Here is a 48,551-nt window from a genome sequence, read left to right on the forward strand (position 1 = left end):
CGGGGGGGCGGGGGGGGGCGGGGGGGGCGGCCCGCCCGCCCCCCCCCCCCCCCGCCACACCCACCCTTGACGCGTGACGCGCGTCACTGTCACGCTCACCCTGCGCGACCGAGGGTGTCGCGCGATGGGGGAGTCGCCGATGTCCACGTCCATGCCCACGTCCTCACCCGAGACCTGCACCGGATCACCGCGTCCGCGCCGGTCACGGCGGCTCAGGACACGCCTCGCCCTTGCCGCCGCAGCGGCCCTCGCGGGCGGGCTCGTCGCCGCACCGCCGGCGTCCGCAGCCGACTTCTACACCCCGCCGGCCTCGGTGTCGGGCGCGCCCGGCTCTGTCGTGCGCAGCGAGCCGTCGCAGTTCTACCTCGACCCGTTGAAGCTGCTGAAGGCCCCGGCCGACGTCACCCGCGTCATGTACGTGAGCGCCAACGCCGACGGCCCCACCCACGTCACCGGCACCATCCTGCAGCCGCGCACCCGCTGGATCGGGCGGGGCGAGCGCCCGGTCGTGGCCTACGCCGTGGGCACCCAGGGCATGGCCGACCGCTGCGCGCCGTCCAGGCAGCTGGCGGCCGGCACCGAGTACGAGGGCGCCTTCATCAAGGGCCTGCTCGCGCGCGGCTACACGGTCGCGGTCACCGACTACGAGGGTCTCGGCACGCCCGGCGTCCACCCCTACGTCGACCCGAGGGCCCTGGGGCGCAACGTCCTCGACTCGGTACGCGCAGCACAGAGGCTCGGCATCGTCACCTCCACCGCGCCGGTGCTGGTCTCCGGCTACTCCGAGGGTGGCAACGCTGCCGCGGGCGCGCTGGAGCTCGCGGCCGGGTACGCGCCGGAGCTGAGGCTCAAGGGCGGCTACGCCGGAGCGGTCCCCGCCGACCTCGCCCGGGTGGCTCCGAAGCTCGACGGCTCGCCGTACGCGGCGTTCCTCGGGTACGCCGTAGCGGCGCTCGACGACGCCGAGCCGCAGCTGGGCATCCGCGACCTGCTCAACGCCCGCGGCCAGGACTTCCTGGACCGCGTGCAGGACAGCTGCACCATCGACGGTGTCGCCTCCTTCGCCTTCACCCGCACGACCGACCTCACGCTCGACGGTCGACCGATCGCGGCGTTCCTGAGCCGCCCGGACATCGCCGCCGCCCTGGCCGAGCGTCGTCTCGGCTCCGTCCGGCCCACGGTGCCCAGCCTCGTCGCCCACTCGAGGCTCGACGACGTCGTCGACTACGCGCAGGATCGCGACATGGCGCGCTCCTGGTGCTCCAAGGGCGCGAAGGTGCGGTTCCAGACGCTCGTGACGCCGACGCACGTCGGGGGAGCGGTGGCCGGGTTCCCGAACGCCTTCGCGTTCCTCGAGGGTCGGGTGGCCGGAACACCGTTCCTGTCCACGTGCGGCCTCTTCTAGCGAAGACCGCGCACGGCCTCGACGCCCCGGTCGACCACCAGGTCGAGCGGGGCGTCGACGTCGATGGCGACGCCCGGCTCGTCGGGCTCCAGCGGCTCGAGCGTGTCGAGCTGGCTGCGCAGCAGGGTCGGGGGCATGAAGTGCTCGCGCCGGCGCATGCGGACGTCGAGCACGTCCACGTCGGCCACGAGGTGCAGGAAGGCCACGGAGCCGGGCGGCTGGTCGCCGCGCAGCAGGTCGCGGTAGGTCCGGCGCAGGGCCGAGCAGCCGAGCACCGTCGGGATCCCGCGTCGGGCGTGGTCGGCAAGGATGCCCGCCAGCTCCTCGAGCCAGGGCCGTCGGTCGTCGTCCGTGAGGGGCGTGCCCGCCGACATCTTCGCGATGTTCGCGGCCGGGTGGTGGGCGTCGCCCTCGACGTAGGTCATGGAGAGCCGGTCCGCGACGCGGCTGCCTACCTCGCTCTTCCCGGTGCCGGAGACCCCCATCACGACCACCTGCAGTGCGCCGCTCATCGGGCCACCTCCCACGCTCTAGAGTCAGCGCCATGGTGACGGCACACTCCGAGGTCCTGGCGGACCTGGGTCCGCGCGTCGTCGACGGCCGCCTGGCGCCCGGTGAGTCCCTGACCCTCGACTCCATCAGTGCCGACTACGCCGTGTCGCGCACCGTGGCCCGGGAGGTCGTCCAGGTGCTGGCCTCGATGGGCCTGGTGGAGAGCCGACGTCGGACCGGCGTGACCGTGCTCCCGCAGGACCGCTGGGACCACTACGCGCCGGCGGTGCTCCGCTGGCGCCTGGCCGGGCCAGGACGCGCACGGCTCCTGCACCAGCTGTCGCAGCTGCGTGCGGCCGTGGAGCCGCCGAGCGCCGAGCTCGCCGCGCACCACGCCTCCGACGAGGTGCGGTCGCAGCTGCTCGACCTGGCCGACGACCTCGAGCGCACCGGCGCCGGTGGCGATCTCCGGTCGTTCCTCGAGCTCGACGTGACGTTTCACCGTCTGCTGCTCCAGGCGTCCGGCAACGTGATGTTCCAGGCGCTCGGGGGCGTGGTCGAGGAGGTGCTCCGCGGGCGGACCGACCACCACCTCATGCCGTCCGAGCCGAAGCCGGAGGCGCGTCGCCTGCACGCGGCCGTCGCGCGGGCCGTCGCCGAGCGGGACGGCGAGGCGGCTCGGTCGGCCATGCACGCGATCTGCGCCGAGGTCGTCGCCCAGATGCGCGACGACTGACCGCACGTCGTGCTCGACGGAAGTCATCCGACGAGCGGGTAGAGCGCCGCGGCGACCGCGAAGGCCGACACGCCCAGCGTCGTCTCCATCACGGTCCACGTGCGCAGCGTCGTCTTCTCGTCCATGCCGAGGAAGCGACTGACGAGCCAGAAGCCGGAGTCGTTCACGTGCGAGAGCACGGTGGCCCCGGCCGCGACGGCGGTGACCAGCAGCGCGATCTGCAGGTCCGACAGGTCGACGGTCTGGCCGGCGATGAGGCCGGAGGCGGTCGTGAGGGCGACCGTCGCCGAGCCTTGCGCCACCCGGAGCGCGGTGGCGAGCAGGAACGCCTGGAGCAGCAGCGGCACGCCGAGGTCTCCGAGGGACTCGGTGAGGGCGTCGCCGATGCCGCTGGTGCGCAGCACTCCGCCGAACATGCCGCCGGCTCCCGTGATGAGGATGACCGAGCACACCGGTCCGAGCGACTGGTCGAGGAGCTGACCGGTCTCGGCGAGGCTGCGGTCGCGTCGGCCGATCGTCACGATCGCCACGAGCAGGGTGAGCAGCAGTGCGACGGGGGTGTTGCCGAGCAGCACCAGCGACTCCACGAGCCGGTTGCCCTCGGCGATGGTGCCGTTCGTGACCAGCGTCGTGAGGACGGTGTTGAGCCCGATGAGGACGAGGGGCACGAGCAGGATCGACAGCACGAGCCCGAACGCAGGCGGGGTCACGGCGTCGCGCTCGGTGCCGTCGCGCTGCTCACCGAGCAGCAGGGTCGGCACGTCGACGTGCACCCGGGTGCCGATGTAGCGCGAGAAGAGGTAGACGCCGACGTACCAGGCGACGATCGCGATCGGCAGGTTCACGAGCAGGACGACGCCCAGGTCGCCGCCCATGACGGTGCCCGCCGCGACGGGCCCGGGGTGCGGCGGCAGGAAGGCGTGCGTGGCGGCGAAGGCGCCCGCGGCGGGCAGCCCGTAGAGCAGGACGGAGCCGCCGAAGCGCCGTGCGACCGTGAGGATGATCGGGAGGAACACGACGAGGCCGGCGTCGAAGAAGATCGGCAGGCCGAAGAGGAACGCGGCGACGCCGAGCGCGAAGGGTGCTCGGGCCTCGCCGAAGCGCCCGACCAGGGTGTCGGCGAGCACCTGGGCGCCTCCGGACGCCTCGAGCAGCCGGCCGATCATCACGCCGAAGCCGACCAGCAGCGCCACCGAGGCGAGCGTGGAGCCGAACCCGGAGGTGAGGGCGAGCGGTACGTCGGCCAGCGGGATGCCGGCGGCCACGGCCGTCAGGAGGCTGACGAGCACGAGCGCGATGAAGGCGTGCAGGCGCACGATGATGATGAGCACGAGCAGCACCGCGACCGCGGCGGCCGCGATGAGCAGCAGGACGCCGGTGCCGTGCACGGGGGTGATGGGATCCATGAGGGTCTCCAGGTCGGGAGCGGGGGAACCGGCGTGAGCCAGGTCACCCCGGAGTGTGCCCCAATGGTATGACCAATGCAACGTCGCGGCCGGCGCGCGACGTCGGAGACCCGTCCGGGGATCGAGGCAGGTGCTGCTGCCCTCAGCGGCGCAGGCGGACGAGGTCGCCGAGCTCGGCATCGGTCAGCTCCGTGAGAGCGCCCTCGCCGGCGTTCACCACCGCGTCGGCCAGGGCCCGCTTGGAGGCGATGAGCTCGGCCACCGACTCCTCGATGGTTCCCTCGGCGATGATCCGGTGCACCTGGACCGGCTTGGTCTGACCGATGCGGTGCGCGCGGTCCGTGGCCTGGTCCTCGACGGCGGGGTTCCACCAGCGGTCGTAGTGGATCACGTGGTCGGCCCGGGTGAGGTTGAGCCCGGTGCCGCCGGCCTTGAGCGACAGCACGAACACCGGGACCTCGCCCGCCTGGAAGCGGGTGACCATCTGCTCGCGGACCGGGACCGGGGTGCCGCCGTGCAGGAACTGGGCGTCGATGCGACGTTCGGCGAGGTGCCGCGTGAGCAGGTGGCCCATCTGGGCGTACTGCGTGAATATCAGGACCGCGCCGTCCTCGGCGATGATCTCGTCGACCAGCTCGTCGAGCATCTCCAGCTTTCCTGAGCGACCCGCGAGGGTGCTCCTCGGCTCGCGCAACAGCTGGGCCGGGTGGTTGCACACCTGCTTGAGCTGGGTCAGCAGCCGCACGACCAGCCCGCGACGCTGCATGCCGTCGCTCGCCTCGATCTGCGCCATGGCCTCGCGGACGATCGCCTCGTAGAGCCCGACCTGCTCGCGGGTCAGGTGCACCCGGTAGTCCGTCTCGGTCTTGGGCGGCAGCTCCGGTGCGATGCCGGGATCACTCTTGCGGCGCCGCAGCACGAAGGGACGCACGAGCCGGGACAGCTCGCCCGCGCGGTCGCGGTCCTGCCCTCGCTCGATGGGCCGCGACCAGCGACGACGGAACTCCTCGAGCCCACCCAGCAGCCCGGGCGTGGTCCAGTCGAGGATCGACCAGAGCTCGGTCAGCCCGTTCTCGACCGGGGTGCCCGTGAGGGCCAGACGCACGGGTGAGGGGATCGCCCGCAACGCCTTGGCGCCGGCGGAGCGCTGGTTCTTGACGTACTGGGCCTCGTCGGCGACCACGACGCCCCAGCCTCGCTCGAACGTCGCCAGCAGGCGGGCGTCACGTCGCAGGGTGGCGTAGGTGGTGACCACGAAGCCGTCCTCCACGCCGTCGAGGCTGCGTCCGGCGCCGTGGTGGCGACGGACCTCGACGCCGGGGGCGAAGCGTCGGATCTCGCGCTCCCAGTTGCCCACGACGGACGCCGGGCAGATGACGAGGGTCGGGGCGGGCTCGTCGCCGGCCTCCCGGGCGAGGTCCTCCAGGTGCAGGTGCAGCGCGATGAGCATGACCGTCTTGCCCAGGCCCATGTCGTCGGCGAGGATCCCGCCGAGCCCGAGGTCGACCAGCTGGGCCATCCACCGCAGCCCGTCGCGCTGGTACTCGCGCAAGGTCCCGGCGAGCCGGGGGGACGCCTCGACCGGGTCGCGCGACCCCTGGTGCGCCAGTCGCTGGCGCACGTCGTCCAGCCAGCCCTCGGTGTCGACCTGGGTGCGGACGTCGTCGACCTCGACCTCGCCCGTGACCGCGGCCCGCAGCGCCTCCAGGGCCGTGATCTCCTGGCTGCGGTGCTCCAGCATCGCCCGAGTACGGGCGGGGTCGACGAGGACCCAGCGGTCGCGCAGCTGGACGAGCCCGTGCTGGGACTCGGCCAGCAGGTCGAGCTCGGCGGACGTCAGCGTCTCGTCCCCGAGCGCCAGGTTCCAGTCGAAGCGGAAGACCTGCGCCCGGGCGAACGCCCGAGGTCGGTCGTGGGGCATCGCCTCACCGACGCGGCGCACGGTGGGGCGGGCGTCGAGCTCGCGCACGAGGCCGTCGGGCCAGAGCACCTCCATGCGGTAGGCGCGCAGCAGGCTCGAGACGCGAGTACGTCCCAGCTCGCCGATCTCGGCCGCGGTCACGGGGACGGAGCCGGTGTCGAGTCGACCGAGCAGGCGCGTGAGTGCCGGCCACGCCGCAGCGGCCGTGGTGATCAGGGTGCGCACGCCGGGCCGCGACCCCGGTCCGAAGTGGTGGTCGTCCTTGCGCCAGATCTCGGCGACGTCGACCGCGGCCCAGGCGGCGTCGAGCGGCTTGACCCGCAGCCGCACGTCCGCGACGGGTCGTTCGGGATCGTCGGAGTCCTCGGCCGCGCGGAAGGTCACGACGAGCTGGCCGCTGAAGTGGCGCGGCCGCACGGGCGCGCGCTCCACCAGGGGTGGAGGTGCGACACCGTCGCGCGAGGTCGTCGAGGCGGAGCTCCCGGAGCGTCCGGGAGCGCCTGCACCGAGGTCCTGGGGCTGGGTCGCGACGGCGGGCGCATCGACCGCCAGGGCGGACAGGAAGCCCCGCACCTTGGCCTGCGCCGAGGCCGGGTCGGGGCCGATCGCGCGCGCTGCCTCCTGTAGCTGGGACGAGGCGGTCGAGTCGGGCGTGGCCAGCCGCCCGGAGGCCATGAGACGCAGGGCGAGGATGGCCGGCGTGGCCCAGGCGCGCACCGAGGCGTCCGCGTTCATGGTCCGGATGCCTTGGCTGAGCGCGCCGATGGCCTCGTTCGCCGTGACCCGCTGCTCGCCGTCCGGAGCCCGGAACACGAAGCGCGAGTCGGCCGGGTCCTCGGCGATCTCGAAGTCGACCGGATGCCTCAGCAGCAGCCTGAGGTCGGTGGTCGTGGGCATCCGACCATTGTCCCTCACGGTCCCAGCGCGTCGTGCAGGGCGTCCACGGTGGCCGTCGGTCAGTCGACCTGCAGCTCACCCATCGGTCCCCATCCGTCGACCGGGACCTGGTGGCTGATGATCTGGGGCGTCGAGACCAGCAGGGGGCGCATGGCCTCCAGGCCGGCCGCGAAGTGGTCGCTCGACACGTGCGCCTCCGCGGCGTCGTCCTCGAACCCCTCGACCAGCACGTAGGTGTGGTCGTCCTCGAGGCTGCGCGACCACTCGAAGAAGAGGTTCCCCGCCTCGGCGCGCGTGGCCTCGGTGAACGGTCCGACCGCCTCGGGGAACGTCTCGACGTGCTCGGGTCGTACGGCGAACTTCACGACGATGAGGATCATGGGGGTCCTTTCGGGGGAGGTGGGTCCGGACCGACCCTAGGTCGCGTCGGCGAGGTCCGCAGCCTGCGCGCTGCCGGGGTCCGGTGAGACAGTGGTCGGGTGCGCGCCGCCCTCGTCCTGCTCTCCGTGTTCGCGGTCGCGGGTGCCTGCACGAGCGCGCCCGACGACGGCGACCTCCGGAGCGACGGCACCCTCGGCGGCTCGCTGCCGACCCTCGCGCCGCCTCCCGAGGTCTGGCCCGCGGCTGAGTGGGACCGCGACGAGGCCGGCCGCTGGGAGGAGCTCGACCGGGCCGCTGCTGCGACCGGCAGCACGTGCGTCGCCGTGGTGAAGGACGGCACGCTCGTGCACCGCTGGACGGCGCCGGGCGCGACAGCGCGCACCGCCGGCCCGGTCTACTCGGTCACCAAGTCCGTCACGGCCCTGCTCGTCGGCATCGCCGTCGACGACGGGCTCCTCTCGCTCGACGACCGGGTGGCCGAGCACGTCCCGCAGTGGCAGGACGGGCCGTCGGCGGACGTGACGGTCGAGCAGCTGCTGTCCATGACGTCGGGTCGGCGATGGAGCTACGACGTCGACTACGGGCAGATGATCCGTCGCGAGCCCGACAAGACGGCGTTCTCGCTCGGTGTCGGCCAGGAGTACCCGCCGGGTGAGCACTGGGAGTACGACAACATGGCCGTCCAGGTGCTGGCGGCGGTCCTGTCCTCGGTGACGGAGGGTGACGTGGAGGGCTTCGCGCGGGAGCGGCTGCTCGACCCCGTCGGGCTGCGTGACACGACGTGGGACCGCGACCCCTCGGGCGCCACCACCACGTACTCCGGCATCCGCTCGTCCTGCGACGACCTGGCGCGGATCGGTCTGCTCGTGGCCCGTGGCGGCCTCTGGGACGGTGGACGGATCCTCTCGGCCGACCTGGTGCAGCGGCTGACGGGCACGCCCTCCAGCGACCTGAACGCCGCGTACGGCGGCCTGTGGTGGGTCAACGCCGAGGGCCGGGTGCAGACCATCGAACGGGCCGCCGGGTTCGGCGCCGACCGGCCGCCCACCACGGGCCGCCTGGCACCCGAGGTGCCGGCCGATGCCCGCTGGGCGATCGGCTACGGCAACCAGATCCTGGCCGTGGTGCCGTCCCGCGACGTCGTCGCGGTGCGCATCGGCGCGCGCCCGTCGTCGCCGGACGACCTCGGTGCGGCCGACCTCACGGCGCGGGCGCTGGCCGGGCTGGCCTGACCGGCCGGACGGGACTCAGTCCCGCAGCTCCTCGGGGACCTCGGGCTGAGCGGCCTGTGCCTCGGCGACCTGGCGGTGCACGTCGTCCATGTCGAGGTCGCGCACGGCCTGGATCACCTGGTCGAGCGCGGGAGCCGGCAGTGCGCCGGGCTGGCTGAACACGAGGACGCCGTCACGGAACGCCATGAGCGTGGGGATCGACGTGATGCCGGCGGCACCGGCGAGCTCCTGCTCGGCCTCGGTGTCGATCTTGCCGAACGTGACGTCGGGGTGCTGGTCGCTGGCGGCGTCGTAGACGGGAGCGAACTGGCGGCACGGGCCACACCAGGAGGCCCACCAGTCCACGAGGGTGATGCCGTCGGTCGTGACGGTCTCCTCGAAGCTCTTGGCGGTGAGGTCGACGGTCGGCATGGTGATCCTCTCGAAGGGTTCGGTACGTCGGGGTCAACACCCGTCGCCCGGACGACATTCCCTGTGATCCTCGTCCCGTTGCGTCATGAACCTCCTGGAGGGTGCTCTCCTCCTCTGCCGTCGCGAGCGGCGGAGCAGAGAGGAGCGTGGGGGAGCCAGTGAAGTACGACCGGCCGGTGTGGCAGCTCATGTACGACTGCGCTGCCGCCATGCCCGATCCCTTCCGCTACGAGGACGTCCACCGCTGGTTCGCGCGTACCTACCCCGAGATCGGCCAGGCGACGATCCGCGCGCACCTGGTCGGCCTGTGCGAGGGGGGACGGCCCAAGCAGGCGCAGTTCGCGAGCCGGGCGCCGATCTTCCGCCGCGTGTCCCGGGGGATGTACGAGGTGATCCCGGAGGGTGAGCGCAAGATCGACCCCGACCTCCCGGCGGACGGCGATCCGACGAGCGTGAGCCCGAGCTCGTCGGACGACACGTCGCGCGGGACGGACGATCCCGTGCGCGACCCGTTCGTCGACCCGTTCGTCGACTCCGCCTTCCACGACGCGACCGTCGTGCGCGCACCCCGGCCCGGGTCCGACGCGGAGCCTGCGGTCGACCGGGACGCCGAGCCGGTCGCCCGAGCCGTCGGCTCGACCTTCGAGGACCTCATCGAGCGCTCAGGCCTGGCCGGTGAGCTGCAGGTGGTGCCCGACCCCACCGCCGAGTCGGCCGACGTGCTCCTGGTCGCGAGCGACGGCGAGCGGGTGCTCGTGCCGGCGCCGTCGCGCGAGATCTTCCGCTCCGACGACTTCCAGTCCGCGCGCCTGCGTGCGCAGGCCCGTGGGGCGAGGTGGTACGTGCTCTCGGCCGAGCACGGGCTCCTGGACCCCTCGGAATGGGTCTCGCCGGACTCACGGGCCCTCGGGGACCTGAGTCCGCACTTCCGTCAGGTCTGGGCGGAGTGGGTGCTCGTCCGCCTCGAGTCGTTGGAGGGAGCGGTGGTCGGTCGACGGGTGCACGTCATCGCTCCGCACGCGTACGTCGGGCCCCTGGCGGCCGTGCTGCAGGACGCCGGCGCGGAGGTCACCGTCGGTGGCCCGGAGCGTCCGGACGACCTGTCCGCGGTCCGCGACCGTCCGCGTCCTCCGCTCGTGGTCCAGCCCCATCCGTCGCCGCAGCGAGGACTCGGCGGCTCCGACGCGGTGCGGGTCCCGTCGACCCAGGACGAGCCGGTTCGGGCGGAGCCGGCGCCGGTCGCGTCGTCAGCCGTCGTGGCCGGCCAGGACGAGCCCCTGCTCGACGACGACGAGGTCTCCCTCGTCGTGCGACACCTGGGGGACGGCGGCGGTGCCGTGGTGCCCGACCGACTCGACGCCATCCAGGAGGTGCCGGGGCTGTTCGCCTGGCACGTCGACGCCGACGGTGCGCGCATGTTGAACCGCAGTCTCATGCTCCCGGTCGGCGCCGGGGTCCTGCACGTGGGACACGCCGGCGCGCTCGGCCGCTGGCCCGACGCGGTCCACAGCCTGCGGCACCTGGTGCAGGACGTCCAGCTCGAGGGGCGGTCGCGGAGCTCGATGTTCCGCGCCGCTCTGGCGGTCGTCCTGAGCGAGCCCCTGGCGATGAGATCGCTCGACGACCCGGCGCTCACCGACTGGATGCGTCGGCACCTGCGTGTCGTCACGTGGCCCACGGCCGAGCGCGACAGCATCCACGCCCTCGCGCACCGGGTGGTCGCCGCGCTCGAGCCGCCGCTCAACGTCGACCACCTGCGGGCGGGTGAGATGAGGCGCCGTCTCGCCGAGCTGCGTCGTCACCACGGCTGAGCCTGCGCAGCACCCGAGCACGAAGCCTGCAGCGGAGCGCCGTCGAGTCGCCGAACACTACCGTCCGGTAGGGGTGCTGCTCGCGAAAACATGAGGATAACCTCATGACATGGACGACACGATCTTCGACTACGAGACCACGGACGTCGCCGCCGGTCGCGCCCGGTTCCCGCGACGCCCCCTGCGCGCCACCTCGGCGCACGACCGCCTCGACCTGGGCACGCGGGTCCGTCGCGACGCGACGGACTTCGCCTGCCACGCGTGGGACGAGTCCGGCCGACTCTGAGCGCCGCCTCGTCGAGGACTCCCGGACGTGACACGGCCCCGTCGAGCCTTCGCTCGACGGGGCCGTGGGTGCGCCGTGGTCAGTCCAGCGGGCGGATGTTGGCCGCCTGCAGACCCTTCTGGCCCTGCTCGACGTCGAACTCGACCTTCTGGTTCTCGTTGAGCGAGCGGTAGCCGCTCGTCTGGATCGCGCTGAAGTGTGCGAACACGTCCTCGCTGCCGTCGTCGGGGGCGATGAAGCCGAAGCCCTTGTCGGCGTTGAACCACTTGACCGTTCCTGTTGCCATTCTTCAACTACTCCTTCGGGTGCGTCCGCGACCGTCGCGGGCGCGTCGTCCGTCGTCTCACCCGCTGGGAGCAACCCGGGCCACGAGGACCCCGAGGTGCCGGCACGGCCGGATCCAACGACAACACGTCCAGCCTAGGTCACGGAGCAGGGCGCGGCGAGGGTCCGTGTCGGCGCGTCGGTCAGCGCGGATTGCCGTACAGCGCGACGGCGTAGTAGCGGTCGTTGGCGTCCCGATAGGCGCCGATGCCGACGTAGCGGTGCCCGGAGCCGATCTGGTTGCGCTGGTGTCCGGCGGAGCCGACCCAGGCGTTCACGGTGGCGGTGCCGGTCGGGTAGTAGCGCGCCAGGTTCTCGCCGATGCCGTCGAGGTTGCAGCGCTTCATGATGGTCGTGAGCTGCGACGAGGGCCGGTGCTGCAGGCTCTTCTTCTGGGTGGCCAGGTACTTCGCCCACGAGTTGGCGTAGGTGTCGAGGCAGGTCTGGAGCTTCAGGGCGACCCGGCCGTTGTCCGCGCGCACCGCGTTGGTGCGGTCGAGGATCTGCTTCTGGTAGGTCGGTGAGCCGATGTAGGCGTGGGCCGCGACGGCGGTGACGGCGAGGAGGACGGCCGTGAGGCCGCCTACGAGCAACGAGCGCATGCAAGGTTCCTGTCGGTCATGCCCCTGGAGACGGCGCGTCCGGCCGTACCCGGATCACTCTGCCAGGTCATCCGGGCGTTCGTGCCGCTGTCTCACGGAGTGGCCCGAAAGAACTAGTTCGTTAGTACTAGCCGTCTCGAAAGTCAAGACTGCCGTTGCTCTCAGCAACCGCTTAGGTTGGTCGGCATCGTGCCTCGTCCGACCCATCCGGTCGGCGGGGCTTGTGGGCGGTCGATCGACTGCCCACACCACACCACGTCCTAGGGGGGACCACGTGAAGCGTGTCACGTCAGGCATTCTGGGCCTCGGACTCGCGGCATCGCTCGGACTCACGTTCGCGGCGCCGACGAATGCGGCCCAAGCACCACCGACGGGGGGAGCGGACCGGATCCAGAAGGATCACGACCTGCCCAACCCCATCGAGGACAAGCGCCGCGAGCTGCGTGAGCAGGCCGTCAAGTCCGTGATCAACGGCGACGCCGAGCCCGTCGAGAAGAACGGCAGCACGGTCGTCAAGGTCGGCAAGGCCGCCAGCCCGGCCGACGCGGCCGCCATGCGGAACGAGAAGGCCTCGGCCAAGACCAAGGCGAAGGCGGCCAAGGGCAAGCAGAAGGACCAGTACGTCGAGCTCTCCCAGGAGCGCGCCGACAAGGTCTTCGTCATCCTCGCCGAGTTCGGCGACGAGCGTCACCCGGACTACCCCGACGGCGACACCGACCCGGCCACCGCGGGTCCGGAGAAGTTCGACGGCCCCCTGCACAACCAGATCGAGGAGCCGGACCGCACGAAGGACAACTCGACGGTCTGGCAGGAGGACTACGACCGCAAGCACTACCAGGACCTCTACTTCAAGACCGGCAAGAACGTCGAGTCGGTCAAGACGTACTACGAGAAGCAGTCCTCGGGTCGTTACACGGTCGACGGGACCGTCTCGGACTGGGTGAAGGTGAAGTACAACACCGCCCGCTACGGCCGCGACGACGCCTCGACGTGGAACCTCATCCAGGACGCGACGACCCAGTGGGTCGCCGACCAGAAGAAGGCCGGCAAGACCGACGCCCAGATCAAGAAGCAGCTGGCGCAGTACGACGTCTACGACCGCTACGACTTCGACGGCGACGGCGACTTCAACGAGCCCGACGGCTACATCGACCACTTCCAGATCGTGCACGCAGGGCACGGTGAGGAGGACGGCGACTCGACGTACGGCGAGGACGCCATCTGGTCGCACCGCTGGTACGCCTTCCTGACCGACCAGGGCGTCACGGGTCCGTCGCAGAACCAGCTCGGTGGCACGCAGATCGGTGACACCGGCCTCTGGATCGGCGACTACACGGTCCAGCCCGAGAACGGCGGGCTCTCGGTGTTCGTCCACGAGTACGGACACGACCTCGGCCTGCCGGACGCCTACAGCACCGCCGGCGGCGACAACAGCAACGAGTTCTGGACGCTCATGGCTCAGTCACGGCTCAACGCCAAGGGTGAGGCCCTCGGCGAGCGTGCCGGCGACCTCGGTGCGTGGGAGAAGCTGCAGCTCGGCTGGCTCGACCACGAGGTGATCGCCACCAAGGAGAAGCGCACGCTGGAGCTCGGGCCGCAGGAGTACAACTCGGCGAAGCCGCAGGGCGCCGTCGTGGTCCTGCCGAAGAAGGAGGTCACGCGCGAGCTCGGCGCACCGGCCTCCGGCTCCAAGCAGTTCTACTCCGGTTCCGGTGACGACCTGGCGAACGCGATGAGCACGGAGGTCTCCATCCCCGCCGGCAGCAGCAGCGCCGCGCTGAAGGCGAAGGTGCGCTACGAGATCGAGGAGGGCTACGACTACGCCTACGTGCAGGCCTCCACCGACGGTGGCTCCACCTGGACGGCCCTCGACGGCACCATCGGAGGGTCCCCGATCGGGGACGACACCTCCGGGCGTCCCGGGATCGACGGGAAGCAGGAGAGCTGGGCCGACCTCGTCGTCCCGCTCGACGCCTACGTCGGCAAGACCGTGCAGCTGCGCGTGTTCTACAAGACGGACGGCGGCCTGGCGCTGCCCGGCCTGTTCGTCGACGACGTGTCGGTCACGGCCGGTGGCACCGAGCTGCTGAGCGACGACGCCGAGGACGGTGGCGAGGCCTGGACGTTCGACGGCTTCTCGATCGTGGGTGCCTCCACGACCGACGAGTACGACAACTACTACGTCATGGGCCACCGGTCGTACGTCTCGTACGACCGCTACCTGAAGACGGGGCCGTACAACTTCGGCTTCGCCACGACGAGGCCCGACTGGGTCGAGCACTACGCCTACCAGACGGGTCTGCTGATCTCGTACTGGGACACGTCGCAGGCCGACAACAACACCATCACCCACCCGGGTGAGGGTCGGAACCTGCCGATCGACGCGCGACCGCGCCCGATCACCGACATGTCCACCGGCAAGCCGTGGCGCGCCCGCGTCCAGGTCTACGACGCGCCGTTCTCGACGCGCAAGGCCGACTCCATGACCCTGCACACGAACGGCAAGCCCAGCTACATCCGTGGCCAGGCGGCAGCGCCGCTGTTCGACGACACCAAGAAGTACTTCTACGAGGAGGCTCCGCAGCACGGCGTCAAGCTGCCTGCTGCTGGTGTGAAGGTGCGGGTGCTGTCCGAGAAGGGCACGTCCATGAAGGTCCGGTTCAACTGACGAGCCGGGACTTCTCCTGATCGGAAGGGGCGCGTACCAGGGGGGTGCGCGCCCCTTCCTCATGTTCGGAGGCGGCTGGGTCCTGCCGCCCGGGGATCACCTGGACCGCAGGACCTCGTCCACGGCGCCGGGCGCTCCGCCGAACTCGTCGGCGACCTCTCCGGCGACCTCCTCGGGGTCGCCGGCCGGGTGACCGTCCTCGTCGAGCCCGGCGTCGGCGTCGCGCAGGGCGCGATGAGCGGTGGACAGGACCAGGGCCGCGGCGAGCACGGCCACGGCGGCCACCGCGAACGGCACGTGCACCGAGGTGGCCGCGACGAGTCGACCTGCGGCGAAGGGGGCGAGACCGCCGCCGATGAAGCGCACGAAGCCGTAGGCGGCGGAGGCCACCGGCCGCTCGACCGGCGAGATCGTCATGACGGCCTGCGTCATGAGGGTGTTGTTGATGCCGATGAAGATGCCTGCCGCCACCACGCAGCCGACCATGAGCCGCTGGTCGGTGGGGTCGACCGCCATCAGGGCCAGGTCGACCGCGAACAGCGTGAACGCTACGTACAGCGACACGGACGTGCCGAGGTGCCGCTGCAACCACGGTGCACCGACCACCGAGAAGAAGGCCACCAGGACGCCCCAGGCGAAGAACACCCATCCGAGCTGGGTGATCGACAGTGCCATCGGGAAGGGGGCGTACCCGAGCATCGTGAAGAAGCCCCAGTTGTAGAGCAGGGCAGCGATGCTCATCGTGGCCAGCCCGCGGTGACGCAGTGCCTTCAGGGGTGCCGAGAGCGGGGTCGTGTGGTCGGGCCTGGGGGTGGCGGGCAGGAGCACGACGGTCGCGACGAGGGCGATCGACATGAGGACGGCGACGCCGTAGAACGGACCGCGCCAGCTGATGTTGCCGAGCGTCCCGCCGACGAGCGGGCCCGCGGCGATGCCGAGACCGAGCGCGGCCTCGTACAGGATGATCGCGCCGGCGAACCCGCCTCGGGCGCTCGAGACGATCGCGGCGAGCGACGTCGCGATGAAGAGGGCGTTGCCCAGGCCCCAGCCGGCGCGGAAGGCGACGATGCCCTCGATGCTGCCGCTGGACCCCGCGAGGGCGGCGAACACGACGATGACGGCCAGGCCGACGACGAGCGTCCGCTTGGCACCGAAGCGGCTCGACACGGCGTTCGTGACGAGCATGGCGACGGCGGTGACGACGAGGTAGCTGGTGAACAGGAGCGTCACCTGGCTCTCCGTGGCGTCGAGCTGCTCCTTGAGCGCGGGCAGGATCGGGTCCACCAGGCCGATCCCCATGAAGGAGATCACGCAGGCGAAGGCCACGGCGTACACGGCCTTCGGCTGGCCGAGCAGGCTCGATCGGGCTCCTCCGTGTCCGCTTGCGTCGGTGGTGCGGTCAGTGGGGCTGGTCATGATCCTCCTGGGTGAGCTCGACGATCGCGTCGACGGCGGCGTCGAGCACGGCGAGCTGGTCGGGTGGGAGTCGGGCGACCCGGGCGGCGACCATCGCGTCCTGCTGTCGACGGCGCTCCGCCAGGGCGTCGCGCCCGGCGTCGGTGACCGCCACGAGCGTCGCTCGGCGGTCGCTGGGGTCGGACGTGCGGCTGACGAGGTCCGAGGCCTCGAGGCGCTGGACGAGACCGGTCATCGCCGGCTGGCCGACGGCCTCGAGCCGGGTCAGGTCCGAGATGCGCGACGGTCCGTGTCGTTCGAGTGCGGCGAGCGTCCCGGCGGCCGTGCGGCTGAGGCGGTGGGAGGCCGTCTCGCGGGAGATCACCGAGACCAGCTCGCGCAGGGCCTGCGCCAGTCGTGCGACATCCGGTTGCGTCATGCAACCAAATGTATCAGGACCTGATGCACCCTGTGCGGTGGGAGGTCATCGCCGCGTCACGCGCCCGGCGAGCAGGCCGACGACCACCACGCCGAGGGTCCACAGGACCCCGGCGATCGGCAGGGCCAGCACGAGCAGCAGGCACCCGGCCGCCCCGATCCGTGCCAGCAGCCTCAGGTATCCGGAACCTTCGAGGGTGAGGGCCGAGGCGTTGGTGAGCGCGTAGTAGACGAGCACGCATCCGCTCGAGGCGGCGACGGCCTCGACCGCACCGACGAACGGCAGCACCGCCACGACGACCAGGCTCACCGCGACCTGGGCCGAGGCAGGGACGCCGCGGGAGGACTCGTGCGCCAGGCGCGCCGGGAGGTGGCGGTCGCGGGCCATCGCCAGCACGGTCCGACTGACCCCGCCCAGCAGGGAGAGCAGGGCCCCGCCCGCCGCGACGACGGCGGTCGTGGCCACGACGGCGGACAGTGCGGGACGGCCGAGCGTGTCGACGGCGTCGGCCAGGGCGCGGTCGCTCGCGGACGCGACGTCGGCGGGGAGGGTGCGTGAGACGGCCAGGGCGACGAGCAGGTAGAGCACGGTGACCAGGACGAACGACACCGCCATGGCGCGCGGGATGGTGCGCTCGGGGTCGCGGACCTCCTCACCGAGGGTGGCCAGCCGGGCGTAGCCGGCGAAGGCGAAGAACAGCAGGGCGGCCGCCTGGACCACGTCGAGCCCGTCGGTGGGCGGGACAGGCGCGACGACCGCGCCCCGTTCGAGGAGCAGGAGGACCGAGCCGCCGACCACGATGACGACCAGGGCCGCCGAGGCGGTCAACGCGTCGGCGGACCGTCGGGCGCCGGCGAGGTCGACGAGCGTGAGGACCACGACGGCGAGGATCGCCGCCGACGTGGCGTGGCCGGGCCAGAGGTGTGCGCCGACCGCCAAGGCCATGGCCGCGCACGACGCGGTCTTGCCGACCACGAACACCCAGCCGGCCAGATGACCCCAGGTGGGTCCGAGACGCTCGCGGGCGAAGACGTAGGTCCCGCCGGCGGCGGGCATGCGCCGCGACAGCCTGGCCGACGCGGTGGCGTTGAGCCCGGCCACCGTCGCCGCGAGGAGGACGGCCGCCACGGCGGCGTCGCCCGCGCGCCCGACGACGGGACCGACCGCCACGAAGATGCCGGCGCCCAGCATGGAGCCGGCACCGAGTCCGGTCGCCCGGACCGGGCCGAGGACCCGCGCCAGCGCCACGTCTCAGACGTCGTAGTCGACGACGAGCGGCGCGTGGTCGGAGAACCGCTCCGCGTAGGTGGGGGCCCGGTCGACCCTGGCAGCGACCGCGGTCGCGGCCAGCTCGGGCGTGGCCAGCTGGTAGTCGATGCGCCAGCCGGTGTCGTTGTCGAAGGCCTGGCCCCGCCACGACCACCAGGTGTACGGGCCGTCCACGTCGCCGGCGTGGGCGCGCGCCACGTCGACCCACCCGAGGTCGTCACGGACGCGGTCGAGGTAGGCGCGCTCCTCCGGCAGGAAACCGGCCTTCTTGAGGTTGCCGCGCCAGTTCTTGATGTCTCGCTCCGTGTGGCCGACGTTGAAGTCGCCCGTCACGACCGCGTGGTCGGCGTGCTCGCGCAGCTCGGCGAGGCGCACCAGCAGCTGGTCGAGGAAGCGATACTTGTCGTCCTGGCTCGGGGTTCCCACGCCACCGGAGTGCACGTAGGCCGAGACCACGGTGAGCAGGCTGCCGTCCTCGAGGACCACGTCAGACTCGATCCAGCGCCCGGCGTCGTCGAAGGACGGGTCGCCGTGCCCCACGCGGTGCGCCTTCGGCTCGGTGCGGCTGAGCACGGCCACGCCGGCGCGGCCCTTCGCGGCGGCCTCGGTGTGCACGACGTGGAAGCCGCTGTCGGCCATCAGGTCGTGGACGAGCGTGTCGGGCGCGCGGACCTCCTGCAGCGTGACGACGTCGGCCTCGACGGCGTCGAGCCAGGGACCCATGCCCCGGCGGAGAGCGGCACGGATGCCGTTGACGTTGACGGTGGCGATGCGGAGCACGCGAGCCAGCCTACGAGTGGCCTCCGACGTCGACCGAAGCCGGTGGAGCGCCGGCCCCGACAGGTGCGATCGGCTCGTGCGGGGCGCCGACGGCGTCGATGATCCAGGCGAGCTCCCACGCACGTTCGTGCCACGCGGCGTAGCGTCCGCTCACCCCACCGTGGCCGGCGTGCATCTCGGTCTTGAGCAAGGGCGGCGTGCTGCCGGTGGAGAGCTCGCGCAGCCGCGCGACCCACTTGGCGGGCTCGACGTAGAGCACGCGGGTGTCGTTGAGGCTCGTGACCGCGAGGACCGGGGGATAGTCGGCGGCGCGCACGTTCTCATAGGGCGAGTAGGACTTCATGTACGCGTACACGTCGGGGTCGTGCAGGGGATCGCCCCACTCGTCCCACTCGATCACGGTCAGCGGCAGGCTGGGGTCGAGGATGGTGGTGAGCGCGTCGACGAACGGGACCTCGGCGACGACCGCACCGAACGCGTCGGGCGCGAGGTTGAGCGCGGCGCCGACGAGCAGGCCACCGGCGCTGCCACCCTCGGCCACCAGACGCTCGGCGCTGGTCCATCCCTCGCTCACGAGGTGGCGAGCCGCGGCGACGAAGTCGGAGAAGGTGTTCTTCTTGTGCACCAGCTTGCCCTGGTCGTACCAGGCCCGGCCGAGCTCGCCGCCGCCGCGCACGTGCGCGATGGCGAAGACGAAGCCGCGGTCGAGCAGTGACAGACGAGGGATCGACATCCCCGGATCCATGCTGATCTCGTAGGAGCCGTAGCCGTAGAGGAGGGCGGGAGCCGACCCGTCGCGCGGGGTGTCGGCACGGGCCACGAGCGAGATCGGCACACGCGTGCCGTCGTCGGCGACGGCCCACGTGCGGTGCTGCACGTAGTCGGCCGGGTCGTAGCCCCCGAGGACGGTCTGCTGCTTGCGGACCACGAGCTCTCCGGTGTCGACCACGTAGTCGAGCACCGTGCTGGGGGTGACCAACGAGCCCATGCCCAGCCGGATCACCGGCTGGTCCCACTCGGCGTTCGCACCGACGCCGGCGGTGAACAGCTCCTCGCCGAAGTCGATCTCGGTGAGCTCCCCGATGCCGTCGGGACCGAGCGGGGCGACCGCCACGCGCGTCATGGCGGCGCGACGGTAGGAGAGCACGAGGGTCGTGGCGAACACGTCGACCCCCTCGAGGCGGGTGCCCGGCGTGTGGGGAACCACCACGTCGGGCCGGCCCGTCGGGGCGTCGACGGGCACGGAGCCCAGCTCGAAGTCCTCGGCGTCGTCGTTGTGCAGCACGAGGAAGACGTCGCGGTCGCCCAGCACCGCGTGCTCGAGGGAGTACTCGACGCCGTCGCGTCGGGGGATCACCACGCGGAAGTCGCCCGTGGGGTCGTCGGCCTCGAGCACGAGCATCTCGCTCGTGATCTTCGAAGACGCGCCGATGACCAGGTAGCGCTCGGACTGCGTGCGGCCGACGCCGGTGAAGAACCGCTCGTCGGTCTCCTCGTGCACGAGCACGTCGGATGCGTCGGTGCCGAGCCGGTGCCGCCACACCCGGTGGGGGCGCCACGCATCGTCCACGGTCGTGTAGAAGAGGTGGCTCCCGTCGGCCGACCAGGTGACCCCGCCGCTCGTCCCGGGGATCTCGTCGGGCAGGACCTCGCCGGTCCGCAGGTCCTTGACGCGGATCGTGTAGCGCTCGTCGCCGACCACGTCGACGGACCACGCGAGCAGGTTCTCGTCGTCGCTGAGCGAGAACCCGCCGAGGGAGAAGAACTCGTGCCCGTCGGCCTCGACGTTGGAGTCGAGCAGGACCTCCTCGCCCGGGACGGGGACCCCGGGGACCAGGACCGGCGGGTCCCAGTCGTCGGGGGACTCCACCCGCGTGCGGCAGCGGATCGCGTACTGGCTGCCCTCGGACGTGCGCGAGTAGTACCACCACTGACCGTGCCGCACGGGCACGGACAGGTCGGTCTCGAGGGTGCGAGTGCGGATCTCCTCGAACAGCCGCGCGCGCAGGCCGGCCAGGTGGGCGGTGCGAGCCTCGGCGTAGTCGTTCTCGGCCTCGAGGTGCGCGATGGTGCGCGGGTCGTCCTTGTCGCGCAACCACTCGTAGTCGTCCTCGACGGAGTCGCCGTGGTGGCTGCGGGTGATCGGGTGCTTCGCGGCGACCGGGGGGTGGGGCGAGGAGGTCATGCCGTGACGCTATCGCCCGGTTCCACGGGCGGCGCGGAGACGTGGTCGGGCAGGTCCGCAGTGACCTCCGCCTCTGCGAGCTCGTCGGGGCGACGCGGCCGGGTCGGCCCCTCGTGCCCGGGGGAGAGATCGGGATCGTCGGCCGCGAAGGTGTGCACGGGCCCCGGTCCGGTGAGCCGGGTCTCGAACCGGACCGTGACCCGGCCCAGACCGCCACCCCAGACCCATCCGTCGCCGTGCGTGCGGTGGTGCACGTCGTTGCCGGGGCTCCAGCTGACCGGTGGGAGCGGCGCGACGTCGGCGGCGGTGTCGCTCTTCTCGGAGGGAGGGAGGTCGAGCGGCTCGTCCGCCTCGAAGAGGTCGTCCTGCACCCAGTCGGCGAGGCCGCTGATGCCGACCCCGACGAGTCGCAGCCCGCCGGAGAGGTCGGTGGCGGCGAGCAGCGCCAGTGCACTGCGGGCCAGGAGGCCGGGGGAGTCGGTGGGTCCGGGCAGCGTCGTGGACCGGGTGTGGGTCTCGAAGTCGTGGTACCGGATCTTGACGGTGACGGTGCGGCCCGAGAGTCGACCGCGGCGGAGGCGGTCGGCCACGCGACGGGCCATCGTCTCGACGACACCTTCCAGCCGGGCCCGATCGGTGACGTCGTCGGGGAAGGTGTCCTCCACGCTGATCGACTTGGCCTCCCGCTCGGCCACCACGGGGCGGTCGTCGTCGGCCCGGGAGAGTCTCGCGAGCGAGCGCCCCGAGGCCGAGCCGAGCAGACGGACCAGCTCGTCCTCGTCGCGCGAGCGGAGCTCGTCGACCGTGGAGACGCCGGTCCGCCTCAGCCGCTCGGCGGTGGCCGGCCCGACGCCGGGGATGGCGGTGACCTGCATGGGTCCCAGCAGCTCCAGCTCCGTTCCCGGCGCCACGACGAAGAGGCCGTCGGGCTTGCGGATCTCGCTCGCGATCTTGGCCATCAGCTTGGAGGAGGCGACGCCCACCGACGCGGTGAGCCCGTGGGTGAGGTCCTCGATGTCGGCCCGGAGTGCCTCGACCCGAGCCAGCAGGGCGTCGGGGTCGGGATCGTGGTCCGGTCCGGCGGCGAGGTCGACGAAGGCCTCGTCGAGCGACAGCGGCTCGACGAGCGGTGACTCCTGCCGCAGCCGGGCCATCACCAGGGCGCTGGCCTCGCGGTAGGCGTCGAAGCGGCCGCTGAGGAAGGCAGCGTGCGGGCAGCGCGAGCGCGCCTCGGCCATGCGCATCGCCGACCGCACGCCGTGGACACGCGCCTCGTAGGAGGCGGTCGACACCACGCCCCGGTGGCCGATCCCGCCCACGATGACCGGCTTGCCGCGCAAGGACGGCTTGTCACGCTGCTCCACCGAGGCGAAGAACGCATCGAGGTCGAGGTGGAGCACCGAGGCCGTGGACCGCATCGGCCCATTGTGCGGCCCTGGTCCGACGGATGCGGTCCGACGCCCGTCCACAGCCCCACGGGCGGCCGACCGGCGCCCGTCCACAGGTCTGCGGCAGGGCCTGTCGGGCCGCGGGACGGAGCACGAGTGTGGAGACATGACGACTGCACCCGTGTTCACGGCCCACGACGTGGGCGACCTGTTCAACCTGTTGCCGACCGTGTTCGGCTTCATGCCCGAGGAGTCGATCTGCGCGATCGCCACGTCCGGGCCACGCCAGCGGTTCGGCTTCCGCATGCGCGTCGACCTGCCCCACGACGCGGAGCACGTCCCCCAGCTGGCCCGCTTCGTGGCGGGTCACCTGCGCAACAACGGTGCCGAGGGTGCCATCGTGCTCGTCGTCTCGCGTCGACCTGAGGCGGCCGGCGAGGCGGCCTGGGCGGTCGAGCGCGGACTCGGGACGGTCCGCCCCGTCGTCACGGCCTGGACCGACACGCAGCGGTACTGGACCACCTTCGACGACGACCCGGCCGAGGGGACCCCGCTGGAGCTGAGCGACCACCACCCGGGTGTCGTCTGTGCGGTCGTCGCCGGCCAGGAGATCCTTCCCGACCGGGCCACGCTGGAGCGACGGTGGCACCCCGTCCAGGGGCCGCGGTGCGGATGGCTGGCCTCGCAGGTGCTCGAGGTGGAGCGCGACATCGTCCGGCAGTCGTGGACGCGCTCCGTGGCCCAGGTGGGCGACGCCGGCATCGAGGAGGTCCTGCAGGTCGTCGACCTCCTCGAGGGCAGTGCGCGACCGGACGACCTGGCCCTCCTGCGTTCCTGCGTGTGGCTCACCCACCACGCGGTGCGCGACCGGCTCTGGCCGTTGTACTCCAGGGATGAGGCGGAACGGGTCCTGCCGGCATGGCGTGAGCTCGCGCGCCACGCGCCGTCGGCGTACGCCGCGGTCCCGTACACGGTGGCTGCCTACCTCGCCTACCTGGTGGGCGACGGCGCCCAGGCCGTGATGGGCCTCGAGCACGCGCGCGCCGCCGACCCCTGCTTCGACATGGCCGAGAGCCTCCAGCGCGCCCTCGTCGCGGGCCTGCACCCGGACCGGTTGCACCACCTCGTGAGTGGAGCGGCCCTGGCCGAGCTGGCCGAGACGACACGTCCGGGGGCCGACGCGACCTGACGGGCGACCTCGCGACACCAGGACGGGCACGGCCACCTCTGGCTCGGCCGTGCGTTCGGTGAGGCGCGCGACCTCCGCGACCCCTAGGGTTGGGCCATGGGGCAGGACGTCGACGACAGGTCCTTCACACGTGAGGACCGGACCCGCTATCGGGCGAAGGTCCGTCGATGTCTCGACGTCTTCGCGCGCATGCTCTCCGAGCGCGACTTCTCGGTGGGGGAGCCGCAGATCGGCGTGGAGATCGAGTTCAACCTCGTCGACGAGGTGGGCGATCCCGCGATGAAGAACGCCGAGGCGCTCGAGGCGATCGCCGACGAGGCTTTCCAGACCGAGCTCGGGCTGTTCAACATCGAGATCAACGTCCCGCCGCAGCCGGCGAGCGGTGCAGGCTTCCGGACGCTGGAGGACACGGTCCGCCGCGACCTCAACGAGGCGCAGTCGAAGGCGGAGCGGGCGGGGGCGGGCCTGCTGATGGTGGGCGTGCTGCCCACGCTGCGCGAGCAGCACCTCGGCGCCGACTCGCTGTCGCCCAACCCGCGCTACCACCTGTTGTCGGACCAGATCCTGTCGGCGCGCGGCGAGGACATCGAGATCGTCATCGACGGTGTCGACCGGCTCGCCACGACGGCCGACACGATCGTCCCCGAGGCCGCGTGCACCAGTACCCAGCTGCACCTGCAGGTCGAGCCCGACGAGTTCGCGGCGACCTGGAACGCCGCCCAGGCGGTCGCCGGGGTCCAGGTCGCGGTGGGCGCCAACTCGCCGTTCCTGCTCGGTCGACAGCTGTGGCACGAGACGCGCATCCCGCTCTTCGAGCAGGCCACCGACACGCGCAGCGAGGAGCTCAAGACCCAGGGGGTCCGGCCGCGCGTCTTCTTCGGGGAGCGCTGGATCACCTCGGTCTTCGACCTGTTCGAGGAGAACGTGCGCTTCTTCCCGGCGCTGCTGCCGATCGTGGAGGACGAGGACCCGCTCGCGGAGCTCGAGGCCGGGCGCGTGCCGTCGCTGGCCGAGCTGCGGCTGCACAACGGCACGGTCTACCGGTGGAACCGGCCGATCTACGACGTGGCCGACGGACGTCCGCACCTGAGGGTCGAGAACCGGCTGCTGCCGGCTGGGCCGACCGTGGTCGACACCCTCGCGAACGCGGCCCTCTTCTACGGCCTGGTGCACGTCATGCGCCAGAGCGAGCGCCCGGTCTGGTCGCAGCTGTCGTTCAAGGCTGCCGAGGACAACTTCCACCAGGCCGCCCGGGTCGGCATCGAGACCGACCAGTACTGGCCGTCGGTCGGGACCGTGTCCGCGCGCGAGCTGGTGCTGCGCCATCTGCTGCCCCTGGCCCACGAGGGTCTCGCGCAGATGGGCGTCGACGGCCCGGTGGCCGGACGCCTGCTCGACGTCATCGAGCAGCGCTGCATCCGCGGCGTCAACGGGTCGACCTGGCTCATCGGCAGCTTCGAGCGCGAGCTCGCGCGCGGCGGCGATCGGGTGAAGGCGCTGCAGGCCGTCACGCGCCGCTACGCCGAGCTCATGCACGCGAACGAGCCGGTCCACAGCTGGCCGACCGACTGAGTCCGGAGGGGTCGGGCGCCGGCATCCGTGGGACGTGCGCCCCCGCCGTCGGAGGCTTGGGCGTGCGTGGCAGACTGGATCACGCAGAGGTTGACCGCAGGCCTCTTTGTTGCGCCCTCATACCGGTCAAGGAGGAGATTTGCTCGTGAGTTCCGTGCCCGGAGCGCGACCCCGTGTCGCACGTTCGGCCGCGCGAGTGGACTCGCCGAGCATGTCTTGCCCGATGACCGGGCGCGAGCAGTACCGCCCAGCCCACCCGCGAGATCAGAAGAGCCCGTGACGAAGACTTCCAAGAAGCCCGCAGCCTCCTCGACCGCGAAGAAGGCTCCCGCCAAGAAGGCCCCGGCCAGCAAGGCCGCGCCCTCCACGCAGGCGAAGAAGGCGCCCGCCAAGAAGGCTCCGGCCAAGAAGACCGCCGCCAAGAAGACCGCCGAGAAGCCGGTCGACATCGCCGAGGTCCTCGACGTGCCCGCCGCAGGCGAGGCCGCGAAGGTCGACGCCCAGGGCAAGAAGATCCTGCCGGACATCCCCGACGAGGAGTTCGTCAAGGATCTCAAGAACGACCCGACGCTGAAGGAGGACGAGGAGTCCAGCTTCACGCTGTCGGCGGCCGACGAGTCCGACGAGCCCGTCCAGCAGGTCATGGTCGCCGGCGCCACGGCCGACCCGGTCAAGGACTACCTCAAGCAGATCGGCAAGGTCTCGCTGCTCACCGCCGGTGAGGAGGTCGAGCTGGCCAAGCGCATCGAGGCCGGCCTGTTCGCCGAGGAGAAGCTCGCCAAGGGCGGTCGCATCTCCGAGAAGGTCCGTGAGGAGCTCGACTGGATCGTCGTCGACGGTCGTCGGGCCAAGAACCACCTGCTCGAGGCCAACCTGCGCCTCGTGGTCTCGCTGGCCAAGCGCTACACCGGCCGCGGCATGCTCTTCCTCGACCTGATTCAGGAGGGCAACCTCGGTCTGATCCGTGCGGTCGAGAAGTTCGACTACACCAAGGGCTTCAAGTTCTCGACCTACGCCACCTGGTGGATCCGTCAGGCCATCACGCGCGCCATGGCCGACCAGGCCCGCACCATCCGCATCCCGGTTCACATGGTCGAGGTCATCAACAAGCTGGCCCGTGTGCAGCGCCAGATGCTGCAGGACCTGGGCCGCGAGCCCACGCCGGAGGAGCTGGCGCTCGAGCTGGACATGACGCCCGAGAAGGTCGTCGAGGTCCAGAAGTACGGCCGTGAGCCCATCAGCCTGCACACGCCCCTCGGCGAGGACGGCGACAGCGAGTTCGGCGACCTCATCGAGGACTCCGAGGCCATCGTCCCGGCCGACGCCGTGTCGTTCACGCTCCTGCAGGAGCAGTTGCACGCCGTCCTCGACACGCTCAGCGAGCGTGAGTCCGGCGTGGTCTCCATGCGCTTCGGCCTGACCGACGGCCAGCCGAAGACGCTCGACGAGATCGGCAAGGTCTACGGCGTCACGCGTGAGCGCATCCGCCAGATCGAGTCCAAGACGATGAGCAAGCTGCGCCACCCGTCCCGCTCCCAGGTCCTGCGCGACTACCTGGACTGAGCCGCGGCGCCCACGAGTTCGGGTCTGACTGGAGTCCCGGGAAGAGTCCGAGCTCGTGGGCGGCACGCTGTGCACCCCACAGCGCCTCTAGCCCAGATATCGATATGTTCTAGGCGTGTCGTTCTCCCGTGTGAGGCCCACGTTCTACACGTGGCTGGCCATCGGAGCAGTCTTGCTTGCCGCATATCGAGCGGTCCTGATCGTCTTCGAACCCGGGGTGCGGTCCACCTGGAGCTATGTGTTCGTGATCGGATGGCTGGGCATTGCAGCCTGGTGGACTCGAGAGGGGCATAGGGCTCGTGCCGAGGACGTTTCGTGACGCTTCGTCCCGCCGACATCGAGCTGCTTGTGACCGCCTGAGAGCTGTGCCTCAGGGCTGAGCGCAAGAGTCCGCAGACGCTCAAGTCCTACGGCGACGGCGACCGCACCTACCTGAAGTGGGCTGTCGCCAACAACCTCGAAGCCGACCTCTCCCGGGCCCAAGTCCGCGCGTTTCACCGACGGACTGCTCGCCGGGGGAGCAGCAGCCTCGACCGCCTGCAGTCGGCAGCTCGCCGTCCGACGCTTCAGCGCCTGGCTCGCCGAGGAGAGCGAGATCGAGGTCGACCACCGCAACGCGGATGACCTCAAGAACGGCAGACGCCTCGGGATCGACACCACGAGTACGGACGCGAAGTGCCGCGCTCGAGCAAGTCCGCGATCCGAGCGAGCACCATCGCCATCGGCTCGCTGACCTCCAAGATGTACGACCTTCTCGAACTCGTCACGAGAGCACACCGAGTCAATTTACGCCGTGCGGGTGATGCGACAGATCGGACCGACCGAGATCCTGCTGGTGATGCTGTTCCTCTTGGTGATCGTGTGTGGAGTCGGCGGCGTCTACCTCGGTTCGCGCATCTGGCACCGCGGTCGGCGCGACGCCGAGCGGGCTGAGGCACGCCGCCGCCAGTAGCGGCCTCACGACCCATTACCTCGAGCGAGGACGTCACGACGGTCGTTGCGCCGACCTCGTGTGGACGGCAGCATCCCCGCCCACACCTCCGTCGTCGGGCCACGCCTCGGCGTAGACACGGCGGTCACGAAGGGCCGGGCAGGTCGAGCACGCCAAGACCGGAGCCTGGTGCTGCCCGTCGTCATCCTGGCCGATCAGGGCGCAGCGCTGCCCTTCGAAGCCGGCGCCTACCCGAGACTCGTCGCAGGGTTCGCCGATAAGACCAGGCACAACGCGCTGAGGAACTACCACGCGCCCGGGGACAAGGGTGGGGCGCCGAACGGTTAGCTGTCGGCGCCGAGCACTGTGTACGCGATAGCTGCTCAGAGGAACCCCGTGGGTAACAGCCCCCCGAACACAGCCGCCGCGACGTAGAGGAACCTCGGTCGTCAGTCGCCGAGTAACTGCCCAAGAGGCAAGCGTGAACGTCGTGGCAATCGTGATCGCGGCTGCGACGACGAGAAGGAGGTCAAGGGACACTCGCCGACCCTGGCAGACGCGGCCACGACGGACAAAGTAGATGCAACGCCCAGCGTCACCGCGGCTCCGAGGGTCCCCAGTGTCCTTCCGCATCTCGAAGCTTCGGCCTTCTCCCTCCGAATTGTTGTGCGTTCCAGCCCGCGCCCCGTGTGGACGTCGGCCGAACTTCCTCGTAGTCCGTTTGGATTCCCAACGGTCCGGTTCGTGGAGCGCGTGATCTCACCTGCGAGACCGCACAGGCGGACGGCTCTCACCTGGGTCCAGACATGACGCCGGGCCGGGAGGATCCTCCCGGCCCGTCGTGGTGCGTCGCGAGTGCCGACGCACGGCTCAGCGCGGCGGGGGGACTTCCCCACGGCGGTCGCGGCTGCGGCCGCTGAGGACCAGGGACACGATGAGGCCCAGTGCCCCGACGGCGATGAGGATGTAGCCGACCATGGTGAGGTCGACCCCGTTGATGGAGTCCTGGACGGCGAACGCCAGGATGGCGCCTGCTGCCAGCAGGAAGAGCGAGCTGCCGATCTGCATGATGTCTCCTCGGTTCGTCGTCGACCGTGGTGGCCGACTTCGCCGAGCGTGGCACGGGCCGGACCTCTCCGCACCTCGGAGTCGCAGGATGCCCGGACAGCAGAGCGATGTGCGTTAGACTGTCGCGACCCACACGTCGATCTCGGGGAGACACAGCGGTGCCTAGAAGCTACCGATCGAGCACGTTGGCACGACGTCTCGGGGTGACGTTGACCGCGACTGTCGTCGTCGTCGGCGCCCTGAGCATCTCGCCGACGTCCGCGGAGGAGACCCCCGAGCCGACGCCGAGCGCCGGCACCGAAGCCGTGCCGGACGAGACGACGCAGGAGGCGGAAGACGATGCGCGAGCGGCAGCGCAGGCTGCTGAGTCCCAATCGTCGGCCGCCGATGCACCGCGGCCCTACGGACCGCCTTACGAGGTGAAGTTGGAGGCGAACTTCTCTCGTCCCAACGGCTCGTACATGAAGGCTTCTGACTTCACCCTGCTCAACGACCTCGAGCGGTTGATCCGCGGCTCGTACGAGGACCCCAACACGGGCAAGCCGCGACCGTCCTCGACCATCTCGGCGAACAAGATCTACATCTCGGTCTCGCGGATGGAGAACTCCAAGCGGGTCGGACGCGAACTCGTCAGGGCCGCGCAGAAGGGCGTGGACGTCTACATGATCCACGGCAAGGCCTCGCAGTCAAAGGAGTCTCGAGCGTTGCAGAAGAAGCTCGAGAGCCTCAAGCACGGCCACTTCCACATCTGCCAGAAGGGCAAGAGTCTCGCGTGCCTCTCGCCGCTCAACGGCGCCATCATGCACTCCAAGGTGTTGATGGTGAAGGACACCTACGACGCCGACAAGAAGCCGGCGCGGGGGGCGGTGTGGTCGGGCTCGGCGAACCTGGGCGGCCCAAGTGGCGAGTACACGTTCAACAACGGGTGGACCACCTACAACGACAAGAAGATCTTCGTGCAGATGGAGCGCTTCTTCCAGGACATGTGGGCGGAACGGAACATCAGCAAGAAGTACAGCTACGACTATCCGAGGTACGTCGCGGCGCATGCGACGAACTACGGCTATGCCGACGCCCAGAAGGAGGGCTACAGCAAGGACATCTCGCCGTACGCCCGCAACGGGATGTTCTACTCCGAGCTGTCCAACACGACCTACTACCCCACGCCCATCTCCGCCTCGCCGTCGAACGGTCGTGACCCCGTGCTCAACCTGCTCGGACGTGTCGTTCCCGACGCCACGTGCAAGATTCGACTGCAGCACAACCGCTTCAAGTACCGCCGCATCGCTGTGGCACAGAAGCTGGTCGAGCTCACGGAGGGCGGATGCAGCGTGGAGGCGATCTCGTTCCGCGACGAGCTGAAGGTGAACCGCACTGCGCACTGCCAGCAGTACATCCGGATCTGCAAGCCGATCCTCGACGTCCTCCGGACGTCCGTGACCCGTGTACCGGCGGCCTATGCCAAGCCGCATGACAAGACGATGCTCGTGGAGGCCAAGCTCAAGCCGAACTCGTGGAACACCGAGGAGATCACGCCGAACGGCGAACCGTTCTCGTCATCCGGTACCTTCACCCGCGTGGTACAGGCAGGCTCGGCCGCTCTCACCGGTTCCAATCTGATTGTCAGCGACGAGATCACGACGGAGACGACCGACCCGGCGTTGTACCAGGACTATCTGGAGCACTGGACCGCCATCTGGCGTAGTTCCGGTGCCCGTTCCTGGGCCTACTGACGCCACGAGAAGGGCCCCGCCCCCCGCCGCGCGCCGGGGGGGGGGCCCCTTCTCGTCCGTTCGTGCTCGTCAGACCTCGGGATTCGCGGCCACGGGGGGCTCGGATCCGAGTCGACCGGTCTCGTCGTGGATCGACACGGCGACCTCACGCAGCTTGTCCTCATGCTCACGGGCGTGGTGCGCGCAGAAGAGCAGCTCGGCACCGCCGGCCAGCTCGACACGGACGTACGCCTGCGCACCGCAACGGTCACAGCGATCGGTCGCGTTCAGACCGGGAAGCTCGGCGACTGCAGCCATCATGTTCTCTCTTCCTCAGCGTCGTCGTTCAGCGGGTACGTCTGACTCAACATCCAACCACGGGCTGTTGTTCCGCGCCGGAGTTGGTGACATACGACATAGATACTGCCGACCGTCGCCAAACCTGCGGAGGTGCGTCGGCGCGCCGCGTGTCAGACCGGTCACCGGGGACGTTCTGACTAGGCTGGCCAGAGGGTCGGCGATCGCCTGCGCGCATGGCGTCCGACGACGTCCGACCTGACGCGAAACCACCCGGTGGAGGCCCCTGAGTTGTCGACCTACGACGCACGCAACCTGCTCGTCCTCGAAGGGCTCGAGGCGGTCCGCAAGCGCCCGGGCATGTACATCGGTTCCACCGACACCCGCGGACTCATGCACTGCCTGTGGGAGATCATCGACAACTCCGTCGACGAGGCGCTGGACGGTCACTGCGACCGCATCGACGTGGTGCTCCACGCCGACGGCTCCGTCGAGGTCCGCGACAACGGCCGTGGCGTCCCGGTGGACATCGAGCCCAAGACAGGGCTGACCGGGGTCGAGGTCGTGTACACCAAGCTGCACGCCGGCGGGAAGTTCGGCGGAGGTTCCTACAACGCCACCGGCGGCCTGCACGGCGTCGGCGCATCGGTGGTCAACGCCCTGTCCTCGCGGCTCGACGTGCAGGTCGACAAGTCCGGTGCCACGTGGTCGATGTCGTTCCGGCGGGGTGAGCCGGGCCTCTTCGCCGGCGACGGACCGACCGCGGACTTCTCGGCCGACAACACCCTGCACAAGGGCGGCCGGGTCAAGAAGACGGTCACCGGCACCCGGGTGCGGTACTGGGCCGACCCGCAGATCTTCATCAAGACCGCGACGTTCTCCTACGAGGAGCTCGTCACCCGTGCACGGCAGACGTCGTTCCTCGTGCCGGGACTCGAGATCGTCATCCGCGACGAGCGTGGCGACGAGCCGCTCGAGGAGTCGTTCAAGCACGACGGCGGCATCACCGAGTACTGCGACTTCCTGGCCGCCGACGAGCCGGTGAGCGAGGTGCTGCGCCTGCAGGGCTCCGGCGCCTTCACCGAGACCGTCCCCGTGCTGGACTCCAAGGGCCACATGACGCCTCAGGAGGTCGAGCGCGACCTCGGCGTCGACGTGGCGCTGCGCTGGGGCACGGGGTACGAGACGCAGGTCCGGTCCTTCGTCAACATCATCGCCACACCCAAGGGCGGCACCCACGTCCAGGGCTTCGAGCGCGGCCTCACCAAGACCTTCAACGACACGCTGCGCACCACGCGGCTGCTCAAGTCCGGCGACGTCGACGTCATCAAGGACGACGTCCTCGAGGGCATGACGGCCGTGGTCACCGTGCGGCTGGCCGAGCCCCAGTTCGAGGGCCAGACGAAGGAGGTGCTCGGCACCCCGGCCGTCACCAAGATCGTCAACCAGGTCGTCTCGCGCGAGCTCAAGGCGTTCCTCACGTCCACCAAGACGGCGCAGAAGGCCAAGGCACGCCTCGTCATGGAGAAGGTCGTCGCCGCCTCGCGCACCCGGCTCATGGCCCGTCAGCAGCGCGACAACCAACGTCGCAAGAACGCCCTGGAGTCCAGCGCGCTGCCGGCCAAGCTGGCCGACTGCCGCGCGGCCGACGCCGAGCGCACCGAGCTGTTCATCGTGGAGGGCGACTCCGCGCTCGGCACGGCGAAGTCCGCGCGCGATTCGGAGTTCCAGGCGCTGCTGCCCATCCGCGGCAAGATCCTGAACGTCCAGAAGGCCAGCGTCGGCGACATGCTCAAGAACCTGGAGTGCTCGTCGATCATCCAGGTGGTCGGCGCCGGCTCGGGCCGCACCTTCGACCTGGACCAGGCGCGGTACGGACGCATCATCTTCATGGCCGACGCCGACTCCGACGGCGCCCACATCCGGTGCCTGCTGGCCACGCTCTTCTTCCGCTACATGCGGCCGCTGGTGGAGGAGGGCCGCGTCTACACGGCCGTGCCCCCCCTGCACCGCATCGAGCTGGTCAACCCCAAGAAGGGGCAGGAGAAGTACCAGTACACGTACTCCGACGCCGAGCTGCAGCGCACCCTGGCCGACCTCAAGCGCCGCAACGTGCGCTGGAAGGACCCCATCCAGCGCTACAAGGGCCTGGGCGAGATGGACGCCGACCAGCTGGCCGAGACCACGATGGACCCCCGCCACCGCACGCTGCGTCGGCTCACGGTCGACGACGCCGAGCGCGCTGCCGGCGTGTTCGAGCTGTTGATGGGCAACGAGGTCGCTCCGCGCAAGGAGTTCATCGTGCAGAGCGCCTACGAGGTCGACTCCGACCTCATCGACGCGTGAGCCTGCTCCACGTCGCTACGATGCCGCCGTGAGCGACATCAGCGATCCCGGGGGAGCCGGACGCGGGGACCGGCGCACCGCTCGACGCGCCGTCGACGCCGCCTACGCGGCCGGTCGCATCTCGGCCGTGGACCGGTCGCTGCGGATGGAGCAGATCGACGCGGCCGCGACCCGGGGCGACCTGGCCATGGTGGTCCGTGACCTGACCGACCGTCCGGCAGATCCGCCGCCCCCTCGGCCCGCCCCGTCGAGCGACGCGGCCCGGGCCCCGTTCCCGAGGCCGCCGGCGGCCGAGCAGCCTGCCCCGTCGGCGGGCAGCAGCCCGGTCCCGGACCCACCGGCCACGAGCCCGGGCGACGCGCCGGGCCGTGCCTGGCCGCCTCCCGGGTTCGGTGGGACCCCGGAGGTGGGCGAGCGCACCTCCGGCACCAACCGCCGGACGATCGGCTGCATCGTCGGCGTCGTGGCGTTCTTCTTCCTGGCTCCCTGCCTGCTGGGTGCCGGCGGGCTCGTCGTGAGCCTCGTCGTCAGTGGCAGTGACGGCGACAGCAGTGACGGCGTCGCGGTCGAGCAGGTCGAGCAGTGGTGGGACGAGCGTGTGGACGACCTCGCAGCCGCCTCCGGGACCACGGTCGTCTCGGCGTACCGCGTCGGCGAGGACACCGGCACCGCCACGACCGAGGAGTCGACGGCCTCGACCGACTGGACCTACTCGTCGGGCGTGTGGGTGGAGGGCATGACCCGCGCGGACCTCCCCGAGCTTCCCGTGGCCGACCTCGCCCGCATCGACGCGTCGGCCGTGCAGAGCGCCGTCGACGACGCCCGGTTCGCGGTCGACACCGATGCCGACCCCACGATCATGATCAGGGTCAGGCCGCAGATCGGGCAGGACCCCCTGCTCGAGGTCACCGTCGGGGACGGCGCAGCGGTGCAGAGCCGGACCTACGACTCCGACGGCATGCTGCTCCAGGACTGAGCCTGGCTCAGACGACCTGCTGCAGCAGTCCGGTGTCGACGTCGTAGAGGAACCCGCCGACGTCGATCGAGTCCGGGATGAGCGGGTGCGAGGTCACGCGGTGCACGTCGGCCCGGAGCTGGCGCTCCTGGTCGTCGATCGGGCCGATGCTCATCCAGGTGGAGTCGGTGCTGGTGCTGCTGGAGACGCGCTCGTGGATCTGCTCCTCCGTGGAGGAGGCCATCGCGCACCGGGTGTGCTCGACCACGAGGACGCGCTTCACCTGGAGCAGGTGCACGCCCAGCACGAGGGCCACGAGCTCGTCGTCGTCCACCCGGCCGCCGGGGTTGCGCAGGATCTTCGCGTCACCGGGCTGGAGGCCGATCATGCCGAGCGGGTCGATGCGCGAGTCCATGCACGTCACCATGGCCACGCCCGCACGAGCGATGCCGTCGAAGCCGGTGAGGGCGAACGAGTCGGCGAAGGTTCGGTTGGCTGCGAGAAGGTCGTCGAAGTCCGTCACAGGGGCAGCGTAGTACCGCTGCTGCGCGTGCGGGTATGAGCAGGTTCACGTAGCAGCCAGAGCGACAGGGCCGCCGCGACCACCGCGCAGACGGCGGCTCCGAGGAACACGGCGTGCAGCTGCGCGATGCCGGCGTCGCGCACCGCGTCGCGGTACGCCTGGCACAGCTGGACCTCGCCGGTGCAGAGGTCCGACGCCGCGGGGATCCGCGCCGAGGCAGAGTAGAACGCCCGCAGCCCGATGGTCGTCAGGGCCGAGACGCCGATGAGCATGCCGACCATGCGGGCCACGATGAGCAGGGCGCTCGCCACGCCGTGGACGGCGTCGGCGGTGTGCTCGAGCAGCACGGCGTTCACCGGTGCGATCGCGAGCCCGAAGCCCAGTCCGGCCGCCACGAGCGAGAGTGTCTCCCACTCGCTGGCCAACGACTGCGCGTCCCACGTGGCCATGTGCCAGAACGCAGCCGCGCTGACCAGCATGGCCACCGCGGTCAGCCATGACGCCGGGACACGACGCAGGAGCCACCCTCCGAGGACCGCGCCCACCGGGAGCGCCACCAGGAAGCGCACGAGCACGAGGGCCGCGTCGAGCTGGGAGTCCCGGTACACGGTGAGCCGGGCGAAGAAGGGGATGTCGACGAGCGCCGCGATGAGCGCGGCCCCGATGACGAAGGAGACGACGAGGGCGCCCCAGGCCGGGCGGGCCGACAGGGCGCCGCGCGGGACCAGGGGCTCGGTCGCCGTGCGCTGCCGGTACACGAAACCGACGCTCGCCAGCGCGGCGACGGGCAGGAGCCATGGGGCCTGGGGCGAGAGGGTCCCGGACTCCGGCTCGGCGGAGGCGAAGGTCACGATCACCGCGGCGAGGGCGACCGCGAGGAGCGCTGCCCCGACCAGGTCGGTGCTGCGCGCGATCTCTCCCCAGCTGCGCCACTGCACGAGAGGCCGCCGAGCGGTGGCCTGGCGCACCACGAACAGGGCGGCGACGACGTAGGTGCCGAGCGCGAGCGGGGTCAGCCAGCGGGAGTCGCCGGTGACCGGCAGGAACGCCAGCCCGGCGGTGACGCCGGTGACGAGGCGTTCGGGCTGCAGCATGACGAGCGAGAGGCCGGTCAGCGCGAGGGCGAGCAGGCCGAAGCCGGGCAGGTCCGGCCGACCGGACGGGGCGCTGGGGGCCGAGGCGGCACGCTCGCCCGACGGGGCGGCCGCCGCGGCACCACGGAGCCGCAGCATGACGGCGGCGAGAACCAGGCCGACGGCTGCGTTGAGCCAGAAGATGTCGCGCCACGAGCCGAAGGCCAGCACGACCGCTCCGTACAGAGGCCCCAGGACGCTCCCGAGCTCCTGCACGGCGCCCACGACCCCGAGGGGGAGCCCGCGCCGGCGGGGCGGCCACAGGTCGGCGACGAGTGCCAACGTGGGAGGGATGAGTCCACCGCCTCCGACGCCCTGCAGCAGTCGCCCGGCGACGATCGTGTTCAGGTCGTAGGCAGCGGCGGTCACGAGGGAGCCCACCGCGAAGACGACGAGCGAGCCGAGGAGCACCGGGACGCGGCCGCGGAGGTCGGAGATGCGCCCGATGAGGGGCAGCACGCCCACGTAGCCGAGGAGGAAGCCCGAGATGATCGGGGCAGCGCGCTGCAGCTCGTCGACGTCGAGCCCGCTGGCCGACATCATCTCGGGCAGGGCCAGCACGACCACGTACGTGTCGGCGGCCGCGAAGGCGATCGCCACCGCGGCGAGCCCGAGCAGCGTCCGCGACGCCAGCACCGGACCCGACGACTCGGACCGGGCGTCGTCGACCTCGTCGGCCTCGTCGGCCGAGCTGCCGGTGTCCCGCACGGGTCAGCTGCCTCCGGTGCGGGCCGGTGCCTCGATCTCGATCGGTTCGTCTGAGGTGGCCAGACGCACCGTGTACGTGACGTCCGTGCTGCCGCCGTAGAACGGGCCGGACATCGTGGCGTCGCGCAGCACGTCGTCGTCCGTGAGCCGGTACGTGACGTCGAAGCGTGCACCCTTGGTAGCCGAAGGGATGATCTGCGACACGACGGAGCCCGGCAGTCTGCCCGTGATGGAGGTCAGGACGTCCTGGCCGTCGCGCGACTTCTTGCCCTCCTCGAGGTCGTCGGTCTGCACCAGGATCTGGGTGAGACCCGTGTCGGCGTCGATGAGCCCCGCAGGGTCCGGCGCCTTCAGGGATGCCGGGTCGATCGTCAGGTACACGGGGGTGATGTCGGTCTTGGCGTAGACCGTCCCGTCCACCGCGACCACCTCGGCCGACAGGGTCGCTCCGCCGGTGGAGACCTTCACGTCACCGGTGAAGGCGGGGGAGTGGTTGCCCTTGCCCTTGGCCGAGAGCAGTCCCGAGACGCCGTCGGGCACCGAGGACGTCGCGAGCGAGACCTCGACCGTCTCGGCCTCGTCGATCGTCTTCTTCGCCGTGTCGAGCCGCTCCTGGAGGGCGGAGGTGTCGGTGCCGGGTTCGGCGTCGTCACCGCCTCCGGTGCAGCCGACGAGCAGCGCGCCGGCGAGGGCGGCCGCGACGACGAGGAGGACGCGTGAGCGGGTGGCACGAGAGGTGGGACGCACGCGCTCAGTCTCGCACGGTCGGGAGTCCGGGGAGCAGACCTGCGGGCGAGGCGGCGGCGAGCACGGGCTGCGCCACCGCGACCCCCGAGCCGTCGCGGCGAGGGTCGACCTCGGGCAGGTCCACGGGCGAGCCGCTCGTGGCGCACGCGACGGGCGTGCCGTCGCCGACCCAACCGAGGATCAGGCCGTCCTCGCCCTTGAGCAGCCGGTGGCAGCGCACACCGCCGGTGGCACGGCCCTTGGCCGGGTAGGCCGAGAGCGGGCTGACCTTCGCGGCCCCGGTCTGCGTGCCCGGCAGCGCGTCGCCCGAGCCGGAGATCGTGAGCACGTGGGCGGACTCGACGTCGCGCACCACGCCGAAGCCCACCACCCGCTGACCTGCCGCCAGCTTGACGCCTGCCACACCGCCGCCAGCCCGTCCCTGCGGACGGACCAGCCCCGCCTCGAAGCGCAGCAGCTGCGCGTCGGAGGTGATGAGGACGAGCTGCTCGTCGCCGGTGGCCAACGGGGCAGCGCCCACCAGGACGTCACCGTCGGCGAGCCCGATGACCTCCCAGGAGTCGCGCGACAGCACCTCGGGCTTGACCCGCTTGACCACACCGGCCCGGGTGGCCAGCGCGAGTCCGGGACCCTCGGCCTCCAGCGACATGAGGCACAGCGCAGGTGCCGACGCCGCCAGCAGCTCACGCAGCGGCAGGCCGCCCTGCAGGTGCGGGGCCTGCGCGGTGGCCGGCAGCGTCGGGATGTCGAGGACGTCGAGTCGGTGCACGGTGCCGTCGGCGGTGACCAGACCCACCTGGCCGCGCGCCGTCGCCGCCACGGCAGAGACGACCACGTCGTGCTTGGAGCGCCGACCGACGTCGCCGAGCTGGGCGTCGTCGCTCGTGCGGGCCAGCAGCCCGGTGGCCGACAGCAGCACCCAGCACGGATCGTCGGCGACCTCGAGCTGCGCCGCGGCCGTGACGGTCTGACCGGCGGACTCCAGCAGCACCGTGCGTCGCGGTGTGCCGAAGCGCTGGGCCGCTGCGTCGAGCTCGTCGGAGACGACCGCCCGCAGCACGGCGTCGTCGGCGAGGATCTCCTCGAGCCGCTCGATCGCCGCGCGCAGCTCGTCGGCCTCCTTCTCGAGCTCGATCCTGGAGAACCGGGTGAGGCTGCCCAGCGTGCGGTCGAGGATGAAGTCGGCCTGGGCCTCGCTCAGGTCGAAGACCCCCATGAGGCGGCTGCGTGCCTCACCGCGGTTGTCGCTGCTGCGGATCAGCTGGATGACCTCGTCGATGTCGAGGATCGCGACCAACAGCCCCTCGACGAGGTGCAGCCGGGCGGCGGCCTTGGCGCGCCGGAACTCGCTGCGCCGACGGACCACCTGGAACCGGTGCGCGAGGAAGACCTCGAGCATCTCCTTGAGGCCCAGCGTGCGGGGCTGGCCGTCGACCAGGGCGACCGCGTTGATCGAGAACGACGACTCCATCGGCGTGTGCTTGTAGAGCTGCTCGAGGAGCACCTCGGGCACGATGCCGTTCTTGACCTCGATCACCAGCTGCAGGCCCTTGTGCCGGTCGGTCAGGTTCTTGATGTCGGAGATGCCCTGGAGCTTCTTGGCCTGGACCAGCTTCTTGATGGCCTCGACGACCTTCTCGGTGCCGACGTTGTAGGGCAGCTCGGTGACCACGATGCCCTTGCGGCGAGGGGTCACGTTCTCGACCCGTGTGGTGGCGCGCATCCGAAAGGAGCCGTTCCCCGTGGCGTAGGCGTCGCGGACACCGTCGAGCCCGACGATCTTGCCGCCGGTCGGCAGGTCGGGGCCGGGGATGAAGCGCATGAGGTCGTCGAGGTCGGCCCGCGGGTGCTCGATGAGGTGCCGCAGCGCCTGCACGACCTCGACGAGGTTGTGCGGGGCGATGTTCGTGGCCATGCCGACGGCGATGCCGGACGCGCCGTTGACCAGGAGGTTCGGCAGCGACGCCGGCAGCACGCTCGGCTCCAGCTCGCGACCGTCGTAGTTGGGCTTGAAGTCGACGGTGTCCTCGTCGATGGAGGCCGTCATGGCCTCGGCGGCCTCGTCCATGCGGCACTCGGTGTAGCGCATGGCCGCGGGCGGGTCGTCCGGCGAGCCGAAGTTGCCGTGCCCGTCCACCAGCGGGAGGCGCATGGACCACGGCTGGACGAGCCGGACGAGCGCGTCGTAGATGGCGCTGTCGCCGTGCGGGTGCAGTCGACCCATGACCTCGCCGACGACACGGGCGCTCTTGACGTGGCCGCGGTCGTTGCGCAGCCCCATGTCGTCCATCGTGAAGAGCGTGCGCCGCTGGACGGGCTTGAGCCCGTCGCGAGCGTCGGGGATGGCACGGGAGTAGATGACCGAGTACGCGTACTCGATGTAGCTCGCACTCATCTCGTCCGTGATGTCGGTGTCGATGATGTGCTCGTCGAACTCCTCGGGGGGGTTCGGGGTGCTGCTGCGGGCCATGCATCCTCTCCTGGCTGACGACGTGCCACCCGATGGGCGACCTCTCGATTCTCCCGGTCCGGAGCCGTGCGCCCCAGCCGCCACGCCGCCCGAGGGGCGCCCGGGCTCCTCCGTGCCCGAGGCGGGCGCCGGCACGGGGTAGGTTGGGCGCGTGACGCAGGACCCCTCGACGACGCCGGCCGACCGTGCCCGGGTGTGGGAGGCGGACGTGCTGCTCAAGGACGGTCGCGTCGCCCAGCTCCGGCCCATCACCCCCGAGGACACCGAGGCGTTCGTCGCGTTCTACTCGCGCGTCTCCGACGAGTCCAAGTACTACCGCTTCTTCGCCCCGTACCCGACGCTGTCCGATCGCGACGTCGCGCGCTTCACGAACGTCGACCTCGACCGTCGGGTCGCCTTCGTGCTGACCCTGCACGACACGATCATCGGCGTCGGCCGCTACGACGCGGTCAGCGACGACGTGGCCGAGGTGGCCTTCCTCGTGGAGGACGCCCACCAGGGCCGTGGCGTGGGTCAGCTCCTGCTCGAGCACCTCGCCCAGGCGGGCCGCGAGCGCGGCCTCACCAAGTTCACCGCGGACGTGCTGCCGAGCAACAACCGCATGCTCCAGGTCTTCCGCGAGATGGGCTACTCCGTCGAGGGCGTCGTCGAGGACGGCGTCCAGCAGCTGTCGTTCCGGATCGATCCGACCGAGTCGGCCGTGGGAGTCATGCGCTCGCGCGAGCAGCGCGCCGAGGCCGCGTCGATCGAGCGGATCTTCGCGGCCCGCAGCATCGCCGTCGTGGGCGCCAGCCGCCGCCAGCGCTCGATCGGCCAGACCGTGGTGCGCAACCTCGTCCTCGGCGACTACCAGGGCAGCGTCTACGCCGTGAACAGCCAGGCCGAGGCGGTCTCGGGGCTACCCGCCTTCAAGAGCGTCAAGGACATCCCGCACGAGGTCGACCTGGTCATCGTGGCCGTCCCGGCCGACTCGGTGAACGACGTCGTGCGCGACTGCGCGGCGAAGGGTGTGCACGGGCTGGTGGTGATCTCGGCCGGGTTCGCCGAGGAGGGTGCCGAGGGACGTCAGCGGCAGCGGACGCTGCTCGACCTCTCCCGCACCTACGGCCTGCGGCTCGTCGGTCCCAACTGCCTCGGTGTGATCAACACCGCCCCCGGGGTGCAGCTGAACGCCTCGCTGTCCACGGCCATGCCGCCCCAGGGGCGCGTCGGGTTCTTCTGCCAGTCCGGCGCCCTCGGGACGGCGATCCTGGAGTCGGTGTCGCGACGTGGTCTCGGCCTCTCGACCTTCGTCTCGGCGGGCAACCGCGCCGACGTCTCCGGCAACGACCTGCTCCAGTACTGGCAGGAGGACGACGACACCGAGGTCGTCCTCCTCTACCTCGAGTCCATCGGCAACCCGCGCAAGTTCTCGCGGATCGCACGTCGGGTCTCGGAGTCCAAGCCCGTCGTGGCGGTGAAGTCGGGCCGTTCCACCCAGGGCGTGCCCGTGGGGCACGCGGTCAAGCGCAGCACGGCGCCGCAGGCCGCGGTCGACGCGATGTTCCGTCAGGCCGGGGTGGTCCAGGTCGACACGCTGGAGGAGATGTTCGACGTCGCCCAGCTCGTGGCCCACCAGCCACTGCCGCGCGGCAACCGGATCTGCGTGGTGGGCAACTCCGACGCCATGGGGCTGCTCGTGGCCGACGCCGCGACGGCGACCGGTCTGCAGGTCGCGGACTCGGTGCCCCTGGGCGCCGACGCGGGCGCCGACGACTTCGAGGTGGCCATCGAGAACGCGCTGGCGTCCGACGACATCGACGCCCTGATGGTCGTCTACATCCCGCCGCTCAACACCTCCGGCGAGGAGGTCGCGAACGTGCTGGCCTCGATCGGCGAGCAGTCCGACAAGCCGATCGTGTCGACCTTCCTCGGCACCGAGGGCATCCCGGAGCTCCTCCGCGTGCCCGACGTGCAGGGTGGCTCCGCGGGCCGCGGCTCGGTCCCGTCGTACCCGGCACCGGAGTCGGCCGTGCGCGCCCTCGCCCGCGTGGTCACCTATGCGGAGTGGGCGGCTCGCGACCACGGGGAGTTCCGCGCCCACGACGACTTCCGCACCGGCGACGCCCGCGCCCTCGTGCGTGACGTGCTGGCCCACGCCCCGCGCGGCGCGATCCTCTCGACGGAGCAGGTGCACGCACTCCTGGCCTGCTACGGGATCGACCTGTGGACCTGGATCAACGTCCACGACCCGGAGGAGGCCGTCGCCGCGGCGGAGCAGCTGGGCTGGGACGTCGTGCTCAAGGCCGGCAGCGAGCACCTGCGCGCCCGCCCCGACCTCGCGCACATCTGGCACGGGATCCAGGACCGCGCCGACATGCTGGAGGCGTGGGGCCAGCTGACGTCCTGGCCGGGCATGCGCGCCGACACCCGCTTCTTCGTCCAGCGCTCCGCCCCCGACGGCATCCCGCTGTCGTTCACGGTCACCGAGGACGCCCTGTTCGGGCCGCTGGTCTCCTTCGGCCTCGCCGGCGCCTCGAGCGAGCTCCTGGGCGACCGGGCCTACGGCATCCCGCCCCTGACCGACGCCGACGCGGAGTCGATGATCCGCGACCTGCGCTCGGCGCCGCTCCTGTACGGCTACCGCGGGTCCGACCCGGTCGACACGCCGGCGATCCAGGACACCATCCTGCGTCTGGCGGCGCTGAAGGACGACCTGCCCGAGATCGCCGAGCTCGACCTGGAGCCCGTGCTGGTGCACGGGACCGGGCTGACGGCGCTGAGCGCCCGCGCGAAGGTGGTGCCGGCCACGGGCCGCCGCGAGGAGCGGTACGTGCGGCGTCTGAGCAGTCCGGTCAGGGATACGCTGGCGTGATGAGACGTGAGCGCCCCGTCGGGCCTGCCGCCGACGTCTTCCAGGAGATCGAGCGCAGCGGCTACTACCCCGAGATCGTGACGGCAGGCCTGCGCGACGCCCTGGCGGGTGAGGACGTCCTCGCGCACGTGGTCCACCACGAACCGACGTTCGAGCGCGACGAGATCCGTCGGCACATGACGGTGCTCGTGATGACGCCGTCGCGGGTCGTGCTCGTGCACACCGACGAGCACCCGCCCGACGACCTCCTGCCGCGGCCCTACACGTCCACCACGAGCGAGGCCGTGTCGATCCACCGGATCAGGTCGGTAGTCGTGACCCGCATGGTCGCCACCTCCGGCACGCTCGAGGAGGCCGTGGTCACCATCGGGTGGGGGGCCGTGTCGCACCTGGACCTCGAGCCCGCCCAGTGCAGCGACCCGGACTGCGAGGCCGACCACGGGTATACCGGCAACCTGACCGGCGACGACTTCTCGTTGCGCCTGAGCGCGGCGGCCGACGGCGGCGTGGCCGTCGAGCGACTCCTGGTGTTCGCCCGTCAGCTCTCCGCCGCCACGACCGGCTCAGCGTGACCGCGCCCGGTCCGCGGGGTCGGCGCGGACTGCACGAGGTCCTCACGTCTGCCGGAGCAGTCGCCGGCGGCGGACGCGCCGGCCTGGTCGACACCCTGGGGCTCCCGGCCGCTGCGCGCTACGTCGTGCTGCTGGTCGACGGCATGGGGGAGGAGCTCCTGCGGGAGCACGCCCACCTCGCACCCTTCCTGTCGTCGCTGCCGTCCGTCCCGGACGTGGTGTGCGGCGTCCCGTCCACGACCGTCACGAGCCTCACCTCGCTCGGCACGGGTCTTCGCGCCGGGGTGCACGGGGTCGTCGGGTACACCTCACGCGTGCCGGAGACCGGACGACGCCTCAACGCCCTCGCCTGGGACCAGGACGTCGACGCGCTGCAGTGGCAGCGCCACCCCACCGTCCTGCAGCGGCTCCACGAGGCGGGTGTCAATGCCGGGAGCGTGAACGAGGCGCGCTTCGAGGGCACAGGCCTGACGCTGTGCAGCCAGCGAGGTGCACCCTTCCACGGGGTCGGCTCCATCTGGGAACGGCTCGACGTGGTGGCCGAGGTCGTCGAGGACGCCGCGAGCTCGGTGGTCTACGCCTACGAGTCCCGGCTCGACCACGCCGGCCACGCGCACGGCTGCACGTCCCAGGAGTGGCGCGACGTCCTCGTGACCGTCGACCGTGAGACGGCCCAGCTGCGCGACCTGCTCCCGCCCGACACGGTGCTCCTCGTGACCGCGGACCACGGCATGGTCGACCTCCCTGCGGAGGGGCGTTTCGACGTCAGCACGACGCCCGCGCTCCTCGAGGGCGTGGACCTGCTGGCGGGCGAGGCCCGCTTCCGGCACCTGTACACCGCCCGCCACGACCGTGAGGCCGTCGCGGCCCGGTGGCGGGACTTCTGCGGGGAGCGCGCGGACGTGCGCACCCGCGACGAGCTCGACGACTGGTTCGGTCCCATCGACCCCGCCGTCGCGGGACGGATCGGCGACGTGGTGGTCGCCGCCCTCGGCGACTTCGCCGTCTTCAGCACCGACGACTTCCCGCTCGAGATGCGCATGAAGGGCTTCCACGGATCGGTCAGCGAGGCCGAGCTGCGCGTCCCCGTGCTCCTCGCGACCTGAGCGCCGTGGCGGCCACCGGCGCTGGCAGGATGGTCCCGTGGCCGAGCTGATCTTCTACTCCGGGACGATGGACTGCGGGAAGAGCACTCTCGCCCTCCAGCTCGACCACAACCACCGGGCCCGCGGACGCGTGGGTCGGGTCTTCACGTCCCACGACCGCGCCGGCCAGGCGACGCTCTCGAGCCGGCTCGGCCTGGCGGTCCCGGCGACGGAGGTCGACGACTCCCTGCACTTCTGGGAGCACGTCGTGACCGAGCTGACCCAGGGCGGGCGCATCGACTACCTCGTCTGCGACGAGGCCCAGTTCTACACGCGCGACCAGGTCGAGCAGCTGGCCAAGATCGCCGACGAGCTCGACATCGACGTGTTCTGCTTCGGCATCCTGACGGACTTCCGCACGCGGATGTTCGACGGGTCGGCCCGGCTCGTGGAGCTGGCCGATCGCATGCTCCCGCTCCAGGTCGAGGCGCTCTGCTGGTGCGGCGAGCGCGCCACGCACAACGCGCGGACCGAGGACGGGGAGATGGTCACCGAGGGTGAGGTGATCGTGGTCGGCGACGTCGAGGACCCTCAGCGCCCGCGTCCGTCGGTGGGGTACGAGGTCCTCTGCCGTCGCCACCACCGACGGCGCATGACGGCGGCCTCGGCGAAGGCCGCAGCCTTGTCGCCCGACGTGCTCCCGTTCCCCTAGGTGGGGTGGCCGGCATCGGGCCTCAGTCGTTCCGTCCGCCGAACATGATCTCGTCCCAGCTGGGCACCCGGCGACGCTCGGGGCGCTTCTTGCGCGGTGCGACGGTGTCGGGGACGGCCACGTGGCCCTCGTCGTCGTCGAGGTCCTCGTCGACCTGCTGGTGCGCCTCGGCGGGCTCCTGGTCGGCGCCCTCGGAGGGGTGCTGCTCCTGGGGGGTGACGTCCTCGGTGAGCGACAGCTGCTCCATCGCGCGCCGGTCGCGGGCCTCCTTGAGGGAGTGCACCGGTGCATGGAGCTCGGCGTCGACCTCGTGGCGAGCTGCCTCGCCGCTCGGCTCGGCGGGCTCCGCGGAGCGGGCCTCGTCCGCGGACGGCTCAGGACGGTCCTCGTCGGGGCGCAGGGCGTCGGCGATGGCCATGTCGGAGGCCTCCGGCGGAGCGACGTCGCCCACGAGCCGGCGAGCGGTCTCGTCGTCCGGGACGACGTACCGGCTCTTGGCGTCGTAGCAGAAGGTGGCGGGCTCGAGTGCGCTGGGCGCCAGGACCTGGACGGTCCAACGACCGTCCTCGCGACGCCAGGCGTCCCAGCTGACGTCCTCGGGGACGCCGCCTTCGCCGGCCACGCTCTCGTCGACCGCGGACCCGAGCAGGACGCCCGGTCCGGTCGCGTGCCGACGGCGGATGGTGGTGGAGCGCGCCTGCTCGGCCACGTAGGCACGCTCGGCGAGCACGGGGGTGGCGAAGCCCTCGATCTGCTCGGTCGGCACGCCGGCCGACTCGGCGACCTGGTCGGGACTCTCACCGCGCCGGATCCTGGCCTGGATGTCGCGGGGGCTGAGCGTGCTTTCCATCGTGATCTCCATCTGGCCGTGTGCGCGGCCGCGGGCACGGGGGGAGGCGTCGACGAGCGCGGCGAGCCGTCGATCGATCGGGACGCGGAACAGCTCGGGACGGCCGGCTTCGCGCAGGACAAGGAAACGTCCGTCGTCGCTGAGCCGATCGGGGCCGAGTTCGCGCATCGAGCGTCCTCCCACTGGTTGCTCCGTCATCCTAGGCTCCGGTCCCTGCCAAACCGCGGCGACACGCGTGGTCCGACGACGGGGTCGAGGACGGGGCTGCCGACCCCTCGCGGCGTGTCCTAGGGTCGATCCGTGCCCGACGTGTGGATCGTGACGCTCGACCTGCTGGGCATCGCCGTGTTCGCCTGCACCGGAGCCATCGTGGCGGTGCGCAAGGAGCTCGACGTGTTCGGCGCGTCGGTCCTGGGTCTGGTCACCGGGCTCGGTGGCGGCGTGCTCCGGGACGTCCTCATCGGCGACGTCCCGCCGGCGGCCCTCCTGGACTGGCGCTACCTCGTCGTGCCCGTGGTGGCGTCCGTGGTGGTCTTCGCCTTCCACCCGGTGTTCGGACGCCGGGAGTCGCAGATCGCCGTGCTCGACGCCGTGGGGGCGGCGCTGTTCTGCGTCGCGGGCGGCGTGAAGGCGGCCGAGGCCGGTCTCGGCGTGCTTCCTGCCGCGCTGCTGGGGATGGTCACGGCCATCGGAGGGGGCATCCTGCGCGACGTGCTCGCCGGACGGGTGCCCGTGATCTTCCGCGAGGAGCTCTACGCCACTCCAGCCTTCACCGGCGCGTTGGTGGCCGTGCTGGCCCATCGCGCCGACCTCGGGTGGTGGGCGTACGTGTCGGCCGGTGCCCTGTGCGTCGTGTGGCGGCTGCTCGCCCTCTGGCGGGGATGGCGAGCACCCCTGCCCCCGGGGCTCGCGCGCGGCTGACACCGGCCCGCGCACCGTCGCTCGCCTGGGTGACGGGCAGCCGGGGTCAGTGGCGCGGCATCACGCGGTCGAACGCGGGGTCGTGGTTGCCGAAGCGGTGCGTCGTGATCGTGACCGACTGCTCGCGCAGGAACGGCAGCAGCTCGACCCGACCGGACCAGGTGACCTCGCCCGCGTGGACGGCGACGTCCGGATCGCCCTCGACGGCCGAGGCGAGCTCGCGTGCGAGTGGAGCCAGCAGGCGCACCCGCCCGGGGCGGTCCCGCGCCATGCGGTCCAGCCAGTCGGCGTCGTCCTCGACGACCTGTCCGGGAGCGAGGCCGTCGGGCAGCGCCACGGGCGTGGACACCGTCACCGGGCTGCCGGCACGGAGCCCGGCGAGGACGACCCGGGCCGTGGTGAGGAGGTCGCCGTCACCGCGCACGTGGACCTCGGTCGGTCGGTAGCGGAAGACGTTCCGCTCCACCCCGAGTCCGCTGACGTCCTTCTCCCGGCCGAACTCGCGCTGCCAGGCCAGCTCGTCGGAGCGGGCGGCCGCGGCCAGCTGCGCGGCGTCGTCCTGCAGCAGGTGCGGCGTCACCGACGCGAGCGCCGAGGCCACCGGGGCCGAGAGCTCGACGTCGTCGGGGACGTGGCGCAGCGGTCGGCGGGTCCAGGTGCCCAGGTGGGTCAGGTAGTTGGGTCCGCCCGCCTTGCTCGAGGCGCCGACGCTCGACCGCTTCCAGCCGCCGAACGGCTGACGCTGCACGATCGCGCCGGTGATCCCGCGGTTCACGTAGAGGTTGCCCGCCTCCACGGTGTCGATCCAGCGGTTGACCTCGTCGGGGTCGAGCGAGTGGATGCCGGCCGTGAGCCCGAAGTCGGTGGCGTTCTGCCAGGCGATCGCCTCGTCGAGGTCGGCGGCGTGCATGAGCCCGAGGACGGGCCCGAAGTACTCGGTGCGGTGGTAGGTGCTCCCCGGGGCCACGCCGACCTTCACCCCGGGTGACCAGAGACGACCGGTGGTGTCGAGGCGACGCGGCTGGACGATCCACTCCTCGCCGTCGTCGAGGACCGTCAACGCGTCGAGCAGCTTGCCCGAGGGAGCCTCGACGACCGGGCCGACCGAGACGTCGGGATCGTCGGGCCACCCGACCTTGAGCGAGGTCACGGCGTCGACGAGCTGGCGACGGAAGCGTTCGGAGGTGGCGACGGAGCCGACCAGGATGCCGAGGCTCGCCGCCGAGCACTTCTGCCCGGCGTGCCCGAAGGCGCTCTTCACGAGGTCGCCGACGGCCAGGTCGAGGTCGGCGCTGGGGGTGACGACGAGGGCGTTCTTCCCGCTCGTCTCGGCCAGCAGCGGCAGGTCGGGCCGCCACGAGCGGAACAGGGCCGCCGTCTCCCAGGAGCCGGTGAGGATCAACCGGTCGACCGCGGGGTGCGACACGAGGGACTTGCTCAGCTCGCCCTCGTCCATGCTCACGTAGCGCAGCACGTCGCGCGGCACACCGCCCTGCCACAGCGCCTCCACCATGACGGCGGCGCATCGGGGGCTCTGCGGTGCGGGCTTGATCACCACGGCACTCCCGGCGGCGAGGGCCGACAGCACCGAGCCGCACGGGATCGCGACGGGGAAGTTCCACGGCGGGGTGACGACCGTCAGGCCGACCGGGTGGAACGCGGCACCGTCGACGACCTCGAGGCGACGGGCCGCCTCGGCGTAGTAGTGCGCGAAGTCGATGGCCTCGCTGACCTCGACGTCGGCCTCGGCGATCGTCTTGCCGGTCTCGGCCGCCATGACGGCGACGAGGTCGCCCCGCCGGGTCTCGAGCGCCCCGGCGGCCTGGTGCAGGATCCATGCCCGGACCTCGGCCCCACGGGCGGACCAGGCGGTCGCGGCGGTCCGCGCGTCCCGCACGAGGGTCTCGAGGGAGGCCGGGCCGTGGACGCGGCTCGACTCGATCGTGGAGATGCCGAGCTGGGTGTACGTCGACCGGGACAACGCCTGACGGCCCCACACCCGGTTCCCTGCCGTGGACGGGTCGGTGTCGGGGGTGTTGGAGAAGCCGTCGGTGTGTGCGTGCACGTGGTGGTCGGTGGCGTCGGTGCGGCGGTCCTGGACCCGGTGCGGGGGCGGCACGGTCTCGTCGAGTGCCTTCACCGAGGCGAGGAAGCGACCCGCCTCGCGGTCGAACGCCGCGGGGTCGTCGGCCAGGTCGAACGCGGCCGACATGAAGTTCTCCGAGCTGGCGTTCTCCTCGAGCCTGCGGACCAGGTAGGAGATCGCGACGTCGAACTCGTCGGGGTGCACCACGGGCGTGTAGAGCAGCAGTGGG

39 protein-coding genes are annotated in these 48,551 nt (G+C 71.3%); 18 read left to right on the forward strand and 21 right to left on the reverse strand.

Annotation, left to right across the window (positions count from 1 at the left end):
- Positions 1–73: 73 nt before the first annotated feature.
- On the forward strand, positions 74–1,405 hold the full coding sequence (locus NUV38_RS00440) for a lipase family protein (RefSeq protein ID WP_257727247.1): 1,332 nt from the start codon (positions 74–76) through the stop codon (positions 1,403–1,405).
- On the opposite strand, the gene NUV38_RS00445 is transcribed toward NUV38_RS00440, so the two are convergent.
- Positions 1,402–1,917, reverse strand: a complete 516-nt coding sequence (locus tag NUV38_RS00445; RefSeq protein ID WP_257727248.1) for a gluconokinase — start codon at positions 1,915–1,917, stop codon at positions 1,402–1,404. The two genes, NUV38_RS00440 and NUV38_RS00445, sit on opposite strands and share 4 nt — an antisense overlap.
- A 32-nt stretch (positions 1,918–1,949) precedes the next feature.
- Between NUV38_RS00445 and NUV38_RS00450 the strand changes: the two genes are divergently transcribed.
- Positions 1,950–2,633 (forward strand): FadR/GntR family transcriptional regulator, encoded by a 684-nt coding sequence (locus NUV38_RS00450; RefSeq protein ID WP_257727249.1) that lies wholly within the window; start codon positions 1,950–1,952, stop codon positions 2,631–2,633.
- A gap of 23 nt (positions 2,634–2,656) precedes the next feature.
- On the opposite strand, the gene NUV38_RS00455 is transcribed toward NUV38_RS00450, so the two are convergent.
- The 3 genes from NUV38_RS00455 to NUV38_RS00465 all read right to left on the reverse strand — a co-directional run bounded on the left by NUV38_RS00455 (position 2,657) and on the right by NUV38_RS00465 (position 7,237).
- On the reverse strand, positions 2,657–4,039 hold the full coding sequence (locus tag NUV38_RS00455; RefSeq protein ID WP_257727250.1) for a GntP family permease: 1,383 nt from the start codon (positions 4,037–4,039) through the stop codon (positions 2,657–2,659).
- Positions 4,040–4,181: 142 nt separating this feature from the next.
- Positions 4,182–6,857, reverse strand: a complete 2,676-nt coding sequence (locus NUV38_RS00460) for a DEAD/DEAH box helicase (RefSeq protein WP_257727251.1) — start codon at positions 6,855–6,857, stop codon at positions 4,182–4,184.
- Positions 6,858–6,916: 59 nt separating this feature from the next.
- Positions 6,917–7,237 carry a putative quinol monooxygenase gene (locus NUV38_RS00465; protein WP_257727252.1) on the reverse strand — a complete coding sequence of 107 codons (321 nt, stop codon included), beginning with the start codon at positions 7,235–7,237 and terminating at the stop codon, positions 6,917–6,919.
- 99 nt (positions 7,238–7,336) lie between these two features.
- On the opposite strand from NUV38_RS00465, the gene NUV38_RS00470 reads away from it, so the two are divergent.
- On the forward strand, positions 7,337–8,470 hold the full coding sequence (locus NUV38_RS00470; protein WP_257727253.1) for a serine hydrolase: 1,134 nt from the start codon (positions 7,337–7,339) through the stop codon (positions 8,468–8,470).
- Between the two features lie 15 nt (positions 8,471–8,485).
- Here the strand turns inward: NUV38_RS00470 and NUV38_RS00475 are convergent, their stop codons facing one another.
- Positions 8,486–8,881, reverse strand: coding sequence for a co-chaperone YbbN (locus NUV38_RS00475; RefSeq protein WP_257727254.1), 396 nt, complete (start codon positions 8,879–8,881; stop codon positions 8,486–8,488).
- Between the two features lie 146 nt (positions 8,882–9,027).
- Between NUV38_RS00475 and NUV38_RS00480 the strand changes: the two genes are divergently transcribed.
- Complete coding sequence (locus NUV38_RS00480) at positions 9,028–10,692, forward strand: DUF6884 domain-containing protein (protein ID WP_257727255.1); 1,665 nt, start codon at positions 9,028–9,030, stop codon at positions 10,690–10,692.
- A gap of 109 nt (positions 10,693–10,801) precedes the next feature.
- Positions 10,802–10,978 (forward strand): hypothetical protein, encoded by a 177-nt coding sequence (locus NUV38_RS00485; protein WP_257727256.1) that lies wholly within the window; start codon positions 10,802–10,804, stop codon positions 10,976–10,978.
- A 79-nt stretch (positions 10,979–11,057) separates the two neighbouring features.
- On the opposite strand, the gene NUV38_RS00490 is transcribed toward NUV38_RS00485, so the two are convergent.
- Positions 11,058–11,264 carry a cold-shock protein gene (locus tag NUV38_RS00490; protein ID WP_055967782.1) on the reverse strand — a complete coding sequence of 69 codons (207 nt, stop codon included), beginning with the start codon at positions 11,262–11,264 and terminating at the stop codon, positions 11,058–11,060.
- Positions 11,265–11,445: 181 nt separating this feature from the next.
- Complete coding sequence (locus NUV38_RS00495; RefSeq protein WP_257727257.1) at positions 11,446–11,904, reverse strand: CAP domain-containing protein; 459 nt, start codon at positions 11,902–11,904, stop codon at positions 11,446–11,448.
- 274 nt (positions 11,905–12,178) lie between these two features.
- Between NUV38_RS00495 and NUV38_RS00500 the strand changes: the two genes are divergently transcribed.
- Complete coding sequence (locus tag NUV38_RS00500) at positions 12,179–14,572, forward strand: immune inhibitor A (protein WP_257727258.1); 2,394 nt, start codon at positions 12,179–12,181, stop codon at positions 14,570–14,572.
- A 96-nt stretch (positions 14,573–14,668) separates the two neighbouring features.
- Here NUV38_RS00500 and NUV38_RS00505 read toward each other — a convergent pair whose 3' ends face one another.
- Genes NUV38_RS00505 through NUV38_RS00530 form a run of 6 tightly spaced genes read right to left on the reverse strand, consistent with a single transcriptional unit; the run spans position 14,669 to position 22,058 of the window.
- A complete protein-coding gene (locus NUV38_RS00505) occupies positions 14,669–15,988 on the reverse strand; it encodes an MFS transporter (RefSeq protein ID WP_257727259.1) in 1,320 nt (439 codons plus the stop codon).
- Positions 15,972–16,406 carry a MarR family winged helix-turn-helix transcriptional regulator gene (locus NUV38_RS00510; RefSeq protein ID WP_257727260.1) on the reverse strand — a complete coding sequence of 145 codons (435 nt, stop codon included), beginning with the start codon at positions 16,404–16,406 and terminating at the stop codon, positions 15,972–15,974. Before NUV38_RS00510 ends, NUV38_RS00505 begins: the two co-directional genes overlap by 17 nt.
- 45 nt (positions 16,407–16,451) lie before the next feature.
- Positions 16,452–17,654: an APC family permease gene (locus NUV38_RS00515; protein WP_257727261.1), complete on the reverse strand. Its 1,203-nt coding sequence runs from the start codon at positions 17,652–17,654 to the stop codon at positions 16,452–16,454.
- Positions 17,655–17,657: 3 nt separating this feature from the next.
- Positions 17,658–18,455 carry an exodeoxyribonuclease III gene (locus NUV38_RS00520; RefSeq protein WP_257727262.1) on the reverse strand — a complete coding sequence of 266 codons (798 nt, stop codon included), beginning with the start codon at positions 18,453–18,455 and terminating at the stop codon, positions 17,658–17,660.
- A gap of 10 nt (positions 18,456–18,465) precedes the next feature.
- Complete coding sequence (locus NUV38_RS00525; RefSeq protein ID WP_257727263.1) at positions 18,466–20,640, reverse strand: S9 family peptidase; 2,175 nt, start codon at positions 20,638–20,640, stop codon at positions 18,466–18,468.
- Positions 20,637–22,058: a DNA polymerase IV gene (locus tag NUV38_RS00530; RefSeq protein ID WP_257727264.1), complete on the reverse strand. Its 1,422-nt coding sequence runs from the start codon at positions 22,056–22,058 to the stop codon at positions 20,637–20,639. The genes NUV38_RS00525 and NUV38_RS00530 overlap by 4 nt, the downstream gene beginning before the upstream one ends.
- A 136-nt stretch (positions 22,059–22,194) precedes the next feature.
- Between NUV38_RS00530 and NUV38_RS00535 the strand changes: the two genes are divergently transcribed.
- From NUV38_RS00535 to NUV38_RS00550, 4 genes are all read left to right on the forward strand, one after another.
- Positions 22,195–23,217, forward strand: coding sequence for a DUF4192 domain-containing protein (locus NUV38_RS00535; protein WP_257727265.1), 1,023 nt, complete (start codon positions 22,195–22,197; stop codon positions 23,215–23,217).
- A gap of 96 nt (positions 23,218–23,313) precedes the next feature.
- On the forward strand, positions 23,314–24,789 hold the full coding sequence (locus tag NUV38_RS00540) for a glutamate--cysteine ligase (RefSeq protein WP_257727266.1): 1,476 nt from the start codon (positions 23,314–23,316) through the stop codon (positions 24,787–24,789).
- A 276-nt stretch (positions 24,790–25,065) separates the two neighbouring features.
- Positions 25,066–26,352, forward strand: coding sequence for an RNA polymerase sigma factor (locus tag NUV38_RS00545; protein WP_374625581.1), 1,287 nt, complete (start codon positions 25,066–25,068; stop codon positions 26,350–26,352).
- A 799-nt stretch (positions 26,353–27,151) separates the two neighbouring features.
- Complete coding sequence (locus NUV38_RS00550) at positions 27,152–27,304, forward strand: hypothetical protein (RefSeq protein ID WP_257727268.1); 153 nt, start codon at positions 27,152–27,154, stop codon at positions 27,302–27,304.
- A gap of 849 nt (positions 27,305–28,153) precedes the next feature.
- Here the strand turns inward: NUV38_RS00550 and NUV38_RS00555 are convergent.
- Entirely contained in the window at positions 28,154–28,351 is a 198-nt protein-coding gene (locus tag NUV38_RS00555; protein ID WP_257727269.1) for a DUF6458 family protein, read from the reverse strand.
- A 203-nt stretch (positions 28,352–28,554) separates the two neighbouring features.
- On the opposite strand from NUV38_RS00555, the gene NUV38_RS00560 reads away from it, so the two are divergent.
- Positions 28,555–30,084, forward strand: a complete 1,530-nt coding sequence (locus tag NUV38_RS00560) for a phospholipase D family protein (protein WP_257727270.1) — start codon at positions 28,555–28,557, stop codon at positions 30,082–30,084.
- A gap of 69 nt (positions 30,085–30,153) precedes the next feature.
- On the opposite strand, the gene NUV38_RS00565 is transcribed toward NUV38_RS00560, so the two are convergent.
- The gene (locus NUV38_RS00565; protein WP_374625586.1) at positions 30,154–30,384 is read right to left on the reverse strand and encodes a hypothetical protein; all 231 of its coding nucleotides are present in this window, start codon (positions 30,382–30,384) and stop codon (positions 30,154–30,156) included.
- Between the two features lie 267 nt (positions 30,385–30,651).
- Here NUV38_RS00565 and NUV38_RS00570 point away from each other — a divergent pair, with 267 nt between their 5' ends.
- The gene (locus tag NUV38_RS00570; RefSeq protein WP_308219626.1) at positions 30,652–32,706 is read left to right on the forward strand and encodes a DNA topoisomerase IV subunit B; all 2,055 of its coding nucleotides are present in this window, start codon (positions 30,652–30,654) and stop codon (positions 32,704–32,706) included.
- A gap of 28 nt (positions 32,707–32,734) precedes the next feature.
- Positions 32,735–33,682, forward strand: a complete 948-nt coding sequence (locus tag NUV38_RS00575; protein ID WP_257727271.1) for a DUF1707 domain-containing protein — start codon at positions 32,735–32,737, stop codon at positions 33,680–33,682.
- 7 nt (positions 33,683–33,689) lie between these two features.
- Here NUV38_RS00575 and NUV38_RS00580 read toward each other — a convergent pair whose 3' ends face one another.
- Genes NUV38_RS00580 through NUV38_RS00595 form a run of 4 tightly spaced genes read right to left on the reverse strand, consistent with a single transcriptional unit; the run spans position 33,690 to position 39,242 of the window.
- Positions 33,690–34,184 (reverse strand): carbonic anhydrase, encoded by a 495-nt coding sequence (locus NUV38_RS00580; RefSeq protein WP_257727272.1) that lies wholly within the window; start codon positions 34,182–34,184, stop codon positions 33,690–33,692.
- The gene (locus NUV38_RS00585; RefSeq protein WP_308219627.1) at positions 34,181–36,025 is read right to left on the reverse strand and encodes an MFS transporter; all 1,845 of its coding nucleotides are present in this window, start codon (positions 36,023–36,025) and stop codon (positions 34,181–34,183) included. The genes NUV38_RS00580 and NUV38_RS00585 overlap by 4 nt, the downstream gene beginning before the upstream one ends.
- A 3-nt stretch (positions 36,026–36,028) precedes the next feature.
- Positions 36,029–36,772, reverse strand: coding sequence for an LppX_LprAFG lipoprotein (locus tag NUV38_RS00590; RefSeq protein WP_257727273.1), 744 nt, complete (start codon positions 36,770–36,772; stop codon positions 36,029–36,031).
- A 4-nt stretch (positions 36,773–36,776) separates the two neighbouring features.
- Positions 36,777–39,242 (reverse strand): DNA topoisomerase (ATP-hydrolyzing) subunit A, encoded by a 2,466-nt coding sequence (locus NUV38_RS00595; protein ID WP_257727274.1) that lies wholly within the window; start codon positions 39,240–39,242, stop codon positions 36,777–36,779.
- A 151-nt stretch (positions 39,243–39,393) separates the two neighbouring features.
- Here NUV38_RS00595 and NUV38_RS00600 point away from each other — a divergent pair, with 151 nt between their 5' ends.
- Genes NUV38_RS00600 through NUV38_RS00615 form a run of 4 tightly spaced genes read left to right on the forward strand, consistent with a single transcriptional unit; the run spans position 39,394 to position 44,465 of the window.
- A complete protein-coding gene (locus NUV38_RS00600) occupies positions 39,394–42,096 on the forward strand; it encodes a bifunctional GNAT family N-acetyltransferase/acetate--CoA ligase family protein (protein ID WP_257727275.1) in 2,703 nt (900 codons plus the stop codon).
- Positions 42,096–42,668, forward strand: coding sequence for a DUF5998 family protein (locus tag NUV38_RS00605; RefSeq protein WP_257727276.1), 573 nt, complete (start codon positions 42,096–42,098; stop codon positions 42,666–42,668). Before NUV38_RS00600 ends, NUV38_RS00605 begins: the two co-directional genes overlap by 1 nt.
- Positions 42,665–43,774: an alkaline phosphatase family protein gene (locus tag NUV38_RS00610; RefSeq protein ID WP_257727277.1), complete on the forward strand. Its 1,110-nt coding sequence runs from the start codon at positions 42,665–42,667 to the stop codon at positions 43,772–43,774. The genes NUV38_RS00605 and NUV38_RS00610 overlap by 4 nt, the downstream gene beginning before the upstream one ends.
- A gap of 37 nt (positions 43,775–43,811) precedes the next feature.
- A complete protein-coding gene (locus NUV38_RS00615; protein ID WP_257727278.1) occupies positions 43,812–44,465 on the forward strand; it encodes a thymidine kinase in 654 nt (217 codons plus the stop codon).
- A gap of 22 nt (positions 44,466–44,487) precedes the next feature.
- On the opposite strand, the gene sepH is transcribed toward NUV38_RS00615, so the two are convergent.
- Complete coding sequence (sepH, locus tag NUV38_RS00620) at positions 44,488–45,483, reverse strand: septation protein SepH (protein ID WP_257727279.1); 996 nt, start codon at positions 45,481–45,483, stop codon at positions 44,488–44,490.
- A gap of 132 nt (positions 45,484–45,615) precedes the next feature.
- On the opposite strand from sepH, the gene NUV38_RS00625 reads away from it, so the two are divergent.
- Complete coding sequence (locus NUV38_RS00625) at positions 45,616–46,236, forward strand: trimeric intracellular cation channel family protein (RefSeq protein ID WP_257727280.1); 621 nt, start codon at positions 45,616–45,618, stop codon at positions 46,234–46,236.
- A 46-nt stretch (positions 46,237–46,282) separates the two neighbouring features.
- Here the strand turns inward: NUV38_RS00625 and NUV38_RS00630 are convergent, their stop codons facing one another.
- Complete coding sequence (locus tag NUV38_RS00630; protein WP_257727281.1) at positions 46,283–48,526, reverse strand: aldehyde dehydrogenase family protein; 2,244 nt, start codon at positions 48,524–48,526, stop codon at positions 46,283–46,285.
- Positions 48,527–48,551: the final 25 nt, after the last annotated feature.

Origin of the sequence: Aeromicrobium sp. 50.2.37 (assembly GCF_024655735.1) — a bacterium.
Classification (GTDB): domain Bacteria; phylum Actinomycetota; class Actinomycetes; order Propionibacteriales; family Nocardioidaceae; genus Aeromicrobium.

Coding starts and splice junctions, on each gene's coding strand:
- sepH (WP_257727279.1), bottom strand. CDS start 45,483: ATGCGCGAACTCGGCCCCGATCGGCTCAGCGACGACGGACGTTTCCTT.
- NUV38_RS00475 (WP_257727254.1), bottom strand. CDS start 8,881: ATGCCGACCGTCGACCTCACCGCCAAGAGCTTCGAGGAGACCGTCACG.
- NUV38_RS00530 (WP_257727264.1), bottom strand. CDS start 22,058: ATGCGGTCCACGGCCTCGGTGCTCCACCTCGACCTCGATGCGTTCTTC.
- NUV38_RS00495 (WP_257727257.1), bottom strand. CDS start 11,904: ATGCGCTCGTTGCTCGTAGGCGGCCTCACGGCCGTCCTCCTCGCCGTC.
- NUV38_RS00485 (WP_257727256.1), top strand. CDS start 10,802: ATGGACGACACGATCTTCGACTACGAGACCACGGACGTCGCCGCCGGT.
- NUV38_RS00490 (WP_055967782.1), bottom strand. CDS start 11,264: ATGGCAACAGGAACGGTCAAGTGGTTCAACGCCGACAAGGGCTTCGGC.
- NUV38_RS00555 (WP_257727269.1), bottom strand. CDS start 28,351: ATGCAGATCGGCAGCTCGCTCTTCCTGCTGGCAGCAGGCGCCATCCTG.
- NUV38_RS00605 (WP_257727276.1), top strand. CDS start 42,096: ATGAGACGTGAGCGCCCCGTCGGGCCTGCCGCCGACGTCTTCCAGGAG.
- NUV38_RS00540 (WP_257727266.1), top strand. CDS start 23,314: ATGGGGCAGGACGTCGACGACAGGTCCTTCACACGTGAGGACCGGACC.
- NUV38_RS00450 (WP_257727249.1), top strand. CDS start 1,950: ATGGTGACGGCACACTCCGAGGTCCTGGCGGACCTGGGTCCGCGCGTC.
- NUV38_RS00525 (WP_257727263.1), bottom strand. CDS start 20,640: ATGACCTCCTCGCCCCACCCCCCGGTCGCCGCGAAGCACCCGATCACC.
- NUV38_RS00595 (WP_257727274.1), bottom strand. CDS start 39,242: ATGGCCCGCAGCAGCACCCCGAACCCCCCCGAGGAGTTCGACGAGCAC.
- NUV38_RS00510 (WP_257727260.1), bottom strand. CDS start 16,406: ATGACGCAACCGGATGTCGCACGACTGGCGCAGGCCCTGCGCGAGCTG.
- NUV38_RS00535 (WP_257727265.1), top strand. CDS start 22,195: ATGACGACTGCACCCGTGTTCACGGCCCACGACGTGGGCGACCTGTTC.
- NUV38_RS00455 (WP_257727250.1), bottom strand. CDS start 4,039: ATGGATCCCATCACCCCCGTGCACGGCACCGGCGTCCTGCTGCTCATC.
- NUV38_RS00460 (WP_257727251.1), bottom strand. CDS start 6,857: ATGCCCACGACCACCGACCTCAGGCTGCTGCTGAGGCATCCGGTCGAC.
- NUV38_RS00505 (WP_257727259.1), bottom strand. CDS start 15,988: ATGACCAGCCCCACTGACCGCACCACCGACGCAAGCGGACACGGAGGA.
- NUV38_RS00565 (WP_374625586.1), bottom strand. CDS start 30,384: ATGATGGCTGCAGTCGCCGAGCTTCCCGGTCTGAACGCGACCGATCGC.
- NUV38_RS00465 (WP_257727252.1), bottom strand. CDS start 7,237: ATGATCCTCATCGTCGTGAAGTTCGCCGTACGACCCGAGCACGTCGAG.
- NUV38_RS00445 (WP_257727248.1), bottom strand. CDS start 1,917: ATGAGCGGCGCACTGCAGGTGGTCGTGATGGGGGTCTCCGGCACCGGG.